This is a genomic window from Levilactobacillus hammesii DSM 16381 (assembly GCF_001434395.1).
In the GTDB taxonomy this organism is placed as follows: Bacteria; Bacillota; Bacilli; order Lactobacillales; family Lactobacillaceae; genus Levilactobacillus; species Levilactobacillus hammesii.
The window spans coordinates 54,392-112,062 of the sequence record NZ_AZFS01000064.1 but is presented as its reverse complement, the minus strand read 5'-3'; the positions used below and the strand labels follow the sequence as shown (position 1 = coordinate 112,062).

The window sequence follows — 57,671 nt, the reverse complement described above, 5'->3', positions numbered from 1 at the left end:
ACACCGCGTTGGGTTCCATCTCAAGTTTTTACTTCTTAGGTTACGTTGTCATGCAGATTCCCGCGGGCTTCCTGGTCGATAAGATTGGGAAGAAACGCGTCTTGATTCCCGGCTTTATTCTATTCGCCATCGCCGCCCTCATCGTGGCCATGGCCAGTTCCATTCAGATGATCTACGTGGGCTCCGTCTTAGCCGGTCTGGGCTGTGGTTCCTTCTACGGTTCCGCTTACTCCCTGACCTCGCAAAACATCCCCGCTGACAAGAAGAGTTTCTCCACGGCCATCGTGAACAGCGGGTCCGCCGTGGGTTCCGGTCTGGGAATGATCCTCTCCAGTTTCCTGGTGGCCCAACAAGGCATGCCTTGGCAAACCATGATGTACATCACGATTGTCATGATTATCTGCATGGTCATTGCATTCCAAGCTATTATTAAGAGCAACAAAGACGATATCGTCAACATCCAAGCTGCCGAAGAGGCTGCCAAGGCCACTAAAGCCGAAGCACCCAAGGTCAAGGAAAAAGTATCCCTGGCCACCCTCTTCCAGCCCAAGATGCTCTTCGCCTACATTTTATATTTTGCCACCTGCTACGCCTACTACATGATCGTGACGTGGCTTCCTAACTTCTTAGCCACTGAACGGGGCTTCCATGGTGCCGCCATCGGATTCTCCTCCTCACTGGTAGCCTTCGCCTCCATCCCCGGTGCCCTCTTCTTCAGTAAGCTGGCTGATAAATACTTAAACAAGAAGATTCAATTCATTGTGGTCTTGGAACTACTCTCCGCGGCGATGTTGCTGTTGACGGTTCAGGCCAAGACTTCCGCCTTCCTACTGACCGCCCTCATTCTTTACGGATTCCTGGGCAAATTGGCCGTTGAACCGATCATCATTTCCTGGCTGGGTGAAAATGCGCCCGCTGTCGGTGTCGGGACTACCTTAGGGGTCTTCAACTTCTTCGGGATGATGTCGTCAATCATCGCCCCTGCCCTGACCGGAAGTATCTCCGACGCCACCGGTTCCAAGGTCTTAGGTTTCTACATTGCCATCATTCTGCTCGCTGTTGGGACAATTTTGTTCCTTCTGGCTAACTTACGTAAGAAGCAAGCCTAGGGTTAACCCCCAACTTGCTGTGAGTTCTCCGTTAATTTCAAATTTTACAATTAAATAGATATGATGAAATACCCATCGTCCTTGCTACTCACTGCCAGATTGTATCATCGATCGTGAGTGGCAACGACGATGGGTATTTGATTCTTCGTTTACCCTGACTGGAGGTCCTCGTTGTGTTCAAAAAAATCAGCTATATCTTTGTTTTCGCCTTTTGTGGCAGTTTGCTACGATTGGGCTTAACTTCGATGACCAATCACCATCTGACCACCATTCTCTTGATCAACGTCATCGGATCGTTCCTACTGGCGTTTATCTCCAAAACACTGCCGACGCTAATTCCCCTCTCAGAGGCCGTTATGGCTGGTCTGACCGTTGGCCTGGTCGGCAGCTTCACCACCTTCTCAACCTTCTCAATGGACGTTGTCCGCCTCTTACAGCAGGGGACCATGGGACTCGCACTCACCTACTGGTTAGCCAGTCTGCTACTCGGCTGTGGCGCCGCCGTTTTGGGCTTTCGTTCAAGTGCTCGCGTGACGGAAAGGGCGTGACCAGATGTTGGCAATTCTCTACATTTGTCTAGCCGGAAGCTGTGGCGCCCTCACCCGGTTCACTGTGGGCTATGTGACGGACCTGCTCATTCCCCCGACGAGCTTTCCCGTCGCGACCGTGTCGATTAATATCCTGGGCTCTGGTCTGCTGGGGATTGCCACCGGACTGCTCGCACCGACTGCCCTTCTCTTTCAGGTTGCCAGTGGCTTTCTAGGCGGATTCTCCACCTTCTCTACCTTCACCAACGACTTTATCAAGCTGATTGATCACAAGCCCATTACCGCCATGAGCTATCTGATTCTCTCGGCCACGCTGGGGGTCGTCAGTGCTTTTGGCGGCTACACACTCGTCACTTAAATTGGCTTGCCTATCACCAAGCAATCAGGTATTATTATATTTATCGCGAGTCTAGGTGCGGTTTTACCGTACGCGAGGAAGAAGCAGTGGTCGCCTAGCTAACGACCCTTCATGACTGCTTCTTTTTTTGTGCGCCAAACATATATGGCCGAAACGTGGAACCAAAGGCAGTTAACGCCACTTAACCCCAATAGACAAACAATCCAAACCCGGTATTTTCCGCCTTATAACGTTAATGCTCAGGGGTAGTGTCCTTAACCCTAATATCGTCGAAACGTGGGACAGAAGGCAGATCCCTGCGCTTAACCCCATTAAGAGCATAATCCAAACCCGGGATTTTTCTCTTAATGACGTTAATGCTCAGGATCTAAACGCCTTCTGCCCCACTCTTTTTTGTATTCGTTTAGATTATTAAATCATTAGTGAAAGCGTTGTCCCCAATGACCACCCAGCGTATAATATGGGGTAACCGCAAGTCTAGTGTGGTGTCGTGTGAGGGAGCAGTGGTGGCTGCTCCCTTTTTGTGTACCTTTTAACCCACCCATCAGCTAGAGTTACCATATACCATGGTCTGATGCGTCCTGAATTACAGAGAAGCAAAGTATTAGCATTAGCGTTTCCCTGCCGCGGTGCCCCTTACATCCCGCAATTCTGACCGATTTCATTTGTGGATGGTGTATTGACCGACCGTATAGCGCTGAGTGACACTTAAAGGTCAACGTTAAACCGCTATGATTGGCAACCTCCTGAGTAGCCGTGAGTGCGCCAAATTTGAGCTCAGCCGTGGGATTTTTCAAGTGCTCTAACTTGAAAAATGGCGCCTTTGAGACGCGATCTTCGGCTCAAAGCGAGGTCAGAGACCGCTTCCCAGGCTCTGACCGTCCTGCCCACCGCGTTCCAGTTCAAATTTGGCTCACGGTAAGGCGGTATACCAACCTCAAGTTGACAACAAAAAACGGGACCAACCCATGTCTGAGCCGATCCCGTCAAAACTATTCTCTAGTCATAATATGAAGGTGGTGTTAATTAACGATGTGCAGTGGTTCTTGTCCCTGATCGATCCGCACGGTATTCTTGGCAACGATAGCGGCCATGGCGTCCCGTGCTTCAACGGTGGCGTTCCCCACATGTGGCGTCAAGATGACGTTATCGAGTGCCTTGAAACCATCGTCAACGTTGGGTTCCGCTTCGTAAACATCCAGCGCTGCGCCGGCCAATTCGCCAGCCTTCAGTGCTTCAAGCAGAGCCGCTTCGTCGATGACCGGTCCCCGAGCGGCGTTGATCAGGTAAGCGGACGACTTCATCTGCTTAAATTCTGGTGCCCCAATCATGTGATGGGTCTGGTCGTTCAGTGGGCAGTGTAGGCTCAGAACGTCACTCGTCTTGATCAACTCTTCTAAGCTGACAAACTTCGCGCCGAACTTGGCTTCCACTTCTGGGGCAAGCCGGGTCCGTTGTGAGTAGATGATGTTCATATCGAACGCCTTCATCCGCTTCGCAACGGCTTGACCAATTTGCCCCATGCCGACGATCCCTAAGGTTTTGCCGGAGAGTTCATGGCCCAAGAAGAAGAGGGGTGACCACCCGTCAAAGCCCTTGGTCCGCATTAACTTATCGCCTTCAACCATCCGGTGCGCTAACGTAATCATTAGGCCCGTCGTGACCTCGGCAGTTGATACGGTTGAGACCTCTGGCGTGTTGGTAACGGGAATGCCCTTTTGCCGCGCGTACGCAGCATCGATATTGTTAAAGCCCGCACCATAATTGGCAATGATCTTCAGGTTAGGATCGGCATCAATCACGTCCTTGTCAACCTGCGTTGATAGTGGCGTAATCAAGTAGTCCTTACCCACGATACGTTTAACCAATTCTTCTTTCGTGATTAATCCACTGCCTGTATAGACATCGATATCCAACCCGGCTTCTTTCAAAATAGCCAAAGCCGACTGTGGAATTGCTGCAGTTACTAAAACACTAGCCATGAATGTCACTCCTTCTGCAAGATTTGGGTTTACAACTCTATTGTATACGTTTTCAATCGGTGATGCACTGCCGGTTTATTGGGCAGTGTAACCCCCGTCAACCACGAATTCTGAGCCGGTCGCAAATTTAGATTCGTCCGAGGCTAAGTAAACACAGATCCAGGCAATATCGTTAGGTTCGCCGATGTGGCCCATTGGCGTCTTGGTCCGGGCTGACATCGCAGCTTCGGCCCCTGGCAAATCGTCAACCAATGGCGTCTTGATGTAGCCTGGGTGAACGGTGTTGACCCGCACGTCGTAGTCTTTCAAGGCGCAGTCAACGGCGGCTGACTTGGACATGATCCGCACGCCACCCTTGGAAGCGTTGTAAGCCCCCAAGTTAGGGTCGCCCACGAAGCCTTCAATAGAGGACATGTTGATAATGGAAGCGCCCAGGTGCTTGTTCTTCATGCGTTGGATACCCAGCCGTGTGCCGTAGAAGACACCGTCCAAGTTAACGGCCAGTTGTTGCTTCCATTCCTTGGTTGAGGTATTTTCAATGCTCTTGTTAACGGCCATCCCCGCATTGTTCACAATCGTGGTCACGGGGCCAAATGCCTTTTCGGTGGCGTCGAATAAATCAAGCCAGCCCTGCTCGTCGGTCGCGTCGTGCTGGAAGAATTGAATCACGTCTGGCCCGCCAATACTCTTGGCAGCCTTTTCCCCAACATCGGCATGGCGACCGGTAATCATGACCTTACCGCCTTCTGCAACAAACTTGTCGGCAACGGCTAACCCAATACCTAAGGTTCCACCGGTAACAATCGCAACTTTTCCATCTAAACGATGACTCATTATTTTCGACCTCCAGAATTTTAAAAGTGGTTGTAACAACTTTCACAATTGATTGCGGTGAAGGTCGGCCTGCCGTGTGGCAGGTCGACCAATTTTAGCTCTAACGGTGGTGTTCAAGTGTCCGTTAAGCTCATCATCACATCCCCAGGTCAGCCGTCAACTGACGAATGGCCTCGGCAGTTCTTGGGGAGATGCTCACCGCAAGCGTTCATGGTACGGTTTGAGCAATCAAGCTCTTAAGCTAAGTGGTGCCGTGGTTGCTTTAACTATAACTAATGCGCGTTCCCGCCTTACCTTGCAAGGCCAAGTCGGCTTCATCCAAGGAACAGATAATCGCCGTCCGTCCGGTTTTGGCGAACGCAATCGCCGCTTCAATCTTGGGTCCCATACTCCCGGCGGCAAATTGTCCGTCGTCGAGGTACTTCTGGGTTTCCTTCACGCACACGTTTTCCAGCTTCTTTTGGTTAGGCTTGCCATAATTGACGTAGACGTTGCTGACATCGGTCAGAATCATGAAGATATCGGCATTCACTTGTTCTGCCAACTTCCGCCCCGTCCGATCCTTGTCAATCACAGCTTCCAAGCCTTGGAGCAGGCCGTGTTCATCCTGGTAAACCGGGATCCCCCCGCCACCACCAGCAATGACAATGATGTTTTGTTCCAGTAAATGGTTAATGGAATCCACACCATGGATCATGGCGGGCATCGGTGAAGGGACAACGCGCCGGTAACCCCGACCCGCATCTTCCTTCATGATCCAGCCCTTATCTGCCTGTAACTGCTTGGCTTCCGCTTCGGTGTAAAAGACACCGATAGGCTTGCTGGGATCCTTGAAGGCAGGATCGTCACGGTCAACTTCCACTTCAGTTAGTAGGGTTGCCACGTTAGCTGAGGATTGGTTTTGCCGCAATGTGTTCTTCAAGCTTTGCTCCAACATGTAACCGATGAAACCTTGTGACTCCCCATTACAAGCGTCCAAGGGGAGTGCCGGTACCGTGTGCTTCGCCAGTTCATTCTGTTGGAGAATATTCCCAACTTGAGGGCCATTACCGTGGGTCAATACAATTTCATAGTCCATGGCCTCGATCTTAGCAATCTGCTCGGCACTCTTTTGAACGTTAGTCATTTGAACGTCAAACGTTGGATCTTGTTTGGGTTGGAGAATCGCATTACCACCAACCGCAATCACAACTCTTTTCGCCATTGGGATTTTCCCCCTTTCTTCCGTGTCAAAATCAAATCAATATTTCAAGTCAAGGTCGAGATTAACCTGTTTGTAAACTAAGGCTGAGACGATACCTGCCAGGCAGTCAATGCCCGACGTGTTGCCGTATTCAATCGCTTCCGCTAACAAATTGTCGAGGTTCTCCAGCGGTTCGTTTCCCTTCAAGTACCGAACAATGCCCAGTAATGCGCTACTGAACCGACGGCGAAGGGCGTAATACAGATAACTACGGCCAACATCGGTGGTGTAACTGGCATCCCCAATTCGGGAAGCGACCGCCGCACGGAGTTCTTGATGATTGCCACTGAGCCAATCAATGAGGATCCAGCCTAACAAAAAGTCATCGCCCGATGGGGTGAGCCCCCTGCCTCTGCCAATGAAGAAGTCGACTCCCCATTGGACGGTGACGGCATTTGTTAGCCAAGATGTCTCTTTTTGATAAGGCGACGTTTCCATCGTCAAGAAATCCTGAAACGGTTGATCAAACCCAGTCTGTCGCTCGATGTTCCGGCAGTTCGTCAGTAAGTAGCCTAACCGATCTGAACGAATCCCCTCGGTCAACAAGTCAGCGCGGAAGGTGTCGACAATCTTAAGCTGCCAGGTTTCCTGGTAGGTCTCGATGTAAAACGACGCCTCGCGAAACTCAATCTTGCGGGTATCTCGAATCTGACTCAATAAATCGGTAAAATCGCGTGGCGGAAGATAGAGTCCACCTGGTAAAAGTTTTGAGCGGTCGCTGGTCAGAATCACCAACGGCGTGTGCTGTTTGTCTGTTAAATTAAAGGTATGTTCAAAGACACTGTGAACATACCAATCTCTATCTTCTAGAGCCAGAAGTACATGGTCGCCCAGAACTTCTACTTCACGCATTTATTCCTCAAAACCTAACTTCTTCGCGTAAGCTAGGACAGCTTTTTCGAAGGCTTCCATCGGTGGATTAACGGTTCCAGCCCCGATTTGTCCTAACCCAGCTTTCTTGTTGGCAATCCCGGTGTTAATCACTGGGAGAATGCCCGTTTCAACAACCTTCCGTGCATCAATCCCAATGGAGATTCCCCGGAAGTCCCAGGTTGGGATTGGGAAATTAGGATTGGAAGCCGTGGTGATTTCGGTCATGTCCTCACTGGTGTGCAGGGCATCGAAGAAACCACCCGTCCCGACGAACCGGGTCACAGCAGGTGCGGCGATCATGGCGAACCCACCAACCCCAAACGTTTCGGTAATGGCACTGTCCCCCATGTCGGGAGAAGCATCGTCTTCGGAGAACCCGGAGAAGTACAGCCCGTGTGGTGTGTTAACGGGGCCGGTGAACCATTCGTCCCCCATCCCGGCGATCCGGATACCAAATTCGTACCCGTTCCGGCACATTGCCGTGACAATCGTTCCTTCCTGAATCTGACGGGCGCCATCCATCACGGATTTAGCGGAAGCCATCATAATGTTCAAGAAGAATTGGTCGGTGTCGGCTAAGAATTGGATGACATCTTCCTTGTCCTTTTGGTCAATATCCAAGGCGACAATGCTTGGGGACATTTCCTTCAAGAAGGCCAGTGAGGCCGCGATATTCCGTTGGTGGAACTCGTCACCCATGGCAATCGCTTTGGCAATTAAAACGTTTACATTCAATGGTTCGCGCGTTTGCAAAGCCTTGCTCAGAACTGGGCCTAAGACATCCCGCATCCAGCGTAACCGGTCAATGACTTCTGGACCGTTGGCACCGAACCGCAGCACGGCACCGATCCCTTCGTTCATCGTGCAGTAAGCACGGTTCCCGTCTGTCCGGTTCTCAACGACGACCAGTGGCATGTGAGCTGATGTAATCCCACCCATTGGGCCAACTGCATCAACGTGGTGGCAAGGAATGAGGGTGACTTCGCCGCTTTCCATGAGTTTGCGCGCGTCATCTTCATTATCTGCCCACCCTTCGAACAGTGCGGCACCAATGCAGGCACCCTGGACGGGGTCGATCATTTTGTCATAAGTGATTGGTGGACCGGCGTGGAGTAAGACCTTGCCGTGTTTGAATTCATCAATAACATCCATTGCGGGAACAACATCCAATAGGAATGGTGAACCGGCAATAATTTTTGAGACGACTGCCTGATTGGCTTCGTCAATCGTTTTATAAACCATTCATTACACCCCTACTTTCAAATCGACTTTGTTGAGGAAGAGCAGCGCCTTTTGCAGCTCGACATTCCCACCGGCGATTGGCTTCCAGTCAAACTGGACAGCACTCCCACCACTTTCGTTGATTGCGTCCGCAAAGCTTTCCAAACCAATGTTCAGGAAGCGCGTAGCCGTCAACATTTCCTTCAGTCTGTCAGAAACAGCTGGCATCTTCACGTTCGATGGTTGTTCTGGCAAGATTGGCAGTGGGGTTTCTTCGACTGGGTGGCCGACAACGGCTAAGGCCGTCTTAACCGCCTGGGCGTTGTTTTCGCAGAGAATGACCCCGGCTTCTTCCAAAGTCTTTTGTTGTTGACTGTAATCCTGTGGGTCCATGTCGGTCCCAACGATGGTGGCAATCACGGCGATCTCACGACCTTCAGCCTTGGCATCCGCCTTGACCTTGATGATCGTATCCTTCAAATCGCCCGCCATGTCATCCGTCGTCCCGTAACCGAGCACGATATCCAACAGAATAGCAGCAGTTTCTGGGTCTTGTCCCGCTGAAACCATCATTTCTTTTCGCTTGGTGGCGTCGATCATAGGGTGTGGCCGACCTTGCGTAAAGACGTCATCCCCGAGGTCTAAGACTTCGTAGCCGTCCTTCTTCAAGATAGAACCATCGACCCCATTTTCGGCGTGCAGGCCTAAGGTATTGTTCATTAAGGTTGCGGCTTCGTAGGCTAAAGTCCCACCGGAGTAGTAACCCTTGATGTATTTTTGTTGCGGTTGTAACTGAACATCAGGCACTTTGACCGCAACGTCTTCGTTACCCGTTGGTTCCTGACCATGTAATAAGCCCACCGCAATCTTAGCCGTTTCTTCCAGCGTGTAAGCTCTGTAGAGACCCTTTTCGTGGGCTTCTGGCTTTTCACCTAAGAAGATGGCCACGACTGGCTTCTTGGCTGCCCGTAACAGGTCAACCGCGTCGTCACGGACTTCCTTTGCAGGCGGCTTGGAGATAGCCACGATCACCTTAACGTCTGGATCTTGGTCCAGTAAGGCAATGCTGTCCTTGAAGGTAATCCCTTGAACCTTGGCCTTCAAGTCACGGCCACCGGTCCCGATGGCGTTGGTGACCCCTTCACCCATCTTGTGGATGATGGCGGTAACTTCCTGAATCCCGGTTCCAGAGGCCCCGACAATGCCGATGCTCCCCTTGCGAACCCGGTTAGCAAAGGCTAACGGCAAGCCGTTGGCAATCCCAGTCCCACAGTCAGGGCCCATCAGCAGCAAGCCCTTTTCATGAGCCATTTGCTTCAGGCGCGCTTCGTCTTCGATCGTGACGTTATCACTGAAACAGAAGACGTTTTTACCAGCATCTAAGGCTTTTTCAACTTCGCTCGCGGCGTAAACACCGGGAACGGAGATCAGGGCTACGGGAGCGTCCTTGGCAACTTCTAGGGCTTTGTCCCAGGTCTTCACCCGTTCTTCGCCACTATTTTCGTCGTCATTCCCACTGGATTGTTCATCCAAGTAGACTTTAGCCTTTTTAACCACGTCATCAATCAAGTCTTCGTTGTCGACATCGAGGACAACCACCATGTCATTGGGGGTAGCGGCCTCAAGTTCTTCGGTAGCCAGGCCACCGGTCTTAAAGATATCCTTGTTAGCAGGGGTTCCCATCATGACTTGTACATTGTTGACGCCATCCAAAGTTTCCAGATAGTTGGTCAACAGCATGAGCACGATGGAGTCCTGATAGCTATTCTTTTCAATCACTGTGTGCAGCATATAGTTATCAACTCTCTTTCGTTAAAATTATTCGGCGAAGGCACCTTGCCCATTGTACTTATCAAAGTGAACCGTATCGCTCTTCAAGTAATCGTAAATTTCGGTAGCCACTTCAATGCCGTCCTTCATCGCTTTCTTCCGGCGAATCTGACTGCGTTCACCTGGCAGGTAAACTTGATCGAAGCCCTTGGCTGGTTTCATCTCGTGTAATTCTTCCGTCATCTGTTGCACTTGCTTAGCAAAGGCATCTGGGTCCGTGAACTTCTTAGGATCGATCAGAATGTAGAATTGACCCAAGTTCCGCTTCTCAGTCAGGTCGGCGTACATTGAGGAGACGTGCTTCCCAAATGGCAAGCCCAGCAGTGAGCCGGCAACGACGTCCACTAACATCATCAAGCCGTAGCCTTTTGGCCCAGCAATAGGAAGCAAGCCCCGAACGTCGTGTGGATTCGTGGTTGGGTCCCCGTTGCCATCAACAGCCCAGGTATCTGGAATCGAACGGTTCTTAGACCGCGCATCCAAAACCTTACCCCAAGCTTGAACGGTGGTGGCCATATCAAAGACTAGGGGTTCGCCGCTGGAACGCGGTGCGGAGAAGGCAATGGGGTTCGTCCCAAAGTAGTTCTCGCTGCCACCGTAAGGCACTACCATTGGATCGGATTGGCACATGGCAATGGCAACTAAACCTTCTTCGGCGGCCCGTTTAACGTAGTAAGAAAGCATCCCACTGTGGCCCGTTTTTTCAACACCGACTGCAGCTAACCCGGTGTCCTTGGCCATATCAATGGCGTAGGTCAGGGCCTCGTTGCAGACATATTGGCCCATCCCGTTGTCACAGTGAACGACCCCGGTAGAGGTCCCCGTCTTTTCGAACTGGATGTTCGGGTTGAGGTTAACCCCACCCTTGGCAATCCGTTCGGCGTAGTAGGCGACCCGCACCGTCCCATGGGAGTGAATCCCACAAGCATCGGCGTAAGTGAGGTGGCGCGCCGTTTCTTCGGCGTGTTCCTTAGGCAACCCAGCGGCGATGAACTTATTCATCATTAAATCTTGTAACTCTTGCGCATCAACTAGCGTAATTCCTGAATCTGACATATGCTGTCCCTCCGAGTCTAGTGTGAGTGTGTCGTCGTGTGTTAGATTTCTGGATCGCGGTTAGCATCCTTGGAGTAAACGTAAGCCAATGGTTCGCCACGGCCTACGGCATAAGCTGCTTGTGGTGAGTAAGAGCCCATGTAGAGGTAGTCCCCTTTTTCAACTGGGTACCAGCCGTTGTCCAGGTTGTACATCCCGGAACCGCTGATCAAGTATGCCCCGTGTTCTTGGTAATGCGTTTCAATGTAAGCATGGCTAGCACCTGGTTCGAAGGCCAAGATGTGCATGTTCATATCGAAGCCTAAGTCATCCGTTGGTAAGAAGTCCCACAGGTGAACATCGGTCATGCCTTCGTAGTCTTGTGGTGCGCGGTCGTGCGTGTTGCCAACGATCTTGTAAGCCTTGTGGCCAGCGATTGGTTGGTAACGCTTCTTGTACAGGAAGACTTCAGTTGGTTCGTCTTGCGCATTTTCCATGGTCATGATGACACTTTCAGGGAAGTAAGCGTAACCGCCGTCGGTCAGGATATTTTCTTCCTTACCATCGGAAACCTTTAACTTACCGGAAACCACGTAAGCGACCGTTTCGATACCTTCGCCACCAAAGCCCGTGTGCTTACCACCCTTTTGGAAGCTAGCAATGTAGTCAACGAAGTGTGCGCCCAAACGTGGCGTCCCCATGATGGAAACATCGACATTTTCAAAGCCAGGCACGTTGTTCTTAACTAAACCATCATTCGGAATCAAAGCGAAGTTGCCTGCCTTAACGACGGAACGTGAACCTAATAATTGTTTTTGGTAACCGGTACGATTGTTTTTGTAACTCATGATCAAGTCTCCCAACTTTTTTTGATAGTTTTGTGTGGTTTTTTGCTAAGTAATTTATTTGTAAGCCAATTGGTAAAGCGTGTCTGCCATCAACTTCACGCCTTCAACTAAGTCTTCAAACTTGGTATTCTCGGCTGGGTTGTGGCTAACCCCGTTGATACTTGGAACGAAGATCATCGCCGTCGGGTATACGGGCGCAATGATTTGAGAATCATGGCCGGCACCACTGTGCATCACGCGGTACTTGTAGTGGCCTGCTTTGGCTTGACCTTCGATAGTATCCACGATGTCTTGGCTCATTGGCACTGGTTTTTCATCCATCCAGAGGTCAATGTTGATGTCCAAGCCCATTTGCTTGGCAACGTCGCGCATCATATTTTCAATCTCGGTGGTAAATTTAACTAAGTAATCGGCATCGGTATGACGGCAATCCATCGTGAAGAGGACTTCGCCGGGAACCACGTTAACCGTGTTTGGCTTTGGCACAACCTTACCAAACGTCAAGACCAGTGGATCGCCAATCTCATGGGCTTTGTCCAAAGCCGTGTTTACGATCTTGGCCATCCCATAGACGGCATCGTGACGGTAGCTCAGTGGCGTGGTCCCGGCATGGTTGGCTTCACCCTTTAAGGTAATGTCGTAACGCCGTTGGCCGGCAATGCTGTTCACAACCCCGATCTGTTCGTGTTCTCTTTCGAGGATGCTGCCTTGTTCAATATGTTCTTCGACGAAGGCCTTGATGTCATCACGCCGCGTTTGCTTGTCGCTAAAGTCAAAGCCTTGGCGGTGCATTTCATCAACGAACTTCTTACCGTCAGCATCGGCAACGTCCTTCACTTCAGCATTGTTGGCAATGCCGACGAAGTTCTTGCTACCCCAGAAAACGGTTGGGAAACGGCTACCTTCTTCTTCGGCCATGGAAATCACTTCCAGTGACCGTTTAGGCGTGCCGTACTTGTCTTGTAGGAACTGTACAGCGGTCAATGACGCCACAACCCCAAATTGGCCATCGAGCGTCCCACCGTTAACCACCGTATCAATATGTGAACCCGTCATGATGGTCTCTTCAGGCTTTTCGGAACCTTCGATCCGCCCAAATAAGTTACCAACATCATCGAACTTCGTTGCCATCCCGGTCGTTTCCATTTGAGCCTTGACGTACTTCTGTGCTTCTAACCAGGAGTCGGAGTAGAGCAGCCGCGTCATCCCACCTGTGGGGTCGCTACCGATCGATGACAATTTCTTAAGTCGTTCATCAACAACTTTTTCGAGTTCCATAATTTTTGCCTCCTTCATATTATGTTACAAGCTTATTGTATGCGCTTTCATTACGATCATCATTGGTCACTTTGGCTAAATTCAATCGTGAAATTGTTGCATTCCTACTAGATTTAGCTAAAAGTGACCAATTCGCCATCTTTTGCCGCCGCTTTCCGCCCCATAATGGCGAGGTCTTGAAAAATCCTGTGCTCGGAGCGCCGCTTTCTTGGTATTACCAAAACTGTTCACAAGTTTCCGGAATACCGCCATCAGCAGTCACCTGCGGCTGCCAGAGATTCCGGCTGCTGTGGGGACCATCTTGAGTTAGCTTAAAGACTGATGAAGCCACCGCCTTACCGTTCGCCAAATTTGACTCACTCACGGCGACGTAAAACTTGGCTACAATCGCACGAAGCGTTAGCCCAACAGCGCTGCTTAACCAAATATCGTGCTACAGTGAACGACTCACGTAACCGGAGGCGGCCAATGATGGATGCAGCTGTGTCGACGCTGTTGACCGAGGTTTCTCACTCGGTTTACAGCGTGGGACGCGTTTGGAGACTGGCGCTTTTGGTCAGGCTTCAAACCGAGTCGGAGGACCGCCTCTCAGGCCGCAGGCGGTCCCCATAGCAGCCGGAATCGTTGGCAGCCGCAGGTGGAGGTAAGGCGACCAGCACCAGCACCGTAAACGACAAAACAAAACGACCTGTTTCGATCGCATCGAAAACAAGTCGTTTGCTAGCGAATAAATCACTAGATTAGGTTCAGTTTAAACCGTAGCAGGCGTCTTCTTGCTTGCCTTTTCGATAAACTGGCCAGGGAAGCTTGACGTTACGCCGGCTTCCTTACTGTAGATCGTTTGACCACGTAAGATGGTTTGCATCACTTGCGCCCCAATTTCACGGCCAATGTAAGGACTGATTTGGTTCCGGTATTCCAAGTCTTCTGCCTTCAAGGTGTATGGGGCATTTGGCTTGATCAGAACGAAGTCGGCATCCTTACCAACGCTGATCCGGCCCTTGTCATCCAAGTTGTAACGGTCAGCTGGGTTCGAAGCCGTAATCTTGGCGAATTGCGTCAATGACATGCCGCGCTTTTGAACGGCTTCATCGTACATCACGTCAACATCGTTTTGAACGCCAGGAATCCCGCCCCATGCATCGAAGGCATTGTCGGTATCCTTCAAATCTGGGGTACATGGTGAGTGGTCGGAGGTTACAAAGCTAATTGCCCCTGATTCAACGCGCTTCCAGAGAGCGTCTTGTTGGGCTTGTTCACGGATTGGTGGTGAACACTTAACGATAGCACCAATGGCATCCAGCTCGTCCTTCGCAAAGTAGAGGTAGTGAACACAGGTTTCACAGGTTACGTCGACACCTTCAGCGCGCCCTTGGATCACTGCATCGACCCCTTCTTGGCAAGCCACGTGGCAAATGTGAATCCGGCAGCCCGTTTGCTTAGCCATGAAGATGGCCTTCTTGATGGCCATAACTTCGGTGAAGGCTGGACGGGTGTCTACGTAGTCTGCCAATGTCGTCTTGCCTTCTGCCTTGGCGATTTCGCCCAAGCGATCGGTAATGGCTGCGTCTTCGGCGTGAATGGCTAAGACCTTACCCGTCTTGGCGATCTGCTTCATACCTTCGTATAAGGAGTAATCATCGACGTTTTCAAAGTCACCATCGATTGACCGGTCCCCACAGGTTGCTAAGAAACACTTGTAACCCGCAACGCCGCCTTCATCTAATTCTTGAATGCCGCCCTTTAAGTTGGATGGGACTAACCCACCAAAGGACCCGACATCCACTTTTAATTCATCTTTGTGTGAATACTTTTCTTCAAGGGTCTTGCCATCTACTGTGGCTGGTACTTGGTTCAAAGGCATTTCCATAAAGGAAGTTACCCCACCTTTAGCACACGAAGCCGTTCCAGTAACATAGCCTTCCCATTGATCCCGGTACCCACCACCCATTGGGGTAATATGTACGTGGGCATCAACCATCCCAGGGCTAACAACTAAGCCCTTGGCATCGATAATCTTACTACCTGTTAGGTTTTCCCCAATAGCTGTAATCTTGCCGTTATCGACAGCCACATCAGTGTGGGTCTCGCCACCCTCAAGGATAACTAACCCGTTTTTAATGACTAATTCATGACTCATGTTTATTCCTCCTTTATGTCTTGGTTTAAACTCTGGTTAACTGTTGCCGGTTCTTTTTTCGACACCATTTTCTTTAACCCTAGGTAAATCAGGAATGCAGAGATAAATCCAACAAACCATGACAAATCAGAAATAACTTTGACGGCTGGAATAAATTGACCACTCAGTGACAATATGAGAGCTAAGATTGTCGCAATGTAGGCCTCTTTATTAACGCCATGATAACGAATCTCTTTATTCCCGGTATTCAGATCCATATACAGGGTATCTAGATTTTCATGCCGGTAATGAATGAAGAAGTAGTTGGCAATCATGACCCCAGCAACTGGTCCTAAGACAGCCCCAATCCCGTTAAGGAAAATAAAGATACTGTCGGAATTCTCCATCAATTTCCACGGCATGATCAGGAAACTAATGATACTAGCGATGATCACACCACTCTTGTAATTCAGCTTCTTAGGGAATAAGGCGGTCAGTTGATAAGCCGCTGGAATAATGTTCCCGGTCGCATTCGTTGAGATCGTGGTCAATAAGAAGACGGCCATCGAAATCAAGATTGCGGGCAGGCTATCCCACCGTTCAATAATATTCAACACGTTCCATTCCTGGATGTTGTAATGAATGGAGCCCCCGATCAGAATCACCACACTGGTGAAGGCAAAGATCAGGTAGCCGATCGATAACCCTAACGTTTGGCCAATGGCCTGGGCCTTCGTGGACTTGGCATTTTGCGTAAAGTCCGCGATACTGGTCCCAGGTGCTGCCCAAACGGCAATGACAGAGTTGAAAATGATAAAGTAAACCAGAAGCGGGTTGGCATGAGACGTCGCATTGACGTGGTAAGCCAGGATTGGTCCTAACCCACCGGCGCCCCAGATAGCCCAGATGGCCATGCCACCAAATACGACATAAATCAGTGGGCTTAAAATCGCGGTAAATTTATTTAGAATACTACCGCCACCAAATCCAATCAGGACGTTTAACGCCCAGAAGATGGTGAATGAGATCAAACCCGGAATACTGATTCCCAGAATCTTGGTCGAGCCCCCGATTTCGAGGAAACCCGGCCAAATCTTACCGATCATAATCAGTAAAGCTAGAGAACCTGTATACGTCTGTAACCCAAACCAGGCAATCGCCGCGACACAGCCACGCAGGAATCCTGGTAGCTTTGCACCGAGGTTGCCGTAGGCCGAACGAAGGTGCATAGCGAAGGGAATGCCGTATTTGGATCCGACGATACCATTAACGGCCATGAATGCGGAGACGAAGAATGCACTCAGGAATATGGCGATCATGACGTTAAGCGGTGATAAGCCTAAGAACAGGAAGCCACCAACGGCCGCGTAATTAGGAATGTTATGGATGGACCCCATCCATAAGGTAAAGAAGTTACCGATGCCCATGTTACGTTTGTCTCCGGTCTTAGGGAGTAAGTCATCGTTGTAGCCGCGCTCTTTGAACGTTGCAATTTTCTGCTCAGTTACTTCATACTCGTTCGTTTTCACCTTCAAAACCCCTTACGAATGTAATCTTTAACCACCTTCGTTGCAGAATAGTCTCGATAAATGGTTTTGCCCCAAAGTCCTCAGTGACTAACGTTCGCGCGAACGGGTAAGGATGCTGATCAGGTACAAGCAAGACTGCTTGCCAATTAGGTCTTAACGATTTATCACCACCCATTGTAAGCGGTTTCTTTTCGGGGAGCATTGTTCAAATTGACCAGAAAAACATTTTCATTTGTCACCTTACCGGCTGAATATTTGGTACAATGTAACCGATTACATTTATAGAAGGAGTGCGGGTAAACATGAAAACAACACAGATCCCCCTAAACACCTACCATGACGTCACGCTCAATGCAACCATCTACGCGCCCGATACCAAGGCATCCGCGACCGTGCTTTACCTGCACGGCGGCGGTCTGGAATTCGGTCAGCGTGACGATCTTCCCCTGGATTACATCGAACGTTTTACTTCTGCCGGCATTCAACTGTTTACAATTGATTACTTGCTGGCGCCGGAAGTCAAGCTCGACGTCATTCTCCCGACCTTACGAGCCACCCTACAGGTCATTGTGGACAACGGCCTGCTCACCTCCCGTACCATTCTCATGGGACGATCGGCCGGTTCCTATCTCTGCTACCTGCTCCTTCGGGACGGCTTTGAAGCGGATGGCTTCGTGGATCTCTATGGCTATTCCGGTTTGGACTACCCAGAATTCCGGATGCCCGCTGGCTTTTACGACAACTTCCCGAAGGTTCTCCCCATGAACGCCCAGGCCCTGGTTCAGCGCCAGCCGCTGGTTGCGGGGGAGATGAAAGACCGGTATCCCCTCTACGTTTCGGGGCGGCAATTTGGAACCTGGCTCAGCCAATTTCTCCCCAGCATGCGTGACGCCGACAGGTTCTCACTGACCCCGGAAGAACTCGGACGGTTGCCACGGACACTGCTCATTCACAGCACGGCCGATCCCGATGTACCATTTGCCACGTCCGAGTACGCCGTTAAATACCTGCCGGATGCCGAGCTCATCCCCATTCAGCAACGCGAGCACGATTTCGACCGGGAAGTCACGCCGGCTAACCTGGCCATTTACGACCAGATTGTTGCCTTTATTACGGCGATTCCGGTTGGCGTGCGCGCCACGGCTTAGCCCCGACCTCGACTGACTTATATCTAAACGATAGTGCCCAGTGATTCGTTGCTGGGCTTTTTTGGCGACGTTATGACTCGGCTACCGTCTGCGGCAGTCAAAGATTCCGACTGATGATGACGTTTAGCCAGCCAATCATCTTCACTGTGGACAGCGTGCCATATAGCCGTAAAGGTTCCCATGAAAAATGACTTCTTTTTCATTTCTATGTAAAACGTTTTACTCAAACGGACATCACCCAACTATGGTACGATCAAGCCAAGAACCATCATCAATTTAGGAGGCGCTTTCATAACCGTCATTACAGATTATATCGAAGAAGCCGATGCAAAGCAACAGCCCCAGCTCACTGCCATGTACCAAATTCTAAAGCCCCTGTTACCGGATGCCACGGAAACCCTGAGTTACGGCATGCCCGCCTTTCATCAGAAGAAAGATATCGTATACTTTGCGCCCATGAAGAATCACTTGGGTTTCTATCCCACCAATACGCCCATTGCGCACTTCGAAGATGACCTAGAAGGCCGCTACAAGTATTCCAAGGGCGCCGTTCAGTTTGACTACAACAAGCCCCTCCCCGCCGAATTGATTGCGAAGATGGTCTTGTTCAAACTCGCTGAAATTCAAAAATAATAGCGTACAAAAATGAGTGACCTCAGTAGGCCACTCATTTTTGTGTAAAAAGACTAAGAACTGAAAATATCAAAGTACCAACTATACCTGTTCTAGCAACAGCAGTGAGCCCAAAACTAGGCAACCTGATGGTCCCTTCGCCTTACCGGTCGGCAGATATGGTGCTCTTAGCTGACTGTGATCATGACTACAGCAGTCGTTATCAGTTGGGCTCCCAAATGTCGGTAGTTATCACTCACAGCCATTTTCGTGATAAAACACAATCAGCGCCGGAGGAGGCCAGGGATGGAGCCAGCCGTGAAGGTGGTGTTAACTGGCGTTTTTTTAGCCAGTTTACACCACGGGCGACTTTGGAGACACGTGTTCTTCGTGGCTCCAAAGCGAGCGAGAAGACTGGTGGCCTTCCAGGCTGAAGCGTCCCCACAGCAGGCGGAATTCCTGGCAGCCGGAGTGCGCCCAATTTGGACTAACTTAACCACACGAATGCTTACCAATACTGAAACGAGGCAGACATTTCATCTTTCAACCTTTCGTAAAAAAAGTTTAGTCTTCACTGCCCATCAGTCGACCCACAAAGGCGGCTAGAATAGCGCCGACTTCTGGTGCCACGATGTAGAGCCAGAGGTGTGACAAGGCACTGCCCCCAGCGAACACAGCGGGCCCAAATGACCGTGCTGGATTCAAAGAGCCACCAGTCAGGTTCAAGGCCACAATGATCAGGAATGCCAGGGTTACCCCAATCGTCACGCCGGCAAAGTCACCGTTACCGTGCCGATCGCTGGTCACGTTTAGAATAACCAATAGGAATAAGAAGGTCACGAGGGCTTCAACCAAGAAAGCCAGGCCCACGGAAATCTTAGGGAAGTCCGTTTGCCCCAACTGATTGGTTGCCAAGCCCAGACCACTCACGAATAATTTCATAAAAGCTGAAGCGACCGTTGCCCCCAAGACCTGGGCCACGATGTACCAAAGGGCATCCCGTCCGGAAATCCGGCGGTTAATCAACATCGCCGTGGTGACGGCTGGGTTAAAGTGACCACCCGAGATCCCGCCAAAGGCGTAAGCTGACACCGTAATCGCCAGCCCAAAGGCCAGACCTATCGTTAGGGTACTGCCGGCAGCGACCGTCACCGCCCCAGTTCCTAGGAACACCAGCATAAAGGTGCCCAAAAATTCTGCAGTATATTTTTGCATCACAATTCCTCCAATCCGATTCTCCTGTTAACCACGCCTATTATAATATAAATAATAAGTGAGTGCCGCCAATATGCTAATTACTTAACACCCCACCTAATTAAGTGAGTCTTCAATCGTGGGCACATCACCACGACCGTCCCGGGCCACGATGGCGCCAATAGCCGCCGTAATCCCCCGAACATCATCGGCCAACGACAGCGAGGGCTGATTGGACTGCGCTGTGACCTGACTCGGCAAGAACGGAATGTGCATGAATCCCGCCCGCAACGTGGGAAATGCCGTTGCCCGTAGGTACTGTACCTGATACATCAGGTGATTGCAGACGTAGGTCCCCGCCGTGGTGGATACCTGACTGGGCAATCCCACCGCGCGAATGGCCCGCGCCATCGCCTTAACGGGTAACTGTGTGAAATAGGCAGCAGCCCCCGCTTCTTGAATGGACTGATCGATAGGTTGTTGCCCGGCATTATCCGGAATCCGACCATCATTTAGGTTAATCGCGATCCGTTCCGGGGTCAGAGCCGCACGACCACCGGCTTGGCCAATGCTCAATACCACATCGGGCTGATCGGTAAGAATTGCCTGGCGCACCACATCGGCACACCGGTCAAACACCGTGGGCACCTCTAGTTTTATGATTGTGGCTCCCGCAATTTCGTCTGGTAGTCGCCTGACTGCTTCAATTGCTGGATTCGTCGTGGCCCCACCAAAGGGATCGAAGCCCGTTACTAAAATCTTCATAGTCCCACCTCATCGTTTCATTTAACGCCTATTATACCCGTCCATTCCGGTCGTCACAGCCAAAAAGCCAAACACCACCCGTAGCGCTTGCAGGTGGTGTTTGGCCGTCGTTGTTTTTCTATCTATTCGTTAAGTCTAAATCGCCGCCAGAACCGTCGCAATCGGCGTCTGACCACTTTTCATCATGACCACTTTACCCACCGTCTGCGGGGCGTCAATCAGGGCGGCCAGAACAGTCGCCACATCCGCGATTGGGTTCTCGCCTAACGTTGCCGTATCCAGACTGACCCGACCGGTTGCGGGGGCTTCGGTCAGGACGCCTGGTTGGAGAATCGTGTAATCGAGGATTGTCTGGTGAATGAGCCAATGATCGGCGAAATATTTAGCAATGTTGTAATCCGTGAGGCCCTTAAGGTAACCCTCGGACCAGCGCTCAGGTTGCAAATCATACGCCGAACTTAACTGAATGTAGCGTTTCACACCCGCTAGTTCGGTCGCCTTCATGACGTTAACCGCACCGTTTAAATCCGTTTGTAAGAGATCTTTGCCGCGGGAACCCGCCACAAAATACACGGCATCGACACCGGTCAACACCTTGGCCAAGGTTGCCGGCTGATCGTGCAGGTCAAAGAAGATGGCGTGGTCATCCCCAGCTTGCGGCTGACGCGTCCCTGCAAAAACCTCGTGACCCGCTTGACGTAATTGCTTCACTAGAAGCTGACCCACTCGTCCCGTTGCCCCGACAATAAATAGCTTCATAATCGACACCTCCTAATCCTTGATCGTCAAAAACTGCTGATTGGCCACCCGACTGGACCGAAAATCATTAATAGCCGCCTGATCCCGATAACCCAGAGCAATTCCCATAATAAAGCGATGTGTCTGGTCCAAGTCAAAGACATCACGTAAGGCATCCGGATACCGGACCACTTCATACGCCGGAATCGACTGAATCCCATGATTGCTGGCACTCAACATCAGGGTTTGTGAGAAAGCCCCCAGATCAAACACGGCCCATTCATTAACCGGTTCGCGTAGGACCAGGTAGACCAGTGCCGCGGCATTGAACAGATCATCCTGCGTTTGCCCGTAGCTGGCCTGCGCATCATTCGCTAACAAATGCTGGCTCATCTCGCGGTTCCATGTCGCCATATTCTGCCGACTCGCTGCGGTCCACGCCGTCCGATGTGCGACCGTTAAGTCCGCGTTGCCGGCAACACCACGCCGGCTACGATCACGATGACCCGCCTTGATCTGAGCGAGGGTCTCGCCCGTGGCGATTACCACCTGCCACGGTTGCGCATTGGCCCAGGACGGCGCCTGCTTGGCATCAGTAACCAGCGCTTCTAGCGTTGCTCGGTCAATCTGCTGATCCGTAAAACGCCGGTAGGAATGCCGACGTTCAATTACTGTCTTGAAATCCATATGGTAACCTCCTCATAGACAACTTGCCCACTAAATGATATGATGCTTTCAACGTGACATGACTATACCATTAGCCATCCATTACCCACAAGGTGGATGTTGCCCACCGTTTTCAAAATTCAGTGTGCAATATGCACATCAAGGAGGAAGATCTTCATGAATCGGGATGATTTGCTCTTAAAATCCATTCAATGCACCACTATTGACGAGCTAACGGCCCTGATTGCGGCCTACCTTGACCAAGCCTTGATCTTAGCCGACCAGTCCGGTCACATCATCAGCAGTGGTCAGTCCCCGCTCGCACAGATTCCGATGGATTGGCTTGATCCCACGACTAACGCGCCACGCTACCGGCAGGGTCAACAGGAATTTATTCGCACGATTATCAATCCCATGGCTCTCAACACGTGGTACCTCTTCAGTTCACAATCCAAGGGTTACCCCGTTGCACGCGATCAGATTCAATTGGCCATTCGCGTCATCAATAGCTTCATTGACCGCTACGCCCTTAATCCCAATCAAAGCGAGGTGAACAGCCTCCTGGGAAAACTTCTGACCCAGCCCGAGCAGACCGATACCACCCTGTTGCAACCCTTGCTTGATGAGAAAATTGTCTGCGTCACGGCCACACCACGGGCGGGTGCCACTAATCAGACCGCCTTTATCCAGCAGCTGCGCGATCTGATCGCGCCCCTTCCCTTAACCGAGGATCAACAACGGCTCATCTTTCTGGTAAACGAAGCGGACTTATCCCGGCTCCGACCGCAATTTAAAAGTCTAGGGACGCTCTTCAATCACTACTTTTTCATCTCGGAAGCCTATGAGGATGTTAGCAAGACGGCTGCTTTCCGGGACATCTGTGACCAGGCGGCCAAGCTCGCCCAACAGTTGGGGACGTTGACCGTGGTTAATTCGACGCAAAAATACAATATCTACGTGATTTTGTCGCAAGTGGACAACGCGTCTCTCCTAAAGAATACCATGTGTTCACAGCTGTTATTTCTCCAGAAATACGACCGGCAACACCACAGCGAACTGTTTAAAACGCTCTTCGAATTTCTGGAGAACGACTGCAAAATCAGTCTCACGGCCAATCAGCTTCATTTACACCGCAATAGCCTGACGAAACGCCTCCAGAAGATCCAGGACCTAATCGAAATCAACTTCGAGGATCCTGACAAAACTTTTGGCCTTCGCCTGAGCTATCGGCTCTTTAATTTCTTACAACTCTAATCACGAAAGGATCAATGCGACATGGCGCTCACACAATTAAATCTAGGCAGTGAACTGGGACTGGAAATTCTCCATCAACGGTGGTACGCCTTAGTCTTGTACCAACTCGCACCGGCACCAACGGACTTTATGGATCTGCGGGTCACGGTCCGTGGCATCTCCACCTTTAACCTGTTGCTTCGGCTGAACCACCTCATCGAGTGGGGGCTCGTCGAAACGCTTCCCGAAGACGACTACAGCTACCGATTGACTGCTACCGGCGAGATGTTCCACCGGATTCTCCGAGAATTGGAAGATTGGGGTAATGAGACGTTAGAAAACCAGCTAGCGATCTAATAAGATGGCAGAAAAATCGACTTTTTCAGAACTTTTGAGCTTCTGGAAAAGTCGATTTTTGAGTTGTGGCTTAAGCTGCTTTATTGCCATTCTCATGAAAGCGCAATACTATAAGGGCGCTCATAACAGCATTATTTTAAATCAGCCATCGTGTATCGATTTGGCATATTTCTTGTAAGGGTTTGATTAAGCCCGCTGACAGTGATGTCCAAATTAGCTATGCTAGTTTTGCAATAGAAATGAAAACGAACCCTCACTTTTGAAAGGTAGGTATTTTCATGAAAACTAGACAACACATTTGGACGCGACGTGCGGCAGCCATGCTCTCCCTGGTCGCGGTCACCCTTCCCATGGTCACCAACGTTACCACTGCGAGCGCTAAGGCTAAGCCCGATGTGGCCGCACTATTGAAACCACACAAGGCAAACTATGGTTACTTTGTCGATACATATCAACACAACACCGATGATTTTAAAACACCTACGACCAACCCGGTTATCGGCCTCGTTGACGGCTTTTCTAACTATTGGTCAGCTGGCAAAGCTGTAGATAAAGATATTCTCAACTTGAATCTCCAAAAGACCGCCGAAATCACACAGAATAGAACACCATCAGATTCAACCCGCTCCTTTTTAACCGACCAACAAAATCGGCAGTATGCCACCATTCGTGCACTTGGCCCCTACGCACCAGCATTCATTAAGAATGCCGACGCTAAGACGGCCATCTCAAGCATGCCCGATCAGCCTCTCCCACATCATTACAAATCAAAGAAAGTGACCTGGGCCTCACCTGAATCGCAACTAGGTCCTGTCGTTCAACTAATGAACCTGACCAAGGATTCACCCTTTTCTGGAACCAACGCGGTAAAACACTACTTCGATTTTGTGCGGCCTTATCGGGTGAGCGATACGGTCAAACCTCTGCCTGCACTCGTCAATTCTATGGCAGACGCGGCTAAGGATTCTTACGATTTCCCTAGTGGTCATACGACCGGTGGCTTTGAAACGAGCCTTTCTTTAGCTTATGCCTTCCCCCAACGTTTCCAAGAACTCGCCACACGTGGGTCAGAAGTTGGTTTTGATCGTGTCATTGCCGGTCGTCATACCCCACTCGCAGTGATGGGCGGACGTCTGGTCGGAACCGCAATTACCGCCGCAACGCTCTCCGACTCAAACAACCAGACTTTGATGAAGGATGCTTACCAATCGGCACAATCCGTCGCACTGCTTGGCAGTAAGGACACCAATGCCTCTGACGACTTCTCAGATTACGAAAAGAATCGCGAAGATTACCGTTACCGGATGACTTACGGCTTTGAGCAATCTGGCGATACGCACCAAGCCATGCGCGTTCCCAAGGGCGCCGAAGTCTTGTTGAAGACCCGTCTGCCTTACCTCAATGCTACCCAGCGTCGCGCCGTCCTTTTGACCACGGGCATGCCTTCAGGCTATCCCGTGATGGATGACGCCGAAGGTTGGGGTCGCTTAGATCTCTTCTCCGCCGCCAATGGTTACGGGGCCTTCTTAAACAACGTCAAGGTCAACATGAATGCCAAGAAAGGCACCTTCAACGCCAAAGATACCTGGAAGAACGCTATCAGCGGGACGGGTAAATTGACCAAGGCCGGGACTGGTCAACTGACCCTGAGCGGGGCCAATACCTTCTCCGGTGGCACGGTTCTGCAAGGTGGGACCTTACAAGTTGCGAACACCGCCGCTTTAGGGACCGGAACGGTTAACCTGACCAAGGGTAACCTGAAACTTGCAGCCACTAAGGTAACCGTCCGCGGTCAGTTCCAACAAGGCAAGAAGGCTCAATTAACCCTGAGCCGTGCCGGTCACCTGACCATCAAGAAGACCGCTAAGCTAAACGGTACGCTGAAATTAACCAAGGGTGACTTAAAGAAAGGCGCCAAGCTGATCACCTACAAGAAGCACACTGGGAAGTTCAAGCACGTCCAAGGCTTACCTAAGGGCTGGCACGTAACCTACACACAACACGCGGTTAAGTTGGCAAAATAGCGACAACCGCCGCACATTTATTGGGGGATCGAATCGATTGCGGTTCGATCCCCTTTTATAACTTTAATGCGCGCAAAAACAGCGTCTCCGTTAACTCGGAGACGCCGTTTCATTTGCTATTTATCCACTCTGACTAATCCTTGAACTGAATCTTCACGTAATCCCGGTACAGTGGCAGACTGTCCATCAGCTCATGGTGTGTCCCGTGACCACTGACATGGCCATCCTCAATGAAGTAGATATTGTCGGCGTCAACAATCGTGCTCAACCGGTGAGCAATGATTAATGTGGTCCGGCCCTTCATCAGTTCACTCAAAGCCTGTTGCACCATGGCTTCCGATTCGGAATCCAGGCTTGCCGTGGCCTCATCCAGTAGCAAGATCTTGGGGTCCCGCAGGAAGGCGCGGGCAATCGCCAGCCGTTGGCGTTGGCCCCCACTGACTTTGACTCCGCGCTCCCCCACTTGGGTGTCGAGACCATCCGCCATCTTCCGAACAAAACCATCGGCGGAAGCCAGCTGTAGAACGTGCCACAATTCTTCGTCAGTATACGTGCGATCCGCCCCATAAGTCAGATTGTGGCGAATCGTCCCCGCCATAATAGCGGAATCCTGGCTCACGTAGCCGATTTGCGACCGCCAATCACTGAGATTGAAGTCTTGAACGTCAGCCCCACCAATCGTCACTCGACCGTGTGTAGGGGAATAGTACCGTTCGATCAGTCCAAAGATCGTGGATTTCCCACCACCGGAAGGCCCGGCAAAGGCTACCACCGTGTTGGGTTTCGCCTCGAAATTCACATCACGTAAAACGGGTTGCCCATCGTCCTCGTAGGCAAAATCGACGTGTTCCATAGCCAGCGTTGCGTGGCTAACGGATTGCGCCATTCCAGTGTCTAAGGCTTCTTCTGGCTCATTTAAGAGGTCCCGAACCCGTTCCGTTGAACCGTTGGCCTTTGACAGGTCCGTAAAGAACCGCGCCAAAGTCCCCGCGGGGCCAATGATTTGGAACAGGTACATCATGAAGGAAAACAGCGTTCCCATGTTCATCGTGCCCTCGGATACCCGGACCGCCGCGTAGGCCAACACGCCGACGAAGACTGCCAGCATACTAGCCGTCATGATCGGGCTCGCAATGGCATCGTAAATGGCCTCCCGGAGCCCAATGTGGTAGAGGTCTTGAATCTGTTGCGTTCCGGTTTTCGTTTCGTAACCTTCGGCGTTAGAGGACTTGACCAACCGAATCTCACTCAGCGTCTCGTCCGTTTCGCCGCTGAACGTTGCCATGGCGTCTTGCCGTTGGTGCCCAATCTTGCTCGACTGCCGCATGATGGGGAACATGACCAGCATCACCAGTGGCACGGCGATAAACATAATGGCCGTCATTCGCCAGTCCATCAGTAGCATGATGACCAGCGCCCCGACCAGTTGTAGTAACGACGTGACCATCTGTGGACATGAATTGGCCAGTAGATTCTTGATCTGCATGGTATCGTTGACCAACCGTGACGTCATTTCACCGGTCTTCACGTTATCAAAGTAGCTGACGCGGAGCCGCACCAATTTCTGCCAGAGCGTTTCCCGTAACCGCGCCACGACGTTCTCACCAAAGAACCCCAGCAGCGCCCCGGAAAAGGCACTCACGACCGCACTCACCACAAATAAAATCACGACACCAATCAATAAGGGGCGATTCATCGCGTGGCCCAAGCCGTTAATCAACGCTTGAGCCAGCTTCGGAACGGCCAATTGCGCTCCCGTGGCAATTAATCCCAGAAACAAGCCAATCCAGAGCTGCCAATACTTCGGCTTAGTCTGTCGAATCAAGTGTAAAAAGCCTTTAACATCAAACTTGCCAGATGGCCGTTGCTTGGCGGTCCGTGGCGCTGCAATTCTTCGTTCCATCTCTCTTTGCCTCCGGTATTTCTAAAATTTAAAAGTGAGGACGCTGCCCCATGTCTCGGCCACCCATCCCGGGGTGAGGCCAACCGTGCATGTGTCCCATGAAGTCGCCCCAGTCCAAGTCACCAATCTGATGGGAGAGCTTAGTCAACAGGTGATCGAGTTGCGCCTGTTCGTCAGGGGTTAGCCCGCCAAATAGCTCATCGGCGGTCGTGTCAATGCGTTCATCGTACTGGGCGAAGAGCTCCCGGCCCTTGTCGCTTAATCGTACAATCACGGCGCGCTTGTCAGTTGTGCTGGGAATCCGTTCCACAAAACCCGCATCAACCAGCCGGCTGATCGTGGCACTTACGGAACTGGGCCGAATATCCAGGATTTCGGCAATTTCGGCGTTGGTTAAACCATTGGGCGTTTGAGCCAACACCTTCATTAGCTTTCCCTGACCGCGATTGCCACCTCGAGGGCCGCCATCGCCATGACCACCCATCCCCGCTTGCCGCCCCACGGCCATTAGAAAGGCCCGGTTCTGGAGCAGTTTGCCAAAACTCTTTAATAAATCACGACTACTGTCCGTCATTTAAATTTCCTCCTCGTTTTCTTGATGCTGATTATATTAGCATGATAGTTAGCTTTTGTAAACTAAAACTAACTAAAAACTAACGTTATTTTACGACACCTCAGCTAATCCCAGGCATACCAAGGGATTTCGCGACAAAAAAGGTGATGCCGAATCAGCATCACCCGTTCAATCACGTTATTTAGCTTCGCCAATCACAAAGTAATTTCCCTCAGGATCACGGAAGTTAAACGTCCGCGTCCCGTTATTAACGACGATTTCCCCGGCCGTCGCGAGGCGTTTATGCAGGGCTTCAAAGTCTTCACTATAGAAGATTAAGGACGGCGTATCCCCCAACACCTCTGGCGAATATTGCCGGATAAATGACTTCGCAAAGAAGGACAATTCCACGTTCGGCGCTACCGTGACCACAATATTTTCTGAACCATCAGGTAGCGCGTTCACCTCGACCACCTGAGCAGCTAGTTTCTCCTGCCAGAAATCCACAATCTGTTCCACATCATCCACATACAACATCGTTCGCATCTTTTGCATGGCCCGTCACCTCATTCATTTATTTGGTTACGCCCATCCTATCACGAAAAGAATTTGCCGCCAATCCTAAATTTAACTGGCTATTCTCTGAAATATCGCGTACACTAGGTAATGCAGGCCACGCCTGTCCAGTTGCTCTGTACATTCCAGATGCAACCTATGGATCAACTGGTGCCCTCATCTAGGATTTGATGGGGGCTTTTTTTACGCGCTCATTTTGGTTAATACCGTCACTGGTTACGCTCATACACGAAATCAATTCTAATAAAACTATTTTATTGAATTAACTAATATATTTACCAGAGACTTAGTGGTACTATAAAAGTAACGAAGGGTGTTAAAGACTGTCACTAGGGGCAGTAGACGACCACGCGTTTTGCCAATCTTTCAGAGCGACTTACATAGATATTCGACAAAATTTCAAATCAGTGGCCATTCGCAAATTGAGCAATGGGGGAATTGAGATGTCTAGAAAACAATATCAGCAACGGTTAAGCGGCACCACCAAGGTCAGATTCAAGCTTTACAAGTCAGGGAAACTCTGGCTCGTGAGCGGACTGACCACGGTATCTTTGTTAACGGGATTGACTTTGGTTGGCACGATGCCGGTTCATGCGGCGACTGTGTCCGCGAATGAAGCCGCTTCCGAGTCATCCAATCAACCGGCGGCGCCATCTAGTTCCGCTACGTTGACTTCAGGGAATACGACGCCTTCCTCACTCAATAACAAAGATAGCGATTCATCTAACACTGGCGCTAATGACGCTGCTACTAACGTGACTAATCCAAATGGGAACACGTCATCTGATTCGGATAAGGACAACGCTGCCAACTCCAATGATAGTGGCCTTAATGATGGTAGTTCTAATGATGACAATTCTAAGGATGCTAATTCTCATGATGGCAGCTCCAGTGATGCTAACGACGCTTTGACTTCATCTAATTCCACTGCCCCTTCAAAAAGCGACAGCCAACCAGACAATCAAAAAGTGATCGGCAGTCAAGATAAGGATAATACTGACCTGAACCTTGATGAAAAATACGCGCCTGATGATTCACCCCTTAGAAATCTTGACACGCCCAACATCTCAGAGTCTTTACTCTCAGATGTCAAAGAAGCTCAAAATGCGTCACAACCATTTATAGCCGAAGATTTACTGCTCGATGCTGACGCTTCAAACGCTGTCACAACCGACGCAACACCAACCACAACAGTTTCGCCAGTAGCGCCTACATTGAACTACACGCCTAACATTGGAAATTTCCGAGTCACCGTTGATGGTGCTACCAGTTATGCGCTCTATGGCGCAACTGCCAGTGTCACTGTTCAACCCTACAGTACAACCAACTATGATGGTAGATCCCCCATCCGCACCGTTACTGGAGATCAACAACTCTGGGGATTTTACATTATTCTGCCTAACGGCGTTACCGCAAATCTATCTGACCTTCAAACATCAGCTAAACAATTCTGTATAGGTTTAAATGCAGATGGAAACATCAGCAATCTGACAAGCTTAGACGTTTACCAGCTTGCAAGTACTAACGACGGTCGTGAAGTCTTTTATTTCCGACCAAATGACGGTGCCGTAATTGCTTCTCAAAGTAAGCCCGATGGTACTAAACTTCATTTACTTATCACCACACCTTCCGCAAGATCCGGGATAAAATCAGTAACCATTAATGCGGATACGGTTAAGAGCTTTGACAGCAACGCTACCAGTCAAAATACAGCCATAACACCGTTAAGTACCGCTGATCGACTAAACCTGGCCGTACAAAACGATATTTTGTTTTATGGTCAATCAGACACCGCTTTAACAGATCCGTTTCATTACGCCGCCCTTCCTTGGCAAGACTTCAGTTCAGATCCAGATAACCCTTACCCAGACAACTATCTTGTCGGCACAATTGGCTATGCAACTGCAACTATCCCTAAAGGTAAAACTAACTATGTCCTTACCAATTGGTCCAGTACATTGACCTATGTGAATGTTCAGGCCAAAGACACCTACAATGTGATTAATAAGGATACCAATAAGACCACTAAATTTACAATTAGTGGAGCCACTGGTACCCCCTATAGCCCACTTACCGAAATCTCTAAAAATACCGGCTACACAAGCACTGGCTATCATTTCTCACTAGATCCAGATACTTTTTCTGCTCTCCCAACCACAGCCGTTTACAATCCTACGATCGCTGACCTGAAAAGTTCCGATGATCCGACTACTTTTATCGCTACGGGTCAAAACTACACGGTTTACGTGAGTGCTCTCCAGACGGACTTATCCACTAAACCCTCCACCCTAGTTGCTGGCGCTGCCAATCGTTGGACCCCCAAAGACAATTTAACCAAAGCCTCAGATGAAAACGGTGGTACCATTTCCGTTGGGAACGGCATTACCATGACCACTGCGGACGGCACACCCGTCACAACTAGTGATCCCAGTAGCCTAGTCAATACAGCGAAGGCCGGCACCTACACGGTCTACTACGCCTACACGGATGCTCAGGGCAATCAAACCGTGGTTCCAGCAACCATCACCGTCTTACCAAACTACAGTTCAATCTCCGTAACCCCCACTTTCAAATCATCAGCGTCTACCGCAACGACCTGGGATCCTGCAGCCAACCTCACCAGCTACACGGACACCCGACCAGATGGCACAGCCGCCGATCCCGTGACTGACGCTACGGCATTGGCTAAGGCCCTTGCCGATGGCACGATCAAGGTAACGTACGCCTACCAGAAGACGGCCGCCGACCCAGTAAGTGCCAGCAACGGGGTTAATCCGCAAGTTCCTGGCATTTATACCGTCACTTACACGTATACCGACACCAATGGGCAAGCTGTGACGGCCACATCCATTGTCACCATCACGGCGGCAACGCCTTCGGGCACCACGACGCCGGACACTACGCCCACAACAACTGAACCCACCACCGTCCCCGGTAAAACGACACCCACGATCTCCAAGCCCGCCAAGGTGACGCCTGCTATCATTGACGTTCAGCCACCAATCTGTCGTACGGCAAAACCTGGTTACGTTATTGTAAAAACGATTAGCACCAAGGAACACTTCAAAAAGACGGCTACAACCACCGGCTATCGCTACCGCCAAGGCGGGGACACGGCTTGGGGACAAGGACAAGCCCCATCCACCGGGTTCTCATCTGAAAGCAACGGCTATGGAGACAGCAACGGTTACGGGAACCGTAATGGCAATCATGGCGCGGCAAACGCGGCAACATCCCTGACCCTCCCCCAAACCAGCGATGCTCACCCATCCTGGACAAGTCTGGTGGGACTGAGCCTGCTTGCCTTCCTCGGTCTCCTCGGATTCCGTCGTAAGCAGGACTAAGACACTCAAACAATTATCCGCAAAAAGGTTCATGACCAACGCCACTCATGGCGCAGATCATGAACCTTTTTGACGTATTCTGGACTGTTTCAGTTGTCCTTGCTTTGCTCATTTCACTCCCGTATACTTCTGGTTAACGACTCATTCACAGTTCGATATCATGCCGGATTCTCCTAGGAAAGTCACAAGCTTCCCTGTCAGTTATCATCGTTTCCCGGCACCAAAAAAGGTTCGCTAACGCCCCGCCAAGTGGCACGTTTCGCGAACCTTTCTGTTACATCTTTTTAAGACTAGTCTTCCAAGTACTGCTTCGTTGCAGCCACAATATCTTGCAGCCCAACCTTAGCATCGGAGAAGAACATCTGCGTGTTATCCAGCGAGAACAGTGGGTTTTGGATACCAGCGTACCCAGTACTCATTGACCGCTTGATGACGACGACGGACTTCGATTTATCAACATCCAGGATAGGCATCCCAGAAATTTCATTCCCACTTTCACGAGCCAGTGGGTTGGTAACATCGTTCGCCCCGATAACCAAGGAAACATCGGTACTTTCAAACATTGGGTTGGCATCATCCAACTGCTTCATCTGGTCATAAGGCACGTTAACATCGGCCAGCAGCACGTTCATGTGTCCTGGCATCCGCCCGGCAACCGGGTGAATGGCGTAGTTAACGTTGATGCCCTTTTCCGTCAAAACAGTGGCCAATTCGGCAACTTCATGTTGCGCTTGCGCTGCGGCTAACCCATACCCAGGAACGATCATGACGTTCTGAGCGTAGGCCAGTTGCAACCCGATATCATCGGCAGAGGTTTCCTTAACATCAACGGGTACATCTGGACCAGCACCACCACTGTCACTGTCACCAGTCCCAAAGCCACCGGCTAAGATATTGGCAACGGAACGGTTCATGGCTTCGGCCATTTGCAGCGTCAGGATCGTCCCGGCAGCCCCAACTAAGGCACCGGCGATAATCAAGACTTGGTTATTGATAACGAACCCGGCAAAGGCAACGGCCAAACCGGTGAAGGCGTTCAAGAGTGAAACGACAACCGGCATGTCGGCCCCACCAATTGGTAAGGTCATCAGTAGCCCGAAGATCAAGGCCATTACCAGACCTAGAACCACGAACCAGATGTTGGTTGGCGTTGCCAGCATGAACCAGGCAGCGACCAGCATCCCTAAGACCACGATAATGTTAACTATTTTGGCACCAGGGAAGGTAATCGGTTTCCCAGGTACTTTCCCAGACAATTTTCCAGTCGCAATCAATGATCCGGAGAAGGTAATCCCCCCAATGATCACATCAAGGAACACAGGAATGGAGAACGCGAGGCTTAAGGCGACCCCGTCACCCTTCAACAGGTAATCGAAGATCCCGATAACGGCGGCAGCACCACCACCCACGGCGTTGAACAGACTGACCAATTGTGGGACGTCGGTCATTGGCACCTTACGTGCTTTGACGACCCCATATGCGATTCCGACTGCTAAGCCGGCGATGAGGACAATCCAACCAGTAGCAGTAATCTTACCATCGGCCACGACTTCGATAATAATCATAATAACGGCCATAAACATACCGATGGCGGAGAGTCCATTCCCTTTACGAGCGGTCTTTGGCGAACGCATCATGTGCACACCCAAGACGTAGCACACCGCGGAAATTAAGTAAATTAAAGAGGCAATCGTTTGTAGGGTACTCATTTAGAATCATCCCCCTCTGACTTTGCTTTTGGCTTACGGTCAAACATCCCTAACATCCGATCGGTAACGGTATAACCACCCGCCACGTTGATCGCCGCAAACACAGCGCCAAAGAACGCTAACGTGTAGAACACCCAATTGTTGGCTTCCGCTGCAATGACGAACGCCCCGACGACAACAACACCATGAATGGCGTTGGCCCCGGACATCATAGGGGTTTGCAGTGTGGCTGGGATTTTACTCATAACTTCAAAACCAACCAATAAACTCAGGACAAAGATTGCGAGATTCGTAAATAGTTCCTCACTCATCACTAATCAGCTCCTTTCGCGTCGTCTTCAGCCGGCGTTTCAGGTTCTTCCGGTTCTGCTGGTTGACGTTCCGGCAGTTCCATGACAGACCGCAGTCGGTTACTAATAATCTCACCGTCATAGGTTGCCAGTAATTCACCGACCACTTCATCATCAATATCGAAGACTAATTTGCCATCTTTGTTGAGGTCGTTCAAAACGGCCTGCACGTTCTTGGCGTACATATCCGAAGCGGAGGCTGGTAATTGACTGGCCATATCACCGGCACCCACGATTTCAGCACCATTTGGTGTCGTCACCGTTTCACCCGGCTTTGACCCAGCCACGTTCCCGCCTAAGTCACTGGCGGCTAAATCCATAAATAAGGTTCCTGTCTTGGCTTCGTCCACGGACTTTTGGGTAACCAGGAGTGGTGGCCGCCGACCAGGTACTTGCGCGGTCGTAATGATCACGTTGTTTTGGGCGATGAATCCTTCCAATTCTGCTTGTTGCTGAGCGGTTTCTTCCTCGGTCAATTGCCGAGCGTAGCCCCCTTCACCAGTGGCTGAAACGGAAGTCGTTAGGAACGTTGCCCCTAAGGATTCTACTTCACCACGGGAAGCTGGCCGAATATCATAACCGGAAACCATAGCCCCTAACCGCTTGGCGGTACCAATGGCTTGTAGTCCGGCAACCCCGGTCCCTAAGACCAAGACTTTAGCTGGCTTGGCGGTCCCGGCGGCGGTGATCATCATTGGGAAATACCGTGAGAAATGATCCGCGGCCATCAGGCCAACCTTGTAACCAGCAACACTGGCTTGAGAACTCAAGACATCCATTGTTTGTGCCCGTGAAACCGTCCGTGGTAAGAGCTCAAACGCCAGAGCGTTGATCTTCTTAGCGGCCAACTTCTTCACAAATTCTGTGTCCGTCAATGGTGCTAACAACCCGATGAGTGTTTGTCCCGCCTTCATCTGATCAATAGCGGCATCATCCGGTTGCGCAATTGTGGCGATAACAGTTGCCTGCGTAATCGCCTCTGAGCGGTCAACGACTTTGGCGCCGGCATCAGTATAAACTGCATCCCGATAGAAGGACCGTTCCCCAGCACCTTGTTCAATCAGTACCTGGTAGTCATTCTTGACGAGCTTACGTACGACGTCCGGTGACAATGCTACCCGGTTTTCACCAGTAGCTTCTTTTAAAACCGAAATGGTAATTGCCATTCAACACATCCCCTTTTTGATAAGCTGTTCACAAGTTAACTATAAAGCATTTTAGGTCACAAAACAATGCTTTCAGCGTCATTTGTGCACAAGCAACAATTCTTTGTGCCACACGGCAGTAAGTGCTTCCAAGTCCCGATTAAATCACAAAATATTTTTCCAAATGGGAACTTGGATTTCGAATCGATTGGTTAAGTAAGTTTGAAAACAAGTTTTAACATTCACAAGGAAAAGTGATGACTTTTTTTCATTTGTAACTTATTGGACTAGTCCAATGTGGCCACACTCCCCTGCTTTATGGCCTGCATCGCGCCAATTCAACGTCTCAATCGGGGCGATCATAATCGTGACACACTGTCCGGTCAACCGGAACCACGTTAGTCCCGGAACTAACCTAACTCACCGATTTGGGCGAGCGGCGCCGACTGCTTTTTCAGTTGTATCCGTTCTCATTTTCAAGAGACCGGTCTTGCTAACTCAGCCCCCACCGATCGATGGCTTCACCGACCCCCATCTCAAAGTCGGCCATCGTTACGTGGGTGACCACCTCTTTGACGGCCGGAATCGCGTTTTGAACCGCAACTGGACAGCCGACACGCGTTAGCATCGGCAGATCGTTGGCATTATCCCCAATTGCCATAATCTCGGCGGCTGAAATCCCCAGTCGTTCACCCAGAGCCAGTGTTGCCACGCCCTTGTCGACGCCCACCGGATTAACTTCCATGTAGCGATCGGACGAAAAGGTGCAGTTTAAGGGCTGCTGCACTTGCTGTTCCACCGCGAGCTTAGCCGCCTGCCGAACCTCGGCATTGGGATTCATCGCAATCACTTTCATAATCGCTTGTGACTGAAACTGCGAGAACGCACCACGCATGCGAGTCGCTTGAACGCCACGAGTCTGCAGGTAAGCCAGATCATCCGCCCGTGGGTGGTAGATCGTCAGGTGTTTTAACGTATACACGTGAATGGCCACGTCAAATTGCTGAAGCACCGCAAACACGGCCGCCGCTACTGCATAAGGCATTGTTTGACTCAGTAGCACCTGATTCCCCCAGTTCTCAACCACGGCACCACCATTGTACGAGATCACGTACTGGTTTGGATGTTCCCACAGATGCAATCGCTTCAACAGTGGTTGGATACTGAGAAAGCTCCGACCGGTGTTGGGGACAAACTTAATGCCTTCCCGAGTCGCTCGCCGAATGGCTGCGATATTTTCTGCGGAGATACTGCCGTCCGCGCGGAGCAACGTTTCATCTAAATCACTGGTAATCATGCGGTACATGGTGTGACACCCCCTAACCTAACGAAGAGTCCGAGATAAACTCCCCGAACTCTTCATTAGTTGTTCGTTACCTTCGGCCTGCTCTCGTCAGAACCTTCAGTAACTACTTTTTAAGATTCTTCAATCCCAGAAATCAATGACAAGGTGTGCATATCGTCGCCTAAATCATCGTAGAGTTTCCGGTAAAGCTGGTAATACTTGTTGTAAGTCTCGTGTTGTTCGGCCCGTGGTTCCACCTTGTCGCCAAGCACTTGCCATTTTTGAACTGCGTCCACGGTCAACGTGTCCGTTGCCAAACCAGCTAGCATGACGTCACCCAGGTTGGCTTCGGCATCGTCAACTGGCGTCCGTACGGCATAACCCGTAACGTCCGCAAACATTTGAACCCAATCCGGTGAATTGGTGACCCCACCGGCAATCACAATGTAATCGCCGAGGTCGCGGCCCGTACTCTCCATACTGTGCCGCAGGGCGTAGCAGACCGCTTCTTGAAAGGCGTGGAACAAGTCTGCCTTGGTATGAACCAGGGACAGCCCGAAGATCATACCCTTGGCATCGGAATTCCAGATTGGTGCCCGTTCACCCATGAAGTAAGGGAGAACGACCAACCCGCGACTACCAGCCGGCACATTCTTAGCTTCCTCGCCCAGTGTGACGTAGGCATTAGGACCACCTTGGTTGTGTACGGCAACTTCGGCATCGCCAAAGTTATCGCGGAACCATTTGGTAATGGCACCGGCCGTGGCCGAGCCACTGAAGTTGTAGACCAACTCACGTGACTTGTAAGGATAAGGCCAAACGATGAGACCCTTGCCCTTGATTGGTTTGTCACTGACTAAAGCGGCATTCATGGAAGAGCCGATGGCGGCAACATACCGGCCGGGTTCAAAGACACCCATCCCAATGTTGGCAGCCCCAACGTCGACCCCACCAGCGATCACTGGTGTACCGGCATCAAGGCCCAGATCAGCCGCCACGTCCGCGGTCAACCGACCCGCAATTTCGGTTGCATCAACGAACTTCTGTGGCATCTTATCCATTGGGACACCCATGGCATCCATCATTTCCTTGGACCAGGTTCCGGTGTTCACATCGTAGAAGCCACCGATGTTCCCGGCAGCAGAGTAGTCAATGGAGACCGCACCAGTTAACTTGTAGATCGCGTAGTTGTTAGGTGGCAGGAACATGGCCGTCTTCTTCCAGTTTTCGGGCTCATGGTTCTTAATCCACAGCACCTTGGTGTACCCGTAGTAAGGGTCAACCACGTCGTTCCCGGTAATCTCGGATAACCGCTTTAGGTCAATGTGTTCCTTGACCCATTCCGTTTCACCGGCAGCCCGCCGATCCATCCAAATCAGGTCGGGCCGAACGGGATTCATATCCTTATCAACTGGGACACCCGAGCCACCGTAAAGGCCACTCAGGCCAATGCCCTTAATATCTGCCGGCGCGATACCGCTTTCATTAACCACCGCGCGAATGGAATCCTTAACACCCTTCAGCCAGACGTCCGGCCACTGTTCTGCCCATAAAGGACGGGGCGTCAAGACATCGTATTCTTCCAGATCCTGCGCAATTAATTTGCCGTTCGTGTCCATCAGGATACTTTTCGTTCCCGAAGTCCCAATATCAGTACCAATCAAGTATTTCATCGTTATTCCCCTCTTTAATCAAGCATTAAACGCAGCGGTTTACCATGCCGTGAAGGCACCATCAACTAAGTAATCGGAACCGGTTGAGAAGCTGCTGGTATCGCTAGCTAAGTAAACGGCCATGCCTTGTAATTCTTCTGGCTTACCTAAGCGGCCAAGTGGTGCCCAGTCGTTCCAGGTCTTGATTAATGGCTTCAAATCAGGTGAGTTCAAGGTTAAGTCGGTCCCCATGTAACCAGGACTCATGGTGTTAACCCGAACGCCCTTCTTAGCCCATTCAATCGCTAAGGACTTGGATAATTGAATAACCCCAGCCTTAGTGGCGTTGTAGGAGCATTGTGGTTGTGGCCGGTTAACGATGTGGGCTGACATGGAAGCGGTGTTGACGATTGAACCGGAGCCTTGCTTCAACATGTAACGACCAGCGGCAGTGGAGCAAAGGAACACGGCATTTAAGTTCAAGTTAACTACCTTTTGCCACTGTTCAAAGGTCATTTCTTCAGCGGGAACGTTCAAGCACATGCCGGCGTTGTTGAAGGCTGCATCCAAACCACCCAATTCCTTAACGACCGTGTCAATCATGTTTTGAACTTGTTCTGGATCGGTGACATCGGTCTTAATGGCAATGGCCTTTTGACCGGTAGCCTTCGCAATTTCGCGGGCCGTTTCTTGAGCCTTAGCGATGTTGATATCAACAATGGCGACATCAGCACCAGCTTCGGCTAATCCAGTGGCCATGGCTTTACCTAAACCTTGGGCACCACCCGTAACGTAAGCTTTCTTACCGTCCAAACGCATTCTATCTAAAATACCCATGATAATTCCTCCTAAAAAGTAAATGTATTTTGTAAAATGACTTTCTTTAATTCACGACTTAGCATAATCCCCCAAAAGCTAGAAGTCAATAGTTTTTGGTAACGTTTTCATATTTCTTTTAAAAAATAACGACCAAGTCGCGGTTAAACCCTTGTGTTACCTAGCCTTGCGCCGATTGTGTCTTTAACCGTTTCTTCAATTCACGGACAATTTCGGCGTGTTTTTCCTCAGTCAAGGTGACCTTTGCCCAGAAAATAACGGCGGCAATCACGAGCAAGACAATCGGAATGTAGAACATAAAGAGATTGAACTGGGAAACCCCGGCCGTTGAAATGTCGCTAGGCTTGGCATTCCCGGTCATCCCAACCATGACGGCCACGATGCCGACAATCCCATTGGAAGCGGCCCCGGCCAATTTATCAATCAGGGGCCGAATCGACAACGTCACGGACTCATTCCGGACACCATTGACCAGTTGCCCGTATTCAACACTGTCCGTGATTGTCATCAATGTTGCCAAGAAGATCAATGGGTATGGGAAGAAGTAAAATGAAACAGCTAACAGCACCATCGGCAGGCTTTGCCCCGCCAATAAGAACAGGACATAGCCAATCAGCATGAAGGCAATCCCACCAATGTAGATAGCTTTCCGGCGAATCATCATTTCCAAAGCCGGATACAGTGCCACTGAGACAACCCCTAAGACACACGTGATGACCCCGACCCAGGTGTAGGCACCCGCGTTGCCCAGACGGTAACGGAAGTAGTACATCAAGAGAGAGTTGGTGACCACGTAACTGAAGGCAAATAGGAAGTAAGACGCCGCAATCCACAGAAGCTGCCGGTTCCGACCAATTGCCCGGAAGATGTCAGACAGCGTGGTGTGCTTGACGTTGGCCCGGATCACGTTGTGCTGCTCCTTCAAGTTCAGGGACGTAATCAACGCCCCACCGGTACACAGCACCGCCACAATAATGACGTAGCCGGTCCAGCCGGCCCGCGTTTGCTGACCAAATGGCACCTTAGAAATCCAGTGTGAGAACAGCATAATGGCTGGTGTGATGATCACAATCACAATCTGAGCGCCCAGCGTTGAACCAATCCGGGAAGCCGTCCCAAACTTGGTTCGCGTCTTGGAGTCCAGGCTCACGGCTGGTAGCAAAGACCACAGCGCAATATCACTAAACGAGTAGAAGACATCAACCACCAGGAAGGTGGCCGCGATCAGGATCAGGTAAATCGTGGGGTTATTCCAGGCCAGACCGAAGTAGTCCGAGAAGAGAAAGACCAGGCCCAGTGAGGCCACGACCGACCCAATCATGATCCACGGTCGGAACTTGCCCCAGCGCGTATTGGTATTATCCACCACGCCCCCGATCATGGGATCAAAGAGAATTTCACCGACCCGAATGACCACAATCAGGGTCGTGACAATCCCCACCATTTTTTCATCCGCACCGCTGGTAAACAATTGACTGGTCAAAAACATCATAAAATAAATGCTCAATGTGTTATAGAACGCGTCGTGACCGAACGTTCCCAACGCATAAGATAGATATTTCTTCAATTCCAACACCTCACATAGAATTAGTACAAGCCATTTTATAAACCCGTTTAGCAAAATCAATTTACTGCACTAGTATAATTGCAATCGCTTACATTGACAACCGGTTAGCGATTTAAATATCTATTTCACATATTCTAAAATTTTAAGATTGCCCATTTGATGTTGCTTATCGGCAATTTTGACCTGTAATTAAATTTGATTTGTGAATAATTCACTTGACCATTTTTCAGAAATTGGGCCATTTTAGGGGTCTTCGTGCGTTTCACTTAAAATCCGAAAGTACACCCCGCTCGGCAATGGCAGCGGTTACAGAATTAGTGAAAGTCACTTTCTATTTATCTTAAATGTGCTAAACTAAAGCTATTCAGTCTTATTCAGAAAGGGGCCCACCATGAGTACAAGTAATATGCAATCCATTCAGCATTCCAACTATTCGGACATTTACCATCTGCTTTACGATAGCGAGAAGCTTTCCAAGCAGGACATCGCAGACACCCTGGGCCTGAGTCTGCCCACGGTCAGTTCCAATTTGCAAAAACTCACTGAGCGCCACCTGATCATTAAGAACGGTCAGCTTAAATCCTTAATCGGTCGGCGGGCTACCGCCTACGCCATTGATCCCAACGTCAGCCTCAGTGTGGGCGTCGAAATTTTTCGTACCTACGCCACCATGACCGTCCTCAACCTTCGCAACGAGGTTTTGGCGCTGCACACAACCAACCTCCCCTTTGCCAACGACGACCAGTACGCACAGGCCCTGAGTCAGCAGTTACTTGCCTTTCTTCAAGCCAAGGGCTTTAGTCTGACCCAGATCAGCGGTGTCGGCATTGGTATTCAGGGGTTAATTTCAAACGACGGCACCACCATCCTCTATGGGAAGATTCTCGATTGTACGGGCATGAAGGCCGATAACTTTGGCCAGTATCTGCCCTTCCCCGTCACGTTCTACCACGATGCCGACTGCGTAGCGGTTGCGGAATACGCCAATACTCCAACCGATGGGATCTTCCTGTCCATCAGCGAACACATCGGGACGGCTATTATCATTAATGGCAAGGTCTTCAAGAGTCCCAGCGGGCGCAGCGGCACCATGGAACACATCACGTTGAACTCCGTGGATGGTCCGATCTGCTACTGCGGGCGGCGTGGTTGCATCGAAACCTACTGCTCGGTCAGTTCCCTCCTACAGCCCAACGAGGACCTCGGCACGTTCTTCGCCGATCTCCACCAGCACGACGCTCAGATCGAAGAGCGCTTTGAAACGTACCTGAATTACCTGTCCGAGGCCATCTACAACCTGCATATGTTCGTCGACCTACCCATCGTGATTGCCGGCGAATTGACCAAGTACCTCAGTGAGGCCAACGTGACTGCTCTGAAGAAGCGTCTCAAGCAACTGTCCGTTTTTCCCGAGACGGCGGGCTACCTGCAACGCGGAAACGTGGTGGATCATGCCGTGGCCATTGGCGCTGCGATCCCCGCGATTCAGGCGCAATTACAGAATATTTAATTTCTAGTTACCAAACAACACCAAAAGGCGCCGCGAAATCATTCGATTTCACGGCGCCTTTTCATTCAATTCATTTTCGCTACCTGTGTTAAGACTTAGTTAGCAACCGTCTCGACCCAGCGCTTCATCAGGAACACATTCAGCACGGATTCCAGCGCTGCCAGAACCAACATCCCCAATAGTGGGAAGACCATGTTTGACGTTCCCTGCACGTTGAAGGTCGTCATGACCTGGTTCAGCTGGCCCATCAAGAAGGCCCCGACTCGAATAATCAGGCCAATCACGACGATATAGAGAATTACGTCAACGACCCGTTTCCCCGCTGTGGGTAGAAAGTTATTCGTGGCGCTCACGGTCAAGTGAACCAGGGTGACCGTCGTCAGCGCCAAAATGAAGACCGCCAGCATGATCAAGGTCACGAGGAAGATCCCCTTGGCAATCTCGGGACCGTTGATGTTCAAGTCACCCGGCATAATCATGGTATCTAATTTCGCCCGAATCTTTGTCCAGGCCACTGCCAACCCGATCAAGTGCAAGCCCACCTGTAACAAGATGAGGTACAGGAACATCACGAGTGACGAGACCAGATTGGCCACGTAAAAGGTCTGGTCCTTCGCTGGGATCAACCGGTACGTGTCGTGGGTGAAAGCCAGCTCGGCTTGCCGCGAGATCAGAACAAACCCCACCAGGTAGGCCAAGCCCGACCAGCCACTCACAGCGCCTAGAAAACTCATTTGGGACATATTACCCGACACCAGGGTCCAGACCAGACTGACCGCAATGGCCACCAGTTCAATCAGCATCAGCTGGTTAACCGCGTAAAACTTACTGCGATTAAACACCTTAAATAGTTTGCCAAAATTAGTCATTGTCGTTTCCCCTCTCGTACAGGCTCTCGTAGTACGCCTCAATGCCAATATTGAATTCTTCACGAACCTCATCGGCCTTGCGGTGCGTGTAAATGGTCTGGTCCTTGACCACAACAATTTCATCCAAAATAGGAGCGATCTCTGAAACGTAGTGATCACTGATAACCATCGTCGCGTTCTCCGGCTTCCACTGAATAATACTATTGATGATCTTCTTACGACTCATGCTGTCAATCCCACTGAAGGGTTCATCCAACAGGTATAGCGTCGTCCGCCGTGCCAAGGTTAACGCAATCACCAGCTTTTCCTTCATCCCCTTGGAAAGGGCCGCCAGCTTCAAACTGGTATCAATCTGGAGAAAATCAGCGAGCTCTGCGAAACGATCAGCCTCAAAGTCACCGTAAACCGTCTCGTAAAACGCGACAATTTTAACCAACTTCGTGCCCCCCGCAAATCCGCGGAGCTGTTCAGAGAAACTCACGTAGCGCTTTCGGTCGGCCTCCGCTGCGGCCCCGTTGACCATCGTGGTGCCCTTACCCTTGGCGCTCCCCGTGATCAGCCGCATGAGGGTGGTCTTACCAGCCCCGTTTTCACCTAACAGACCCACAATCTTACCGGGTGCCAGGGTGAGGTCAACGTCGTGAAGAATCGTTTTCATCCCGCGTTTATAGGTCACATTCTGCATACTTAAGCTATCAGTCATTTGGCTTGCCCCCTCTGTTGGATGTACTGTTGTAAGCTCGTGAGAATTTCCGTATCGCTCAGATTCAACGCGTGTAGTTGCTCGTAGACTTGAGCCAGTTGCGCCGTTACTAACTGTACCTTGAGTTGCTCAATCTTAGCTGTTTCCATCGTGACAAAATTCCCCCTACCTCGTTTAGATTCGATGATGCCTGCCGTAATCATCTCGCTTAAGGCACGCTGAACGGTATTCACGTTAGCCGTGACATCTACCGCCAGCTGCCGCACGGATGGTAACTTTTCCCCTGGTTTTAACGTTCCTGTGATAATTTCATGATAAATGTGATTTTCGATTTGATAGTAAATTGGGACTTTATCGTCAAAGTTCATGCACTCCGCCTCCCTAGTGTTATATTTTACTATTACACTATAACATCTTGATGGCCTCTTGGCAAGCTCCCGGTCTCTCCTCGTGACAAATGAATTCTTGCTCGGCCTGTTCTCGCGTCAAACGTTGACCTAAGCCTGGTAATCTGGTAGTCCTTTCGCCTTACCGGTCGACAGACATGGACTGGAACGATGCGGGCGACTTTGGAGACACGTGTTCTTCGTGGCGCCAAAGCGAGCGAGACTGGTGGTCTTCCAGGCTGAAGCGTCCCCACAGCAGGCGGAATCCCTGGCAGCCGGAGTGCGGTCAATCTTAGTTATCTCGTTGACATCTCCTCACGAAGCGCCCACACTGGCTTTAATGCTATTTAAAGGAGTTTTAAACATGACCTGGCTTTTAATCATTCTGTTTGGCTTTCTCGCAGGCCTGGTTCAGGGACTGACGGGCTTCGGCGCGGCCATTATGATGATGATCTTTCTCCCCAGCATCCTTCCCATCGCGGAGAGTGCCGGGGTGGCCTCCCTGATTATGGCGGCCAGCGTTCTCACGCTGGTTCTCCGTTACCGCCACGATATCCACCTCAAACGCATCATCGTGCCCTTTCTGGTCTACGCCAGTGTGGCGGCCTGGTCGGTTCATCTGGTGCGCGTCTTAGACGTCCACCTGCTACGGATGTTACTAGGTGGCCTGCTGATCGTCCTCTCCCTCTATTTTTCTGTAAACAAAAACGCCGGCACCAAGCCCTATCCGTGGCTGGTTGCCGGTCTCTTCATGATTATTTCGGGCTTCTTCAACGGCCTCTTCGGTATCGGTGGCCCGCTGATGGCCCTGTATTTCTTATCACTGGCCAGCACGACCGGCGAGTACATTGCCAATATCCAAACCTTTTTCCTGATTGATATTGTCTACATCACCACGCTACGGGTCCTGAATGGGATTCTCACGACCACCGTCATCCCCTTTATCCTGGTCGGCATGGTTGGCGCCATTCTGGGAACCGTCATTGCCGCGCGCCTGATGAATCACCTGAATTTAGCCATAGTGAAGCGCTACATCTACGTTTTTATTGGGGTGAGTGGCGCCTATTATCTGTTGTTTTGAGACGGATTCGTCGTCATTTCAGGTTTCAAGGTTATACTCAGTATATACAGAAAGGAGCACGTCCTATGACTGTAAAATTACGTAAAGTTGGAAACTCTAATACTCTAACCGTACCCAATAGTATTAAACCGAGTGCCACAAAATTCGACGTCTTTCAGGGCCGCGACGGCATTATTTCTTTCATTCCCAAGGAAAAGAATCCGTTCCGTGATCCGGAATTTATCGCGACACACGACCTCAAACAAAAAGAAGCCTTTGGAGGACCATTGATTGGTAAAGAAAATCCAGAAAGCTAATCCTTACATTCCTGATCAACAAGATTTAATCTAGCTTGATTTTGATCCTTCAGTTGGTCATAAGATTCGTAAATGCCGCCCCGCCGTTGTCCTAAGCAATCAAGGGTACAGCCAACTGACGGGCCTCGTCCTCGTCTGCCCAATCACACATGCGCCAAACAATGCCTTAAAGAACAGCGGCTTACTCATTCCGATTTTAGACGCAGAGATTGACGGCTTCATCAATCCCCTTCAACTTTTCACTTACGATTTTAAACAACGACACGCGACACACATTGGCATGCTGCCGACGCCCAGTTTTATTGAAATAAGACGTACTATTTCAAATATCCTGAATTAAAAGAATGGGACAGAAGGCGCTTAGCTAGCTGCCTCCTGTCCCACGTTTCGTCACCATAACGGAAAAGCCAAAAGAGGGCTATGTTCTCTTTTGGCTCGCTGAACGTCTTAGCTTCAACTCAGCCAGCTGTCCATCTCAAACTTCTTCATCTGAATAATCTCACCGGCCGCCTGGACCAAGGCTTGCGTTGTTGCCGTGTACGGGTCCGCCGTTTGCTGCGTAAAGGCGGCGGTCAACGTTGCCAACCGTTGATCCGTAAACAGATATGGGAGTGCCGCCTGCTGCCGCAAGAGCAACCACAGGTTAGCGTTGGCCGGTGTCAACTGGCCGGTTTCCAACTGCTGCACGAGTTGCTGTTTGACTGCCTGGCGGCTGGTCTCTCGAGGTTCATAGATCGTATGTGGCTTCAAGTTATTTTGAAAAATCACCCGTTCAACCTGGCCAGCGTGTTCCAGCTCAACCCCAATGCCATCGTGAACTACTCGTCACTAAAGTAACGAGCTTCTAGGAACACCGCGGACTTGCCCTACATTCCTTGAATGCTCGGTAGCGGTTACGGCTATTGACTAAGGGCCGTTCCAGCCCAATTCGGTCTTGGCGTTTATGCGGTTGCCTTTAAAATATTTCGAGCAGCGTTAATATCTCGATCATGAACCATACCACACCTGGGACAGGTCCATTTACGAATAGCTAATGGATGTTTGCCGTCATCATAGCCGCAGTTGAAACAAAGTTGGCTAGTTTTACGCGGATTCACAATGACCAGTTGTTTACCGTACCAGGCGCACTTATATTTTAACTGTCGGCGAATCTCTCGCCAAGATTGGTTGGCGATGGCGCGGGCAAGATGATGATTTTTGAGTAGATTTTTGGTTTTCAAATCCTCAATGTTAATCACATCATATTGTTCAACGAGTTGTTTAGTTAAATTATGAAGATAGTTTCGCCGTTGATTAGCGATTCTCTCGTTATATTTAGCGACCATGAGTTTAGCTTTCTGGTAGTTCTTAAAATCAGACAGTTCACGGGGTTCAGGAACATGATTATGCTTGTCCCAAGCCATTTCTCGTTTGGCTTGCCGTCCGCGTCGGGCCAAACGTTTTTCCCAGTAATATTTCTTTTTGGCCAACATTTTATCGAACCGAATTGTCGAGTATTTACGACCACGACTGGTAATTATCAAATCAGCTACCCCCAGATCAATACCAACGGCTTGACCGGTCTTAGCTAACTGATTCACGTTGGTTTCAACCAAGACCATCGCATAATATTTCCCAGTTGTTGAGAGGCGGATGGTGGCGTTTTTAATTTTCCCCGTGACTGCTCTGCCTGTTTTAAAAGGCATCAATCCAATTTTGGGAATCCTAATAGTATGTTCGTTCTTGATGGCTAAGCTGGCTCCTGAAAACTTAACATTGTAACTCTGTTTGGGATATTTACGCGACTTGAATTTAGGAAATCCGGTATCTGGCTCTTTAAAGAACTTTTGAAAAGCACCTACCAAATCATGACAAGTCGATTGGAGACTGGTACTTTCGGCCTCTTTTAGCCAGGAATGTTCCAACTTCATTGTGGGCAATAAGCTGTTAAGCGCAAAGACGTTCAGGAGCGGTGCTTGCGGGTTGTTTTCATGACGCTTGATCAACATATTTAGCATTTGGTTCCAAACGAAACGATTGTAGCCAAAATTCATCTTAATTTTTAACTGTTGCGCTTGATTCGGATAAATCCGGAGCTTCAGGCCTTTCAATGTCATCCTCTCACCTCTTGAATGACTATATCATACGTGATAGGCTAAAGGGCTAAAGAACACTTACAAAATAATTAATAATATGACATATATGATTAGTTATAAAAGAATGAACGTCTATGATTTTGACGTTCATTTGGGAATAAAGTATCCGAGGTCAGTCTTTACGACATCTGACAAGAGAATCGCATTAAAAAATCCTGTACGGTATCGCTGCCAAACCAAGGTAAAACTTAGGGGAGGCGTCCAAGACGTTGATTCATCTCGGCATTGAAATACCGAGTTCTCTCAACTGGCGCCACTTATAGCACGCACCGAAAAAGCCACAGACACCAATAGACGTGACCGGATACCCACTAGTGGTAACCCGACCACGCCTATTTTTATTTACCCAAATGTGATAATCAACTGACCAAGACTTCTGCCACCAGGATGGCGCCACCGAAGACCAGCACGAACACCACGACTGGCCAAACGAACTTGAACCAGTGCGAGTACTTCATGTCCAGCATCTGTAAGGTGGCCATCACCAACCCAGTTGGGGCCAGGAAGAGCATCGCGTACTGCCCGAACTGGTAAGCGGTCACCACGGCGAACCGGGGAATGTCAACCGTATCGGCCAGCGGCGCAAAGATTGGCATTGCCAGCACGGCCAACCCCGATGAGGAAGGCACGATGAACCCCAGAACAAAGAAGATCAGCATCAGAATCAGGATGAAGACCGACCCGCTCACGTGGGCAACCAGCGTTGAGGAGTACTGGAGAATCGTGTCGGAGATGAGGCCGTCATTCATGACCAGGTTAATCCCCCGGGCGAGCCCGATGATCAGGGAAACCCCCACCAGACTAGCGGCCCCATTGGTAAAGGCATCCACGACGCCCTTTTCACCAATACCGTATTTCCCAGTCGCCGTCAGGAACATGATGATAATGGCAAAGGCCAGGAAGGACGAGGCCATGGTTGGGAACCACCAGCCCTGCGACATGACGCCCCACACCATGATGGGGAAGGTCACAACGAATAGAATCAGAATCAATTTCTTCCGGAAGGTAAATTCGCTGCCCTCTTCACTGTCGCCGGAAGCCACTGACCACATCTTGTTAAAGGACGTCCGGTCCTCGTAGGTGTAGGAGAAGGCCGGTGTGGTCTTCACCTTCTTGCTGTACCAATGCAGGTACCAAATCACGAAGATGGAAGCCACAATCAGTCCGACAATCCGCCAAACAATCCCCTCGGTAAAGTTAATTCCGGCGGCGTTTGACGCGATGACAACGGAGAACGGGTTAATCGTGGAAAACGACGTCCCAACAGAACTCGCCAGGAAGATGGCCCCCACACAGACGATGGAGTCGTACCCCATCGCAATGAAGATCGGCACCAGAATCGGGTAGAAGGCCACGGCCTCTTCTTCAATCCCACACAGCGTTCCCCCTAAGATCATGAGAACGGCCACCATGAAGATCAGCATGAACTCGTGACCCTTCGTCTTCTTGGTCAATGCCAGCAGGCCGGCTTCAAACGCCCCGCTGGCTTTAACCACACCGATGAGGCCCCCTAACACGAAGATGAAGACCATGATGTCCACCGCTTCGATCGTCCCCCGCACCATGCTACTGGTGATGGCACCTAGACCGGCCGGATGTTGCTTCAAGCGTTGATAAGTATTGGGAATCGACACGGCCTGGGTGATGCCCCCGGACGTAAATTCTTTGATCTGAATCTTCACGCCGAGCTTATCTAGCTGTTCCTGTGTCGCGGCCACCTTTTCCGTCTTCCCCGAAGGCTTGGTGATGACCAGTGCCGAACTCGATGGCTCATAGGCCAATTTTGAATAGGACCCCGCGGGAATCAACCACGTTGCGATAACCGCAACGATCGTTAAGATGAATAAGATCACAAACGCCCCGGGCATCCGCAGTTTGAACTTTTTCTTGGGTTGTTGTGCTGGTGTATCCATTTTGCCACCCCTTAACTCTTATTTGACTTCTGCTTTAAACGGTTACATGTGTTTTTAAACCGCGCCTTACCAGGTGGAAGAAATCAACTGGAACGCGGTGGACGGACGCCGAGAGCCAAAAAGCGGTCTCTCAGCTTGCTTTGAACCCCCGAAATCGGGTTTCAAAGTCACCAATTGTCTAAACGGCCTACCCCGCCGTTAAGACAATTTCCACGGCTGAGCTGATTTCTTCCACCTTCACGGCTGACACAGCGAAACTTGGCAGCATTTTTTAAATCGCCAAGACAGACGCGCATGTACTGGGAACCTCACGACCAAGCTTGACGACTCGTGCTTCTCGAGGATTCAAGTTGTGTCCACACCGTTTCTGCCCCTATACGCCAATCGGTAAGGCGACCAGCATGTCAGTTTCCATGACAAAGCGTGGCCCAAGAACGGGTGTCACGCCAACATCCTTTGGACCACGCTCTATGTGTATGACCAGCCTATGCGTACGCGTTTATCTGATGTCACTGGCTTGGGTAGTAGATTTTCAACGGCATAGCGCTGATCACGGTCTGTCGTAACCGGTTTAACGTTATTTAATCAAGGTGCCGACCTTACCCGCTAAGGCGTCGTCGAGACGGTCTAGCGAGGTGATCAATGCCGTCCGGTTAGCACCCGAGGCCACGAAGTCTAAGCAGGCTTCGATCTTCGGTAACATACTGCCGGGAGCAAATTGCCCCTCGTCGATGTAACGTTTCGCTTCATCGGCCGTCAGTTCACGCAACACATCTTCATCCGGCGAGCCGTAGTTAGCGTACACCGCGTCAACCGCCGTCAGAATAATGAGTTGCTCCGCCGCAATGTTGGCCGCCAATAGTGCGCTGGATCGGTCTTTGTCAATCACGGCCGGCACACCTTTCAGGCCGGCTGGCGTCTTGACGACGGGCACCCCGCCACCGCCGCCAGCGATGACCAGATTGTCATTTTCAATCAAATCGTTGATACTTTTCAGTTCAATGATCGACTTGGGCTGTGGAGATGGCACCACCTGCCGATAGCCGCGCCCGGCATCCTCCACAAAGGTGTACCCCTTCTCCGCCACGATACGGTCGGCATCTTCCTTACTGTAGAACGCCCCGACCGGCTTCGTGGGATGTTGGAAAGCCGCATCGCTCTCGTCGACCTCGACCTGCGTCACAACTGAAGCCACATCCTTGGTAATACCGCGCCGATGGAGCTCGTTTTGCAGGCTCTGTTGGAGGTGGTAGCCGATGTAGCCCTGGCTCATGGCCCCACACTCCGGAAATGGAAAGGCCGCTGTCTGACCGTGTTCCGCCGCGTAATTCATCCCCAGGTTAATGGCCCCGACTTGCGGACCGTTACCGTGGCTGATGACCACCTTATGGCCGGCTTCAACCAGTCCGATCAAAGAAGTGGCCGTATGTTTCACGAGTTCCAACTGTTCTTCTGGTGATTTGCCTAGAGCGTTTCCGCCCAGAGCCACAACAATTTTTGCCATTCGCTCGTCCTCCGCTATTCGCCTAAGGTCGCCACCATGACCGCCTTGATGGTGTGCATCCGGTTTTCAGCTTCCTGGAAGACCACGGACGCATCACTCTCGAAGACTTCATCGGTAACTTCCATTTCGGTCAGGCCAAATTTCTCTTCGATTTCCTTACCCACCTTGGTTGCCGTGTCATGGAAGGATGGCAGGCAGTGCTCAAAGATACAGTTTGGATTGCCCGTCTTCGCCATCATTTCGGCCGTGATCCGGTACGGAGAGAGTAGTTGAATTCGTTCCGTCCACACGTCATCGGGTTCCCCCATGGATACCCAAACGTCGGTGTAGAGCACATCGGACCCCTTGACGCCTTCATCCACGTCATCGGTAATGAAGATGGTGGCGCCAGTCTGTTCAGCAATCGCATCCACCTTAGCCAGCAGTTCCGGCGTTGGGTTTAATTCCTTTGGGCAGACCAGGTGATACGTCATCCCCATGATGGCCGCGCCGATCATCAAGGCGTTGGCCACGTTGTTCCGACCATCCCCCACGTATGTAAAGTGGATTTCGTCATAGGGTTTCTTGAGGATTTCCTTGGCCGTTAAAAAGTCTGCCAACACTTGCGTCGGATGGTCTTCGTCGGTCAGCCCATTCCAAACGGGCACGCCCGAGTATTCCGCCAGGGTTTCCACGGTCCGTTGGGAGAAGCCCCGGTATTCGATACCGTCAAACATGCCACCCAATACCCGCGCCGTATCCTTGGCCGATTCCTTCTTGCCCATTTGTGTGCCGGAAGGTCCGAGGTAGGTCACGTGGGCCCCTTGATCGTAGGCCCCCACTTCGAATGCACAACGGGTCCGCGTTGAGTTCTTTTCAAAAATCAGGGCGATGTTTTTACCCTTTAATTTTTGCTGTTCCGTGCCCGCATACTTGGCTTTCTTTAAGTCTTCAGCCAGTTGTAACAAGAAGCCCATTTCCTTAGGGGTGTAGTCCAGTAAAGTGAGAAAACTCCGATTCCGCAAATTGTACATTGTTAATTCCTCCTTTGTTATTTACAATGACAGTATATGTAATCGGTTTCGTAAAACTTCACAGAGCTTCAAGGTGTGCCCCAAATAATTAAAAAATTATATTGGCGGGGTCGCTGACTGATTGTCGGTTGGGCTCAAGATCCTTGTCTAATCAGCTTTTACGTCCTGTAACGCTTGGCTACTGTTTTTCCCAGACGCGTCACGGTCAAATCTGTGACGCGTTTAAAAACCATGTTCCACGCCTAAAAAAATCATGGGAGGTACGACTCAAGATAACAACATCAGTAACTATTGGCATTGTAGATAATCGTTAAAAACGTCATCTGTAAACCTGATGGTCAACACTACCGAAGCCAAATGCCCGCTAAAGCAATGGGCACATTGGGCGACCTCTTAATTTTAGAAGTCCATGTAACCGGAATCTCTGGCAGCCGCAGGTGACCCAGTTACACCACCTGTTATCATCTACATATTGCAACGTCCGTTAACACATAAGATAGGAGTTATTTCGCACATGCTGAAACAATCCCGCTTCATTAGTCACGAACGCTACCGCCGCATCCTGATTGCGGCCATCTGCATCGCTCTGGCCTCACAGGTCAACTTCACCGCCTACACGCCCGGCTTCATCCTGACGCTCTCCGTCCTGCTACTGCCAATCTTTCTGTACTTCAATGCCGATCTGAACCCAATCTACATCACCCTCGCCATTGCGCTGGCCTCGCCCATCTTTCGGGGAATTCTGCTCTTCATCAGCAATGACGTCAGCCGCACCGATAACGTCCGCTATGTCATTGCCGATATGGCCTTCTACGTGTGTTACGGCCTGCTTTTCTACATCATCTACTGGCGAAAGGGCCAGCGCAACAACAGCTCCTTTCTGCTCAGCATCATCGTCTGCGACTACCTGGCTAATCTCCTGGAAGTCAGCATTTTGACGGGCTTCACCAACTACCACTACCGACTATTTCAGCTACTCTTCGTGACGGCCCTGCTGCGTAGTCTGATCAGTTGCGGATTGGCCTTTCTCTACCATCACTTCACCCTGCTTGTCCGCGACGAGGATCACGAGCAGCAGTACTACCACTTCATCTGGGTGGCCTCCGTCGTCAAAAGCGAGGTCTACTTCATGCGCAAGAACATCACGGAAATCGAGAACGTGATGAAAAACGCCTACCTGCTGAACAAACATCTCCAAGACGCCAACGCCACGCCAGCAGAACAGGAGATGGCCTTAAACATCGCCCGCGACGTCCACGAAATCAAGAAGGACTATCAAAACGTGATCTGTGGTCTCGGCAGTTATTTCGGCAACGATCAGGCCACCCCCATGCAACTGGCAGACATTCTCAAAGTCACCACTCGTTACATCCGCGAAGCCCTGAAGGAAGAACAGCGCGGCATCGTCATCGACACCCATAGTCACGTGGATCTGGTCATTCCCAATCACTACTACGTGGTTTCGATTCTCTCTAATCTCATCTTCAACAGCGCCGATGCCCTGTTGGATCAAGCCCAAGGCTACATTCGCATCACCGTGGCCGACGCCGGTCCCAACGTGATCATCACGGTGAGTGACAACGGCAGTGGTATGGATGCCGATACGCAAGCCATGATCTTCCAGCCTGGATTTAGCACGAAGTTCGATGAGACCACCGGCAATGTCTACCGCGGCATCGGCCTTTCCCACGTTAAAATCATCGTCCAGGAACAGTTTGACGGTGATATTCAGGTTGAATCGACCCCCGGCAAAGGCACGAATTTTGACATTACCCTCAGCAAACAACGCTTAACTCAGGAGGCCACCCAATGAATTTCTACATTGTCGACGACGACCCCGCCATTCCTATGATGCTCCGCCGAATCCTGGAACAGGACCCCACGAACAGCGTTGTGGGGTCCGCGCCAGCCGCACCCAAGGCCATCGCCGACGTCATGCTCCTTGACGTTGACATTGTCCTGGTTGATCTCCTCATGCCGGGCATGTCCGGCATCGAATTGGTCAAAAAACTAAAGGCCCTCCATCCCAAATTGCGGTTCATCATGATCTCGCAGGTCAAGGACGCCGACCTGCGCGCCGAGGCCTATCAGGCCGGTATCGAATTCTTTATCGATAAACCCATCAACCTGATTGAGGTCAAAACGGTGGTGGAGAAGGTGGCGCAGAATATTCAGATGGCCGCCAAACTCAACGACATTCAATCCCTGGTCGGCGGCGTGACGGTTACCAAGCCCGCCGTTGACCCCCACCAGGCGGAAAAGGCCAAGATTCTCTCAATCCTGCGTTTCCTGGGAATCACCTCCGAAGCCGGATCGGCCGACATCCTCGCCATCACCCAGATTATGCTCGATCAACAACTGAGCTTCCGCGAGATCGACTTCAACGTGGCCTACCACATTGACGACCGCGAAAAGAAGATTGTCTTCCAACGGGTGCGCCGGGCGATTAAGACGGGACTGACCAACCTGGCCCACTTATGCCTGGACGATATGGGCGACGAAATTGTGGTGGAATATGCCAATACGCTGTACGAATACAAAAACGTGCGCAGTGAGATGCTCTACCTGGAGGGTGAACGCAGCACCCGCGGTAAGACGTCACTCAAGCGTTTCTTTGACGGCCTGGTACAAGAGGTCTAGCTACTGGTCCTAGTTTTTTTGCCATGATTGACATTTAAAGGTCGTCGTCACTATCCCCGTGACGGCGGCCTTTTTACGTGTCTTCATTAGAAAAGGTGACCCCCACTGCGCATTTTACGTTGACAAATGTAAACGATAGTCTTAAGCTATTTACATCGACTACATTTGTAAACACAAAGAGAAAGTGAGTGTCTTCCTATGGCTAAATTAATAGTTACCCTCGTGGCTGCGGCCGCGATTAGCTTCATCGTCTGGTGGTTCTTCGGCAAACACACAACTGCGGCCGTCACCGCCGACATGGTGACGACGGATAAGCAGGACGTGGACGTTGCCGTGAACGGCGGCTACTCGCCCAGCACCGTCGTGTTAAAGCGGGGCGTTCCCGCCCAGATCACCTTCAATCGCAAGGACCCCTCCAGTTGTTTGGAACAAGTGGTCTTCCCCGACTTCGGGATCAACGAATTCTTACCTAAGAACGAGAACCACGCGATTGACATCGATACCAGTAAATCCGGCGAGTACGACTACGCCTGCGGGATGAACATGTTTCACGGTAAGGTCATCATCAAGTAAATAATCGGTACTGATTAAAAAATGGAGGTTATCCTATGGCAAAAGTAGAAAACACGCAACACGTTGAAATCATGGTCGACGGCGGCTACCACCCCAACACGGTGACCCTCAAACAGGGCGTTCCCGCAACGCTTACCTTCAACCGCATCAGCGACGCTGGCTGTCTGGATCAGGTTCAGATTCCCGACTTCAACGTCTTCACGGATCTACCACTGGGCGATCCGCAGGCTGTGACCATTGACACCACCACCGCTGGTGAGCACACGTTTAGTTGCGGCATGAACATGGCCCACGGGAAGATCGTGGTGGCACCATGAGCATCAAAAATCGGTTTATCGTCTCCTTAATTCTCTCGCTCCCCATGCTGGTGGAAATGCTGGCCAAACCCTTTGGCTTCATGTTGCCGGGTGGCGCCTGGACCATGTTTCTGCTCACGACCGGCGTCATGGCCGTCTCCGCATGGCCCTTCATTCAAAGCGCCTGGGCCGCCTTTCGTCACCACCATGCCAACATGGATACACTAGTCGCCATCGGAACGGCTACGGCCTACCTTTACAGCACCTACGCCATGGTGACGGGTAAAGCGGTCTTCTTTGAAAGCGCCGCGTTTGTCATTACCTTTATCCTATTGGGACAATACTTCGAGGAGAAGATGAAACATTCCGCTTCTGGCGCCGTGGAAAAGCTGATCGGTCTGCAGGCCAAAGAAGCCGACGTCATGCGCCACGGTGAATTGGTTCAGATTCCGTTAAGCGACGTGATGGTCGGTGACCTCATCCGGGTTAAACCTGGGCAGAAGATTGCCGTTGACGGTACCATCATCGAGGGTACCTCAACCATCGACGAATCCATGGTGACCGGTGAAAGCCTCCCCGTCACCAAAAAGACTGGTGATGCCGTCATTGGCGCCACCATCAATGGCACCGGGACCTTCATGTTCAAGGCCAGCAAGGTCGGCAACGACACGCTGTTGGCCCAGATTGTAGACATGGTCAAAAAGGCTCAGACCAGCCACGCCCCTATTCAAAAGACCGTCGACCGGGTCGCCGATATCTTCGTCCCAGCCGTCCTGATTGCGGCCATCCTGACCTTCACCGTCTGGTACGTCTTGCTGGGTGCCAGCCTGGTTAACGCCATGCTATTTGCCGTTTCCGTCATCATCATTGCCTGTCCCTGTGCGCTCGGCATTGCAACTCCCACGGCACTCATGGTGGGAACCGGCCGGAGCGCCAAGATGGGTATCCTCATCAAGAACGGGGAAGTCCTAGAAATGGCGAACAAGATTAAAACGGTGGTCTTCGACAAAACGGGAACCCTGACTGAGGGCCATCCCCAAGTCACCGACGTGGTGGGCGATCGCGCCACCGTGCTTCAACTCGCGGCCAACTTAGAAGTGGCTTCCGAACACCCCCTGGCTGCCGCTATTCTAGACGCAGCCAAGGCCGAGAACTTAACGCCAACCGCCGCAGCCGATTTCCAGGCCATCCAGGGTAAGGGCGTTCAGGCCACCGTTGACGGCCAACGCGCCTTTATCGGCAACGCCAAGCTCTTGGAAGACTACCACCTCACCGACCAGGATCAACAACGAATGGATCGGCTCCAAGCCGAAGCTAAGACCGTGGTCATCGTCGGTCGCGACAATCACGTCATCGGTCTGATTGCCATTCAGGATGCCCCTAAACCCAGTTCCGCCGAGGCCATTGCGGCCTTGAAGGACCGCGGTTTGCGGACGGTCATGCTGACCGGGGATAATCAACGCGTCGCTCAAGCGATTGCCGATCAAGTGGGGATCGACGCCGTCATTGCGGACGTCTTGCCGGCAGATAAGGCCGCTGCCGTGAAACGGCTTCAGGCCGATGGTCCCGTGGCCTTTGCCGGCGATGGGATTAACGACGCCCCCGCCCTGACTACCGCGGACGTCGGCATCGCCATGGGTTCGGGAACGGACATCGCCATTGAATCTGGTGGGATCGTCCTCGTCAAAAACGACCTGCTCGATGTGGTTCGGGCCCTAGAACTCAGCCAAAAGACTTTCAACCGGATCAAATTGAATCTCTTCTGGGCGTTCATCTACAACACACTGGGAATTCCCGTCGCTGCTGGTATTTTCGCTGGAATCGGCTTGATGTTAAGCCCAGAACTTGCCGGACTCGGCATGGCGTTCAGTTCCCTCTCTGTCGTGGCCAGCTCACTGCTCTTAAACAAAACCAAGCTCACGACCACGCCCGCCTCTACTACACGGATGGCCTAAGGAGGGTCTCTGATTCCGCCTTACCGTTCGCCAAATTTGGGCCGGAACGCGGTGGGCAGGACGGCCCGAGCCACAGAGCGGTCTCGGACCTTGCTTTGAACCGCTAACCCACGTTTCAAAGTCACCATTTTCCAAGTAGACCACTTGGAAAATCCCACGGCTGAGCCCAAATTTGGCTCACTCACGGCTCACATAGATGATCATCCGTGACGTTTATGCTGAAATATCAGTAACATCCAATACAACGTAACGGTGGAGTAGCCGGAGGAGGCCAGAGATGCAGGCAGCCGTGACAACGGTGTTAGCCGAGTATCGGCTTACAGCGTGGGACA

The 57,671-nt window shown here is 50.9% G+C and carries 50 protein-coding genes and 1 pseudogene (1 of these 51 cut by a window edge); 18 read left to right on the top strand and 33 right to left on the bottom strand.

Annotated elements, in window-relative coordinates; genetic code table 11:
* The 3 genes from FD28_RS10910 to FD28_RS10900 form a co-directional block, all read left to right on the top strand.
* Positions 1 to 1,109 carry the 3' portion of an MFS transporter gene (locus FD28_RS10910; protein ID WP_057735081.1) on the top strand. Its footprint begins 151 nt before the window's first position, so only the last 1,109 of its 1,260 coding nucleotides appear in the window; the start codon falls outside the window, past its left edge; its stop codon occupies positions 1,107 to 1,109.
* 173 nt (positions 1,110 to 1,282) lie between these two features.
* Positions 1,283 to 1,657, top strand: a complete 375-nt coding sequence (locus FD28_RS10905; RefSeq protein WP_057735080.1) for a fluoride efflux transporter FluC — start codon at positions 1,283 to 1,285, stop codon at positions 1,655 to 1,657.
* Between the two features lie 4 nt (positions 1,658 to 1,661).
* Positions 1,662 to 2,015, top strand: coding sequence for a fluoride efflux transporter FluC (locus FD28_RS10900; RefSeq protein WP_057735079.1), 354 nt, complete (start codon positions 1,662 to 1,664; stop codon positions 2,013 to 2,015).
* 1,022 nt (positions 2,016 to 3,037) lie between these two features.
* Here FD28_RS10900 and FD28_RS10895 read toward each other — a convergent pair.
* From FD28_RS10895 to allW, 11 genes are all read right to left on the bottom strand, one after another.
* A complete protein-coding gene (locus tag FD28_RS10895; RefSeq protein ID WP_057735078.1) occupies positions 3,038 to 3,997 on the bottom strand; it encodes a 2-hydroxyacid dehydrogenase family protein in 960 nt (319 codons plus the stop codon).
* 75 nt (positions 3,998 to 4,072) lie between these two features.
* The gene (locus tag FD28_RS10890; RefSeq protein ID WP_057735077.1) at positions 4,073 to 4,831 is read right to left on the bottom strand and encodes an NADP-dependent (R)-specific alcohol dehydrogenase; all 759 of its coding nucleotides are present in this window, start codon (positions 4,829 to 4,831) and stop codon (positions 4,073 to 4,075) included.
* Between the two features lie 262 nt (positions 4,832 to 5,093).
* Positions 5,094 to 6,035, bottom strand: a complete 942-nt coding sequence (gene arcC, locus FD28_RS10885) for a carbamate kinase (protein WP_057735076.1) — start codon at positions 6,033 to 6,035, stop codon at positions 5,094 to 5,096.
* A gap of 36 nt (positions 6,036 to 6,071) precedes the next feature.
* A complete protein-coding gene (locus tag FD28_RS10880; protein ID WP_057735075.1) occupies positions 6,072 to 6,926 on the bottom strand; it encodes an oxamate carbamoyltransferase subunit AllH family protein in 855 nt (284 codons plus the stop codon).
* Positions 6,927 to 8,189, bottom strand: coding sequence for a YlbE family protein (locus FD28_RS10875; RefSeq protein ID WP_057735074.1), 1,263 nt, complete (start codon positions 8,187 to 8,189; stop codon positions 6,927 to 6,929). It abuts the gene before it with no gap.
* Between the two features lie 3 nt (positions 8,190 to 8,192).
* A complete protein-coding gene (gene fdrA, locus FD28_RS10870) occupies positions 8,193 to 9,959 on the bottom strand; it encodes an acyl-CoA synthetase FdrA (protein WP_057735073.1) in 1,767 nt (588 codons plus the stop codon).
* A gap of 27 nt (positions 9,960 to 9,986) precedes the next feature.
* Entirely contained in the window at positions 9,987 to 11,054 is a 1,068-nt protein-coding gene (gene allD, locus FD28_RS10865) for an ureidoglycolate dehydrogenase (RefSeq protein ID WP_057735072.1), read from the bottom strand.
* A gap of 41 nt (positions 11,055 to 11,095) precedes the next feature.
* On the bottom strand, positions 11,096 to 11,881 hold the full coding sequence (allE, locus tag FD28_RS10860; protein WP_020090390.1) for a (S)-ureidoglycine aminohydrolase: 786 nt from the start codon (positions 11,879 to 11,881) through the stop codon (positions 11,096 to 11,098).
* A gap of 54 nt (positions 11,882 to 11,935) precedes the next feature.
* Entirely contained in the window at positions 11,936 to 13,159 is a 1,224-nt protein-coding gene (gene allC, locus FD28_RS10855) for an allantoate deiminase (protein ID WP_057735071.1), read from the bottom strand.
* A 751-nt stretch (positions 13,160 to 13,910) separates the two neighbouring features.
* The gene (allB, locus tag FD28_RS10850) at positions 13,911 to 15,299 is read right to left on the bottom strand and encodes an allantoinase AllB (RefSeq protein ID WP_057735070.1); all 1,389 of its coding nucleotides are present in this window, start codon (positions 15,297 to 15,299) and stop codon (positions 13,911 to 13,913) included.
* A 2-nt stretch (positions 15,300 to 15,301) separates the two neighbouring features.
* Complete coding sequence (gene allW, locus FD28_RS10845; protein ID WP_057735069.1) at positions 15,302 to 16,807, bottom strand: allantoin permease; 1,506 nt, start codon at positions 16,805 to 16,807, stop codon at positions 15,302 to 15,304.
* Positions 16,808 to 17,109: 302 nt separating this feature from the next.
* On the opposite strand from allW, the gene FD28_RS10840 reads away from it, so the two are divergent.
* Positions 17,110 to 17,955: an alpha/beta hydrolase gene (locus FD28_RS10840; protein WP_057735068.1), complete on the top strand. Its 846-nt coding sequence runs from the start codon at positions 17,110 to 17,112 to the stop codon at positions 17,953 to 17,955.
* A 252-nt stretch (positions 17,956 to 18,207) separates the two neighbouring features.
* The gene (locus FD28_RS10835) at positions 18,208 to 18,588 is read left to right on the top strand and encodes an iron chaperone (RefSeq protein ID WP_338034539.1); all 381 of its coding nucleotides are present in this window, start codon (positions 18,208 to 18,210) and stop codon (positions 18,586 to 18,588) included.
* Positions 18,589 to 19,131: 543 nt separating this feature from the next.
* On the opposite strand, the gene FD28_RS10830 is transcribed toward FD28_RS10835, so the two are convergent.
* The 4 genes from FD28_RS10830 to FD28_RS10815 form a co-directional block, all read right to left on the bottom strand.
* Positions 19,132 to 19,782: an MIP/aquaporin family protein gene (locus FD28_RS10830; RefSeq protein ID WP_057735066.1), complete on the bottom strand. Its 651-nt coding sequence runs from the start codon at positions 19,780 to 19,782 to the stop codon at positions 19,132 to 19,134.
* A gap of 96 nt (positions 19,783 to 19,878) precedes the next feature.
* Positions 19,879 to 20,526, bottom strand: coding sequence for a pyroglutamyl-peptidase I (gene pcp, locus FD28_RS10825; RefSeq protein ID WP_057735065.1), 648 nt, complete (start codon positions 20,524 to 20,526; stop codon positions 19,879 to 19,881).
* A gap of 135 nt (positions 20,527 to 20,661) precedes the next feature.
* On the bottom strand, positions 20,662 to 21,285 hold the full coding sequence (locus tag FD28_RS10820) for an SDR family oxidoreductase (protein WP_057735064.1): 624 nt from the start codon (positions 21,283 to 21,285) through the stop codon (positions 20,662 to 20,664).
* A 12-nt stretch (positions 21,286 to 21,297) separates the two neighbouring features.
* The gene (locus tag FD28_RS10815) at positions 21,298 to 21,951 is read right to left on the bottom strand and encodes a nitroreductase (RefSeq protein WP_057735063.1); all 654 of its coding nucleotides are present in this window, start codon (positions 21,949 to 21,951) and stop codon (positions 21,298 to 21,300) included.
* Between the two features lie 156 nt (positions 21,952 to 22,107).
* Between FD28_RS10815 and FD28_RS10810 the strand changes: the two genes are divergently transcribed.
* The 3 genes from FD28_RS10810 to FD28_RS13550 all read left to right on the top strand — a co-directional run bounded on the left by FD28_RS10810 (position 22,108) and on the right by FD28_RS13550 (position 25,544).
* Entirely contained in the window at positions 22,108 to 23,184 is a 1,077-nt protein-coding gene (locus tag FD28_RS10810; RefSeq protein ID WP_057735062.1) for a helix-turn-helix domain-containing protein, read from the top strand.
* A 21-nt stretch (positions 23,185 to 23,205) separates the two neighbouring features.
* Positions 23,206 to 23,520 carry a winged helix-turn-helix transcriptional regulator gene (locus tag FD28_RS10805; protein WP_057735061.1) on the top strand — a complete coding sequence of 105 codons (315 nt, stop codon included), beginning with the start codon at positions 23,206 to 23,208 and terminating at the stop codon, positions 23,518 to 23,520.
* Between the two features lie 278 nt (positions 23,521 to 23,798).
* Entirely contained in the window at positions 23,799 to 25,544 is a 1,746-nt protein-coding gene (locus FD28_RS13550; protein ID WP_057735060.1) for a phosphatase PAP2 family protein, read from the top strand.
* A 133-nt stretch (positions 25,545 to 25,677) separates the two neighbouring features.
* On the opposite strand, the gene FD28_RS10795 is transcribed toward FD28_RS13550, so the two are convergent.
* The 3 genes from FD28_RS10795 to FD28_RS10785 form a co-directional block, all read right to left on the bottom strand.
* On the bottom strand, positions 25,678 to 27,447 hold the full coding sequence (locus FD28_RS10795; RefSeq protein WP_057735059.1) for an ABC transporter ATP-binding protein: 1,770 nt from the start codon (positions 27,445 to 27,447) through the stop codon (positions 25,678 to 25,680).
* Between the two features lie 28 nt (positions 27,448 to 27,475).
* Complete coding sequence (locus FD28_RS10790; RefSeq protein WP_057735058.1) at positions 27,476 to 28,021, bottom strand: MarR family winged helix-turn-helix transcriptional regulator; 546 nt, start codon at positions 28,019 to 28,021, stop codon at positions 27,476 to 27,478.
* A gap of 177 nt (positions 28,022 to 28,198) precedes the next feature.
* A complete protein-coding gene (locus tag FD28_RS10785) occupies positions 28,199 to 28,555 on the bottom strand; it encodes a VOC family protein (RefSeq protein ID WP_057735057.1) in 357 nt (118 codons plus the stop codon).
* A gap of 464 nt (positions 28,556 to 29,019) precedes the next feature.
* Here FD28_RS10785 and FD28_RS10780 point away from each other — a divergent pair, with 464 nt between their 5' ends.
* Positions 29,020 to 31,920 (top strand): KxYKxGKxW signal peptide domain-containing protein, encoded by a 2,901-nt coding sequence (locus FD28_RS10780; protein ID WP_057735056.1) that lies wholly within the window; start codon positions 29,020 to 29,022, stop codon positions 31,918 to 31,920.
* Between the two features lie 290 nt (positions 31,921 to 32,210).
* Here FD28_RS10780 and FD28_RS10775 read toward each other — a convergent pair whose 3' ends face one another.
* The 7 genes from FD28_RS10775 to FD28_RS10745 form a co-directional block, all read right to left on the bottom strand.
* Positions 32,211 to 33,629 (bottom strand): NAD(P)(+) transhydrogenase (Re/Si-specific) subunit beta, encoded by a 1,419-nt coding sequence (locus FD28_RS10775; RefSeq protein WP_057735055.1) that lies wholly within the window; start codon positions 33,627 to 33,629, stop codon positions 32,211 to 32,213.
* A complete protein-coding gene (locus tag FD28_RS10770; RefSeq protein ID WP_057735054.1) occupies positions 33,626 to 33,940 on the bottom strand; it encodes an NAD(P) transhydrogenase subunit alpha part 2 in 315 nt (104 codons plus the stop codon). The genes FD28_RS10775 and FD28_RS10770 overlap by 4 nt, the downstream gene beginning before the upstream one ends.
* Positions 33,941 to 33,942: 2 nt before the next feature.
* Positions 33,943 to 35,145 (bottom strand): NAD(P) transhydrogenase subunit alpha, encoded by a 1,203-nt coding sequence (locus FD28_RS10765; RefSeq protein ID WP_057735053.1) that lies wholly within the window; start codon positions 35,143 to 35,145, stop codon positions 33,943 to 33,945.
* Positions 35,146 to 35,617: 472 nt separating this feature from the next.
* Positions 35,618 to 36,430: a Cof-type HAD-IIB family hydrolase gene (locus FD28_RS10760; RefSeq protein WP_057735052.1), complete on the bottom strand. Its 813-nt coding sequence runs from the start codon at positions 36,428 to 36,430 to the stop codon at positions 35,618 to 35,620.
* Between the two features lie 110 nt (positions 36,431 to 36,540).
* Positions 36,541 to 38,082: an FGGY-family carbohydrate kinase gene (locus tag FD28_RS10755; protein WP_057735051.1), complete on the bottom strand. Its 1,542-nt coding sequence runs from the start codon at positions 38,080 to 38,082 to the stop codon at positions 36,541 to 36,543.
* Between the two features lie 39 nt (positions 38,083 to 38,121).
* The gene (locus tag FD28_RS10750; protein ID WP_057735050.1) at positions 38,122 to 38,898 is read right to left on the bottom strand and encodes an SDR family oxidoreductase; all 777 of its coding nucleotides are present in this window, start codon (positions 38,896 to 38,898) and stop codon (positions 38,122 to 38,124) included.
* 160 nt (positions 38,899 to 39,058) lie between these two features.
* Positions 39,059 to 40,465 carry a glycoside-pentoside-hexuronide (GPH):cation symporter gene (locus FD28_RS10745; RefSeq protein ID WP_057735049.1) on the bottom strand — a complete coding sequence of 469 codons (1,407 nt, stop codon included), beginning with the start codon at positions 40,463 to 40,465 and terminating at the stop codon, positions 39,059 to 39,061.
* Positions 40,466 to 40,856: 391 nt separating this feature from the next.
* On the opposite strand from FD28_RS10745, the gene FD28_RS10740 reads away from it, so the two are divergent.
* Positions 40,857 to 41,975 carry an ROK family transcriptional regulator gene (locus FD28_RS10740; protein WP_057735048.1) on the top strand — a complete coding sequence of 373 codons (1,119 nt, stop codon included), beginning with the start codon at positions 40,857 to 40,859 and terminating at the stop codon, positions 41,973 to 41,975.
* 95 nt (positions 41,976 to 42,070) lie between these two features.
* On the opposite strand, the gene FD28_RS10735 is transcribed toward FD28_RS10740, so the two are convergent.
* Genes FD28_RS10735 through FD28_RS10725 form a run of 3 tightly spaced genes read right to left on the bottom strand, consistent with a single transcriptional unit; the run spans position 42,071 to position 43,915 of the window.
* Positions 42,071 to 42,844 (bottom strand): hypothetical protein, encoded by a 774-nt coding sequence (locus FD28_RS10735; RefSeq protein WP_057735047.1) that lies wholly within the window; start codon positions 42,842 to 42,844, stop codon positions 42,071 to 42,073.
* On the bottom strand, positions 42,837 to 43,547 hold the full coding sequence (locus tag FD28_RS10730) for an ATP-binding cassette domain-containing protein (RefSeq protein WP_057735046.1): 711 nt from the start codon (positions 43,545 to 43,547) through the stop codon (positions 42,837 to 42,839). The genes FD28_RS10735 and FD28_RS10730 overlap by 8 nt, the downstream gene beginning before the upstream one ends.
* Positions 43,544 to 43,915, bottom strand: a complete 372-nt coding sequence (locus FD28_RS10725) for a GntR family transcriptional regulator (RefSeq protein ID WP_057735045.1) — start codon at positions 43,913 to 43,915, stop codon at positions 43,544 to 43,546. The genes FD28_RS10730 and FD28_RS10725 overlap by 4 nt, the downstream gene beginning before the upstream one ends.
* Before the next feature lie 382 nt (positions 43,916 to 44,297).
* Between FD28_RS10725 and FD28_RS10720 the strand changes: the two genes are divergently transcribed.
* From FD28_RS10720 to FD28_RS13090, 3 genes and pseudogenes are all read left to right on the top strand, one after another.
* Entirely contained in the window at positions 44,298 to 45,014 is a 717-nt protein-coding gene (locus FD28_RS10720) for a sulfite exporter TauE/SafE family protein (protein WP_057735044.1), read from the top strand.
* A gap of 65 nt (positions 45,015 to 45,079) precedes the next feature.
* Positions 45,080 to 45,310, top strand: a complete 231-nt coding sequence (locus FD28_RS10715) for a hypothetical protein (RefSeq protein ID WP_057735043.1) — start codon at positions 45,080 to 45,082, stop codon at positions 45,308 to 45,310.
* Positions 45,311 to 45,359: 49 nt separating this feature from the next.
* A pseudogene (locus tag FD28_RS13090) lies at positions 45,360 to 45,650 on the top strand (type II toxin-antitoxin system PemK/MazF family toxin); the annotation flags it as partial.
* A gap of 113 nt (positions 45,651 to 45,763) precedes the next feature.
* On the opposite strand, the gene FD28_RS10710 reads toward FD28_RS13090, so the two are convergent.
* From FD28_RS10710 to argF, 5 genes are all read right to left on the bottom strand, one after another.
* Entirely contained in the window at positions 45,764 to 46,060 is a 297-nt protein-coding gene (locus FD28_RS10710; protein WP_157059887.1) for a hypothetical protein, read from the bottom strand.
* Positions 46,061 to 46,251: 191 nt separating this feature from the next.
* Positions 46,252 to 47,406, bottom strand: coding sequence for an RNA-guided endonuclease TnpB family protein (locus FD28_RS10705; RefSeq protein WP_057735041.1), 1,155 nt, complete (start codon positions 47,404 to 47,406; stop codon positions 46,252 to 46,254).
* Between the two features lie 398 nt (positions 47,407 to 47,804).
* On the bottom strand, positions 47,805 to 49,358 hold the full coding sequence (locus FD28_RS10700) for a YfcC family protein (protein ID WP_057735040.1): 1,554 nt from the start codon (positions 49,356 to 49,358) through the stop codon (positions 47,805 to 47,807).
* A 577-nt stretch (positions 49,359 to 49,935) separates the two neighbouring features.
* Positions 49,936 to 50,862: a carbamate kinase gene (gene arcC, locus FD28_RS10695; RefSeq protein ID WP_057735039.1), complete on the bottom strand. Its 927-nt coding sequence runs from the start codon at positions 50,860 to 50,862 to the stop codon at positions 49,936 to 49,938.
* A gap of 14 nt (positions 50,863 to 50,876) precedes the next feature.
* On the bottom strand, positions 50,877 to 51,875 hold the full coding sequence (gene argF, locus FD28_RS10690; RefSeq protein ID WP_057735038.1) for an ornithine carbamoyltransferase: 999 nt from the start codon (positions 51,873 to 51,875) through the stop codon (positions 50,877 to 50,879).
* Positions 51,876 to 52,389: 514 nt separating this feature from the next.
* Here argF and FD28_RS10685 point away from each other — a divergent pair.
* The 5 genes from FD28_RS10685 (at position 52,390) to FD28_RS10665 (ending at position 57,339) form a co-directional block, all read left to right on the top strand.
* On the top strand, positions 52,390 to 53,688 hold the full coding sequence (locus FD28_RS10685; protein ID WP_057735037.1) for a sensor histidine kinase: 1,299 nt from the start codon (positions 52,390 to 52,392) through the stop codon (positions 53,686 to 53,688).
* Positions 53,685 to 54,515, top strand: coding sequence for a DNA-binding domain-containing protein (locus FD28_RS10680; RefSeq protein WP_057735036.1), 831 nt, complete (start codon positions 53,685 to 53,687; stop codon positions 54,513 to 54,515). The genes FD28_RS10685 and FD28_RS10680 overlap by 4 nt, the downstream gene beginning before the upstream one ends.
* Positions 54,516 to 54,713: 198 nt before the next feature.
* Positions 54,714 to 55,088 carry a cupredoxin domain-containing protein gene (locus FD28_RS10675; RefSeq protein WP_057735035.1) on the top strand — a complete coding sequence of 125 codons (375 nt, stop codon included), beginning with the start codon at positions 54,714 to 54,716 and terminating at the stop codon, positions 55,086 to 55,088.
* A 35-nt stretch (positions 55,089 to 55,123) separates the two neighbouring features.
* Positions 55,124 to 55,405, top strand: coding sequence for a cupredoxin domain-containing protein (locus FD28_RS10670; RefSeq protein WP_057735034.1), 282 nt, complete (start codon positions 55,124 to 55,126; stop codon positions 55,403 to 55,405).
* The gene (locus FD28_RS10665) at positions 55,402 to 57,339 is read left to right on the top strand and encodes a copper-translocating P-type ATPase (RefSeq protein WP_057735033.1); all 1,938 of its coding nucleotides are present in this window, start codon (positions 55,402 to 55,404) and stop codon (positions 57,337 to 57,339) included. Before FD28_RS10670 ends, FD28_RS10665 begins: the two co-directional genes overlap by 4 nt.
* Positions 57,340 to 57,671: the final 332 nt, after the last annotated feature.

What these genes read in the sequence shown, in the direction of transcription:
- FD28_RS10900 (WP_057735079.1), top strand. Translation starts at nt 1,662, where the DNA reads ATGTTGGCAATTCTCTACATTTGTCTAGCCGGAAGCTGTGGCGCCCTC.
- FD28_RS10895 (WP_057735078.1), bottom strand. Translation starts at nt 3,997, where the DNA reads ATGGCTAGTGTTTTAGTAACTGCAGCAATTCCACAGTCGGCTTTGGCT.
- FD28_RS10890 (WP_057735077.1), bottom strand. Translation starts at nt 4,831, where the DNA reads ATGAGTCATCGTTTAGATGGAAAAGTTGCGATTGTTACCGGTGGAACC.
- arcC (WP_057735076.1), bottom strand. Translation starts at nt 6,035, where the DNA reads ATGGCGAAAAGAGTTGTGATTGCGGTTGGTGGTAATGCGATTCTCCAA.
- FD28_RS10880 (WP_057735075.1), bottom strand. Translation starts at nt 6,926, where the DNA reads ATGCGTGAAGTAGAAGTTCTGGGCGACCATGTACTTCTGGCTCTAGAA.
- FD28_RS10875 (WP_057735074.1), bottom strand. Translation starts at nt 8,189, where the DNA reads ATGGTTTATAAAACGATTGACGAAGCCAATCAGGCAGTCGTCTCAAAA.
- fdrA (WP_057735073.1), bottom strand. Translation starts at nt 9,959, where the DNA reads ATGCTGCACACAGTGATTGAAAAGAATAGCTATCAGGACTCCATCGTG.
- allD (WP_057735072.1), bottom strand. Translation starts at nt 11,054, where the DNA reads ATGTCAGATTCAGGAATTACGCTAGTTGATGCGCAAGAGTTACAAGAT.
- allE (WP_020090390.1), bottom strand. Translation starts at nt 11,881, where the DNA reads ATGAGTTACAAAAACAATCGTACCGGTTACCAAAAACAATTATTAGGT.
- allC (WP_057735071.1), bottom strand. Translation starts at nt 13,159, where the DNA reads ATGGAACTCGAAAAAGTTGTTGATGAACGACTTAAGAAATTGTCATCG.
- allB (WP_057735070.1), bottom strand. Translation starts at nt 15,299, where the DNA reads ATGAGTCATGAATTAGTCATTAAAAACGGGTTAGTTATCCTTGAGGGT.
- FD28_RS10840 (WP_057735068.1), top strand. Translation starts at nt 17,110, where the DNA reads ATGAAAACAACACAGATCCCCCTAAACACCTACCATGACGTCACGCTC.
- FD28_RS10830 (WP_057735066.1), bottom strand. Translation starts at nt 19,782, where the DNA reads ATGCAAAAATATACTGCAGAATTTTTGGGCACCTTTATGCTGGTGTTC.
- pcp (WP_057735065.1), bottom strand. Translation starts at nt 20,526, where the DNA reads ATGAAGATTTTAGTAACGGGCTTCGATCCCTTTGGTGGGGCCACGACG.
- FD28_RS10820 (WP_057735064.1), bottom strand. Translation starts at nt 21,285, where the DNA reads ATGAAGCTATTTATTGTCGGGGCAACGGGACGAGTGGGTCAGCTTCTA.
- FD28_RS10815 (WP_057735063.1), bottom strand. Translation starts at nt 21,951, where the DNA reads ATGGATTTCAAGACAGTAATTGAACGTCGGCATTCCTACCGGCGTTTT.
- FD28_RS10810 (WP_057735062.1), top strand. Translation starts at nt 22,108, where the DNA reads ATGAATCGGGATGATTTGCTCTTAAAATCCATTCAATGCACCACTATT.
- FD28_RS10805 (WP_057735061.1), top strand. Translation starts at nt 23,206, where the DNA reads ATGGCGCTCACACAATTAAATCTAGGCAGTGAACTGGGACTGGAAATT.
- FD28_RS13550 (WP_057735060.1), top strand. Translation starts at nt 23,799, where the DNA reads ATGAAAACTAGACAACACATTTGGACGCGACGTGCGGCAGCCATGCTC.
- FD28_RS10795 (WP_057735059.1), bottom strand. Translation starts at nt 27,447, where the DNA reads ATGGAACGAAGAATTGCAGCGCCACGGACCGCCAAGCAACGGCCATCT.
- FD28_RS10790 (WP_057735058.1), bottom strand. Translation starts at nt 28,021, where the DNA reads ATGACGGACAGTAGTCGTGATTTATTAAAGAGTTTTGGCAAACTGCTC.
- FD28_RS10785 (WP_057735057.1), bottom strand. Translation starts at nt 28,555, where the DNA reads ATGCAAAAGATGCGAACGATGTTGTATGTGGATGATGTGGAACAGATT.
- FD28_RS10780 (WP_057735056.1), top strand. Translation starts at nt 29,020, where the DNA reads ATGTCTAGAAAACAATATCAGCAACGGTTAAGCGGCACCACCAAGGTC.
- FD28_RS10775 (WP_057735055.1), bottom strand. Translation starts at nt 33,629, where the DNA reads ATGAGTACCCTACAAACGATTGCCTCTTTAATTTACTTAATTTCCGCG.
- FD28_RS10770 (WP_057735054.1), bottom strand. Translation starts at nt 33,940, where the DNA reads ATGAGTGAGGAACTATTTACGAATCTCGCAATCTTTGTCCTGAGTTTA.
- FD28_RS10765 (WP_057735053.1), bottom strand. Translation starts at nt 35,145, where the DNA reads ATGGCAATTACCATTTCGGTTTTAAAAGAAGCTACTGGTGAAAACCGG.
- FD28_RS10760 (WP_057735052.1), bottom strand. Translation starts at nt 36,430, where the DNA reads ATGTACCGCATGATTACCAGTGATTTAGATGAAACGTTGCTCCGCGCG.
- FD28_RS10755 (WP_057735051.1), bottom strand. Translation starts at nt 38,082, where the DNA reads ATGAAATACTTGATTGGTACTGATATTGGGACTTCGGGAACGAAAAGT.
- FD28_RS10750 (WP_057735050.1), bottom strand. Translation starts at nt 38,898, where the DNA reads ATGGGTATTTTAGATAGAATGCGTTTGGACGGTAAGAAAGCTTACGTT.
- FD28_RS10740 (WP_057735048.1), top strand. Translation starts at nt 40,857, where the DNA reads ATGAGTACAAGTAATATGCAATCCATTCAGCATTCCAACTATTCGGAC.
- FD28_RS10735 (WP_057735047.1), bottom strand. Translation starts at nt 42,844, where the DNA reads ATGACTAATTTTGGCAAACTATTTAAGGTGTTTAATCGCAGTAAGTTT.
- FD28_RS10730 (WP_057735046.1), bottom strand. Translation starts at nt 43,547, where the DNA reads ATGACTGATAGCTTAAGTATGCAGAATGTGACCTATAAACGCGGGATG.
- FD28_RS10725 (WP_057735045.1), bottom strand. Translation starts at nt 43,915, where the DNA reads ATGAACTTTGACGATAAAGTCCCAATTTACTATCAAATCGAAAATCAC.
- FD28_RS10720 (WP_057735044.1), top strand. Translation starts at nt 44,298, where the DNA reads ATGACCTGGCTTTTAATCATTCTGTTTGGCTTTCTCGCAGGCCTGGTT.
- FD28_RS10715 (WP_057735043.1), top strand. Translation starts at nt 45,080, where the DNA reads ATGACTGTAAAATTACGTAAAGTTGGAAACTCTAATACTCTAACCGTA.
- FD28_RS10705 (WP_057735041.1), bottom strand. Translation starts at nt 47,406, where the DNA reads ATGACATTGAAAGGCCTGAAGCTCCGGATTTATCCGAATCAAGCGCAA.
- FD28_RS10700 (WP_057735040.1), bottom strand. Translation starts at nt 49,358, where the DNA reads ATGGATACACCAGCACAACAACCCAAGAAAAAGTTCAAACTGCGGATG.
- arcC (WP_057735039.1), bottom strand. Translation starts at nt 50,862, where the DNA reads ATGGCAAAAATTGTTGTGGCTCTGGGCGGAAACGCTCTAGGCAAATCA.
- argF (WP_057735038.1), bottom strand. Translation starts at nt 51,875, where the DNA reads ATGTACAATTTGCGGAATCGGAGTTTTCTCACTTTACTGGACTACACC.
- FD28_RS10685 (WP_057735037.1), top strand. Translation starts at nt 52,390, where the DNA reads ATGCTGAAACAATCCCGCTTCATTAGTCACGAACGCTACCGCCGCATC.
- FD28_RS10680 (WP_057735036.1), top strand. Translation starts at nt 53,685, where the DNA reads ATGAATTTCTACATTGTCGACGACGACCCCGCCATTCCTATGATGCTC.
- FD28_RS10675 (WP_057735035.1), top strand. Translation starts at nt 54,714, where the DNA reads ATGGCTAAATTAATAGTTACCCTCGTGGCTGCGGCCGCGATTAGCTTC.
- FD28_RS10670 (WP_057735034.1), top strand. Translation starts at nt 55,124, where the DNA reads ATGGCAAAAGTAGAAAACACGCAACACGTTGAAATCATGGTCGACGGC.
- FD28_RS10665 (WP_057735033.1), top strand. Translation starts at nt 55,402, where the DNA reads ATGAGCATCAAAAATCGGTTTATCGTCTCCTTAATTCTCTCGCTCCCC.